This is a genomic window from Nocardioides sp. L-11A, from assembly GCA_029961745.1.
GTDB lineage: Bacteria > Actinomycetota > Actinomycetes > Propionibacteriales > Nocardioidaceae > Nocardioides.
The window spans coordinates 5,634,057-5,684,321 of sequence record CP124680.1 but is presented as its reverse complement, the minus strand read 5'-3'; the positions used below and the strand labels follow the sequence as shown (position 1 = coordinate 5,684,321).

The following is a 50,265-nucleotide window of genomic DNA, read 5'->3' as shown; positions in this document are numbered from 1 at the left end:
GGTCGCTGCGCGTCGTACGTCGACCACGGGGTCGGCACCGGCGGGGAATCCCGGATCCGTCGAACCTAACTGCCCGGGTGCCCGGGGATCAACCCGCTATCCACAGGTTGTGACGCGGCTTCCCAGCGGAGGCCGCGGGTGCCCGGGGACGGCGCCGGTTTGACCCCCGATCCGGCGTCCGCGTACCGTTGATTGGTCAACCGGTGTCGACCGGTGCCGCATGTCCACGACGCCCCCGGTCATCGCCGGTCCTCGTGGCTGCGCGGTGCCGGCCGACGTGCTGTGCGGGATCCCGATCGGATCCCGTTCCCGGCTGCCGGAGACCCTTCCCGACATCTGCATCATCTGAGAGGCCGATCGTGAGCAAGCGGACGTACCAGCCCAACAACCGTCGTCGTCACAAGGTGCACGGTTTCCGACTGCGCATGCGCACCCGCGCCGGTCGCGCCATCCTGGCGAACCGTCGCCGGAAGGGCCGCTCGAGCCTGTCCGTGTGACGGACACTTCGCGTGTCCGCCCAGCGGTTCCCGTGGGGCTGACGTGCTCGCTGCCGACCACCGGCTGACCGAACCGGACCTGTTCCGGTCCGCCAGCCGCCGGGGTCGTCGTGCCGGCTCGCGCACCCTCGTCGCCCACCTGCTGCTCCCCGACGGGCAGCAGGTTGTCGGCATGTCCGGGGTGCGGGTGGGCTTCGTGGTCAGCAAGGCCGTCGGCAACGCCGTCGTCCGCAACCGGGTGAAGCGCCGGCTGCGCCACGCCGTGCGGCCGATGCTCACGGACCTGCCGCCGGGCGCCGTGCTGGTCGTGCGGGCCCAGGCCGCGGCGGCCGCGGCGTCGTACGCGGAACTGTGCGTCGACCTGGACCGTTGTCTGCACCGCGTGGGCACGCAGGGGCAGGAGGCGCGATGAACCCGGTGACGTGGGTCCTCGTCGGCCTGGTGCGCGGCTACCAGCTCCTGATCAGCCCGCTGCTCGGGCCGACCTGCCGCTACTACCCGTCGTGCTCGGCGTACGCCGTCCAGGCGCTGCAGGTGCACGGCGCGATCCGCGGCAGCTGGCTCGCGATGCGCCGGCTGCTGCGCTGCCACCCGTGGTCCCCCGGTGGTGTCGACCACGTCCCCCCGCGGCGCGGCCACCAGCACGACGAGGACCCCACCCCCACCCGCGCCGAGCGCGACTCCGAACCTCGCCCGGCGACCGCCGCGCGCTATCCCTCCCAGCAAGGAGCCTGATCAGTGGGCATCATCGGCGACATCGGCAACTTCATCATGGTGCCGCTGTACTACATCATCTCCGCGGTGCTCATCGGCTGGCACGAGCTGTTCTCGGCCATCGGGCTGGACCCCGCCGGCGGCCTGTCGTGGGCGCTGTCGATCATCGGCCTCACCCTGGTCATCCGGGCCGCGCTGATCCCGCTGTTCGTCAAGCAGATCAAGTCCAGCCGCAACATGCAGCTGCTGCAGCCCAAGGTGAAGGAGCTGCAGAAGAAGTACGGCCACGACCGGCAGAAGCTGGCCGAGGAGACGATGAAGCTCTACAAGGAGGCCGGGACCAACCCGTTCGCCTCCTGTCTGCCGATCCTGCTGCAGATGCCGATCTTCTTCGCCCTGTTCCGGCTGCTCGACCAGGCGGCGCGCAGCGGCAAGGCGCACGGCTTCCTCGACGTCGAGCGGGCCAAGCAGTTCGGCCAGGCCGACATCTTCGGCAAGATCCCGATCGCCGACTCCTTCTGGGGATCGCGCACCTGGGGCGAGGAGCCCAACGGCACCGTCATGGTGGTCGCGCTGATCCTGGTGCTCGCCATGACCGCCACCACCTTCTTCACCCAGCGTCAGCTGATGGCCAAGAACATGCCGGCCGAGGCCATGAGCGGCCCCTATGCCCAGCAGCAGAAGATGCTGCTCTACATCCTCCCGGTCGCCTTCGGTCTCGGTGGTGTGGCGTTCCCGATCGGTGTCCTCCTCTACTGGACGACCTCCAACCTGTGGACGATGAGCCAGCAGTTCTACGTCATCCGCAACAACCCCGCTCCCGGCACCCCGGCCTTCAAGGCCAAGGAGGAGCGCGACAAGGCCAAGGCGGCCCGCCACGGCCACGGCACGACGGAGACCGCTGTCGAGGAGAAGGTCGAGGAGGAGCGCCGTCCCTCGACCCGGCAGCAGCCGCGCCGCCAGAGCCGCTCACAGCGCAAGGGCGGCCCCCAGAACAAGCCCGGCGGGCAGGCCAACCAGACGCCGCCCGCGGGCCAGGACGAGACCACGAACGACGAGGGAGACAGCAAGTGAGCGACGAGATCGAGACCGATGTCGTGAGCGGGACCGACGAGGTCACCGAGGAGACGGCTGAGGAGACGGCCGGTCCTGCGGACGAGACCGCCGAGGACTCCGCGCCGGCCGAGGCCACCGGGGGCGACCGGGTGAGCCGCCTCGAGCAGGAGGGCGATATCGCCGCGGACTACCTCGAGGAGCTGCTCGACATCGCCGACCTCGACGGCGACCTGGACATCGACGTGGAGGCGGACCGCGCCGCGGTCTCGATCGTCGGCGCCGACCTCAGCCAGCTCGTCGGCCGCGACGGCAAGGTCCTGGAGGCGCTGCAGGAGCTGACCCGGCTCGCGGTCTACCGGGAGACCGGGGAGCGCTCGCGACTCATGCTGGACGTCTCGGGCTACCGCGCGGACAAGCGCACCCGACTCACCCAGCTCGGCGCTGAGACCGCGGCCGAGGTCGCCGCGTCGGGCACGCCGGTGTCCCTGGACCCGATGTCGCCGTTCGAGCGGAAGATCGTCCACGACGCCGTGGCAGCGGCCGGGCTGCGCTCGGAGTCGGCGGGCGTCGAGCCGCGCCGCTACGTCGTGGTGCTCCCGGCCTGAGCGACCCGGACGGGTCGACGTTTCACGTGAAACACGACGACGACACCGCACCCCCGGTGTCCCCCGGTCCTGAGGACCGGGCGGACCCGGGGGTGCCTGCCCTCCCCGCTCCCCCGGCGGTCCTGGCGGAGGTCTTCTCCGCTGACCGCCTCGCGCTCGTGCAGGAGTACGCCGATCTGCTCGCGACCGACGGGGTCGTGCGCGGTCTGATCGGCCCCCGCGAGACGCCCCGGCTCTGGGAGCGCCACCTGATCAACTGCGGCCTGCTGGCCGCCGCCCTGCCCGCCGACGCCACGGTCGCCGACGTCGGGTCCGGAGCCGGGCTGCCCGGGCTGGTCCTCGCCATCGCCCGGCCCGACCTGCGGGTGACGCTGATCGAGCCGCTGCTGCGCCGGACCACCTTCCTCGAGGAAGCGGTCGAGCGCCTCGGGCTCGAGCAGGTCACCGTGATCCGGGGACGGGCCGATGCCGTCCACGGCGTCGCGACGTACGACGTGGTCACCGCCCGGGCTGTCGCGGCACTCGACAAGCTGGCGACCTGGTGCATGCCGCTCGTGGCACCCCAGGGCGCGCTGCTGGCGATGAAGGGCAGCAGTGCCGCCGACGAGGTGGCCGCGGCGGCGGAGACCTGTCGCCGACTGGGCTGCGCGCCGGCCGTCGTCGAGGAGCTGGGTGCCGAACTCGCGGCGGAGGGCGCCGTCGAGCCGATTCGCATCGTCCGTCTGTCGTGGGCCGACCCGGCCCGCGTATCGTTGCCGCTTCGTGGCCAGCGTGCTCCTCGGGGATCACGCGGTGGCTCGTCGCGAAGGAAGAGGAGGAAGTCGTGAGCGACTCATGGGGTTCCGGTCCCGGGTTTTCCACCGGTCCGGAGGCAGGTACTGAGCGTGAGTCTCCACAGAACCTCACCGGTTATCCACAGGCAGCCGTCGAGCCGGGCTCGGCGTCCGCAGGTCGGGTTTCACGTGAAACCGAGGCCCCGGTGGGTGACGTTCCACGTGAAACGACGCCGACCGCCAGCAGTGGTCCGGTCACGGCCGCGCAGCTCGCGGAGCGTGCCGCCGGCTACGACGACGATCTCACTCCCCTCGCCCGGGCGGCCCAGGCGACGGTGATGGTGCGCGCGGGCATCCCGCAGGAGGAGCTCGACCGACCGGCCGAGACCCGGGTCTTCGTCGTCGCCAACCAGAAGGGTGGCGTGGGCAAGACGACGTCCACGGTCAACCTGGCCGCCGCGCTCACGCAACTGGGGCAGCGGGTGCTGGTGATCGACCTCGACCCGCAGGGCAACGCGTCGACGGCTCTCAACATCGAGCACCGGCAGGGCACGCCGTCGTCGTACGAGCTGCTCGTCGACGGTACGGCGATCGCCGACCTGGCCCAGCCCTGCCCCGACGCGTCGGGCCTGTGGGTGGTCCCGGCGACCATCGACCTGGCCGGTGCCGAGATCGAGCTGGTCAGTGTCGTGGCCCGGGAGCAGCGGCTGAAGAAGGCGCTCGACGCGCATCCCCGCGTCGGCACCGCCGCCGCGGTCGGCGAGGACCGGTTCGACTACGTCTTCATCGACTGTCCGCCCTCGCTGGGTCTGTTGACCCTCAACGCGCTCGTCGCGGGCGCGGAGATGCTGATCCCGATCCAGGCCGAGTACTACGCGCTCGAGGGCCTGGGCCAGCTGCTCGCGACCGTCGACATGGTGCGCGCGCACCTCAACCCGGAGCTCGCGGTGTCGACGATCGTGCTGACCATGTTCGACGCCCGGACCCGGCTCGCGGCGGGCGTGGCCCACGAGGTGCGCGAGCACTTCGGGGACCAGGTGCTCAAGACCGCGATCCCCCGCTCGGTGCGGGTGTCGGAGGCGCCGTCGTACGGTCAGACCGTGATGACCTACGATCCGGGCTCGCCGGGCGCGCTGAGCTACCTCGAGGCCGCCCGCGAGATCGTCACCCGAGGGAGCATGGCGTGAACAGCAACGCACCCCGTCGCGGTCTCGGCCGCGGTCTCGGCTCGCTGATCCCGACCGCGCCGACGCCGCCCGTATCCGCCCCGGCGGCGGGTGAGGATGTCAACCCGAACGCCCAGGATGCGGACTTTGCCGCTGGAGCGACTTCTGGCGCATCGGCGGACCCCGGGTCCACCGGCCCCTCGAACGGCGCTCAGATCGCGGATTCGGTTCTGCGGCCCGTCGAGGGTGCCTACTTCGCCGAACTGCCCGTGGAGCAGATCGCCCCCAATGCGGTCAACCCCCGCACCGTCTTCGACGAGGAGGCGATGGCCGAGCTGGTCCACTCGGTCAAGGAGATCGGCCTCCTGCAGCCGGTCGTCGTGCGCAAGACCGGGCCCGAGAGCTACGAGCTGGTCATGGGCGAGCGTCGCTGGCGGGCCACCCAGCAGGCCGGGCTCACCACGATCCCCGCGATCGTCCGCGAGACCGACGACACCGACATGCTGCGCGACGCGCTGCTGGAGAACCTGCACCGCAGCAACCTCAACCCCCTCGAGGAGGCGGCCGCCTACCAGCAGCTGCTCGAGGACTTCTCCTGCACCCATGACGAGCTCGCCCAGCGGATCGGCCGCTCGCGCCCGCAGATCAGCAACACCCTGCGGCTGCTGAAGCTGTCTCCCGCCGTCCAGCGGCGGGTCGGTGCCGGCGTGCTGTCCGCGGGCCACGCCCGGGCCCTGCTCGGGGTCGCGGACGCCGAGCAGCAGGACCGGCTGGCGCAGCGGGTCGTCGCCGAGGGCATCTCGGTGCGCGGCCTGGAGGAGATCGTCGCCGTCGGCGACGGCATCGCCGGTACGACGCCACGCCCGCGCCGCGCGAAGCCGCAGGCCCCCGGTCTGGGCGAGCTCTCCGAGCGACTGGGCGACCGGCTCGAGACCCGGGTCAAGATCGACCTCGGCAAGGCCAAGGGACGGATCAGCATCGAGTTCGCCAACACCGGCGACCTCCAGCGCATCGTCGACCTGATCGACCCGCGCAACCGCAGTGATCGCCCGGTCTGACCCGCCTCCCGGTCACCGTCCAGGGCGCGTCCCCACACGGGGACGCGCCCTGTTTCACGTGGAACGCCGGGCGGGCGGGGAGCCGCTGTAACACGCCGTCCACTGGACTGGTCGGCGGTTCTCAGCACAAATCCCCCGAAATCGCCGGGCCCGCTGCGGAGAACGGCCGGGTAGTCCGGCGGACGGCGTGTTACTTGCCCGAGGCAGGCGACCCGGCCCGCAAGCGACATGTCGACAAAGCAACAAGGGGACAAAGCGATATATCGGTACGTCGCCCGGGAGTCGGTGGTCACTGTGAGGGTCCTGTGACCTCCGTGCCGGCCTGGTGTGAGGCGGACCCGCGATCCTGGTCGGGCCGGTGACATCCGCCGGCCCACCGAGAGAACGGAGCACCATGAGACACACCCGCACCCGCCGTACCGCCGCCCTCGCCGGCAGTGTGCTCCTCGCCCTGGGCGCCTTCGCCGCCTGTGGCGTGGAGGACGAGAAGCCGGTGACGGCGAAGCCCGGAGCGGGCTCCGGCAGCCGGTCCGGCACGCCGACCGATCCGGCTGTCGCCGCCCGGGCCGCAGTGACCTACATCCTCGACTGCGTCGGCGAGCCGGTCGCCAGTCCCGGGACCTTCACGGTCGCGTGCGCGGACGGCAACCAGAGCCTGACCGAGCTGGCCTGGGCCGATTGGGGCGCCGACCGGGCGAGCGCCACGGGCACGATGGTCGCCAACGACTGCGATCCGAACTGCGCCGAGGGCGCCGACGTCTCGGTGCCGGTCGAGGTGGAGGTGTCGGACATCGTCGAGGGCGAGGCCTCCGCGACCTACGGGACCCTGACCATCACGGTGCAGGGCGACGTGCCGGAGGGGATGGAGGCGACGCAGACCTACCCGCTGCAGACGGTCGACCCGGTCGACCCGGAGATGGGTCCGGGATCCTGAACGTGACGACCACCTCGGCCCCGCCGCCGTCCGGGTTCGCCATCGTCACGCTCGCGCCCATCGCCCGTGCCTGACCGTGCACGATGGTGAGCCCGAGCCCGCTGCCCTGTCCGGTGCTGTGGAACCGGATCGCGCCGGCCGCGAGGACGTCGGAGGGGAAGCCCGGCCCGGCGTCCTGTACGACGACCCGGGGGCCCTCCACGACCAGGGCGGTGACGCCGCCGCCGTGCCGCTCGGCGTTGGCGACCAGGTTGGTGACGATCCGCTCGACCCGACGGGCGTCGACCAGCACCTCCGCGTCCTGGCGCACCTCGGCTCCGGGGACGAGGGCGCCCAGCGGCTGGACGGTGAGCGCGACCTCCTCGGCCCCGCTGTCGAGGCGGGCCACCTCGAGCAGGTCCTCGACCAGGTGCCGCAGCCGGGTCACCAGTCCCCGCAGCAGGTCGGTGGTCTCGCCGGGCGGCAGCAGCTCGCTCGCGCTGACCAGGCCGGCGACCGGCGTACGCAGCTCGTGGGCGACGTCGGCGGAGAAGGCCTGCTCGACCCGGAGCCTGCGGTCCAGGGCGTCGGCCATGTCGTCGACGGCCCGGGAGAGGGCGGCGACCTCGTCGCGGCCGGCGGCTCAGTCCGGCGCCGACGGCCAGGCCGAGCAGGGCGGTGAGCGGCAGCACCGCGGCCGCGGCCACGAGCATCCGCTCGCGCAGGGAGGACCGGGCGGTGCGGACGGGCGCGTCGTCCAGGGCGACGCTGGCGATCCGGTCGGACGGGAGCCGGCGCGCGGCCCACATCCGCTCGCCGTCGTAGTAGGTCGACGCCCGGTCCTCGCCGAAGGCCGGCAGAGAGGTACGCAAAGCGGCGGGCACCCGCTCGGGGTCGAGCGAGAGGTCGTAGCGCAGTGTCGAGGTCACCTCCAGGACCGCGAGGCCGGCATCGAGCTCGGTCAGCGCCTGGGTCCGCAGGCGCTCCCGGGCATCGGCGGCCGACTGGTGGTCGACCACGATGCCCACACCCAGGAGCGTCGCCAGGGAGGCACCCACCACGGCCAGGGTGATCCTGGTGCGCAGCGAGTGTCGCCAGCCGGCGGTCGCGCCGGACCGCGGGAGCGCCACGGTCAGGACCGCGCCATCTTGTAGCCGGCGCCGCGCACGGTGTGCACGCGGTCGGCGCCGATCTTGGCGCGCAGCCGCTGCACGGTCACGTCGACGACATGGGGATCCCCCCAGGTGGAGCTGCCCCACACGATCTCGAGCAGCTGGCCGCGGCTGAGAACCACACCGGCATTCTCGAGGAAGGCCACCAGGAGCCGGAACTCGGTCGCGGACAGGTCGACGGGAGCGCCGGCGCGCTCCACGGTCATCCCGTCGACGTCGACGCGCAGCCCGTCGTGGTCGAGGATCCGGGTGGCCGCTCCTCCCCCGCGCCGGCGCAGCAGGGCACGGATCCGGGCTTCGAGCACGTCGCCGTCGAACGGCTTGACGACGTAGTCGTCGGCGCCGGCGTCGAAGCCGACCACCTGGTCGCGCGGCAGGTCGCGCGCGGTCAGCAGGAGCACCGGCAGCTCACTGTCGGCGCGGATCCGCTCGGTCAGCCGGAGGCCGTCGAGCTTGGGGAGCACCACGTCGACGACGGCGAGATCGACCGGCCGGGTGAGGTACGCCGTCCAGCCGGCCTCGCCGTCGGCGGCGGTGACCACGCGGAACCCGCGCGCCTCGAGGACCAGCCGCGTCGTCGTCCGCAGGTCGTCGTCGTCCTCGACCAGCAGCACCAGCGGCGCGTCGACCATGGTCTGTCGGGCGCCTACTCGCCCCGGCCCGCCTTCTTCTCCGCGGCCTTGGCGGCACGCTTCGCCGCGCGGGCGCGCAGCTCCTCCCGGTCGAGGCGGTCGGCCTCGTCGGGCGTCGGCGCCCCACCGCCGAAGCGGGCCGGCGTCCACCAGCTGCCGGGCGCCTTCTCGGCCGCGGGGTAGTCCGCGATGACCTCGTCGAGCATCCGCCGCATCGCCTCGCGCAGCGCCTCGGTCTCGGCCGCGGTGTCCTCGCCGGTGGGGTGCAGCGGCTCGCCGACCTTGACGACGATCGTCTTGGGCGAGCGGGAGAAGTCGCGTGGGTGGTCCTTGGTCATCAGCCGGTGGGCGCCCCAGACGATCACCGGGATGAGCGGTACGCCGGCGTCGGCCGCGATCCGCGCGGCCCCCGACTTGAGCTCCTTGATCTCGAAGGAGCGGGAGATCGTGGCCTCGGGGTAGATCCCGACGACCTCGCCGGCCTTGAGGTAGGCCAGCGCGTCCTTCATCGACTGCACGCCCGAGGACCGGTCGACCCGGATGTGGTGGAAGGAGCGCAGCAGGTGACCGACGCCGGGGGCGTCCATCATCTCCTTCTTGATCATGAACCGGACCAGGCGCTTGCGGGGCTCGGCGCCCGCGCCGGCGTAGATGAAGTCGACGTAGCCGGTGTGGTTGATCGCGAGCAGCGCGCCGCCCTTGCGGGGGATGGACTCCGCGCCGCTGACCACGACCCGCTGGCGCATCAGCTTGAAGAGCACCTTGGCGGTGACGATGACGGGCGGATACGTGATGTCGAGCACCGGTGCAGTCTGACAGGCCCACCCAGCCCGGTGCGACTGCGTGTCACGCAGACCTACCCCTCGGATTTGCCTCCGGCGAACAAAAATCCCATCGACCCGGCGCGTTTGAACGCGCCGGGTCGATGGGACGGGGTCAGCGCCGGGTGGCGAGGAAGTCGGAGATCCGGCCGATGGCCTCCTCCAGCACCTCCACGTCGGGCAGGGTGACCAGGCGGAAGTGGTCGGGCGCGGACCAGTTGAAGCCGGTGCCGTGGGTGACCAGGATCTTCTTGGCCCGCAGCAGCTCGATGACGAAGGCCTCGTCGTCCTCGATCGGGTAGACCTCGGGGTCCAGCCGCGGGAAGCAGTACAACGCGCCGCGCGGGCGGACCGAGGACACGCCGGGGATCTCGTTGAGCAGCCGATCGGCCAGCATCGCCTGCTCGTAGAACCGGCCGCCCGGCACGATCAGCTCGTTGATCGACTGGTAGCCGCCGAGCGCGGTCTGGATGGCGTGCTGGGCCGGGACGTTCGCGCACATGCGCATGTTGGACAGGGTGGTCAGTCCCTCGAGGAAGTCCTCGGCGAGCTCCTGGGGACCGGAGATCATCACCCAGCCGGCCCGGTAGCCGCAGACCCGGTAGGCCTTCGACAGACCGCTGAAGGTCAGACAGAGCACGTCGTTGCCGGCGGCCTCGGCGGCGTGGTGGTGCACGGCGTCGTCGAACAGGATCTTCTCGTAGATCTCGTCGGCGAAGACCACGAGGTCGTGGCGCCGGGCGATGTCGACCAGCTGGGCCACCATCTCCTTGCTGTAGACGGCACCGGTGGGGTTGTTGGGGTTGATGATGACCAGGCCGTGCGTGTTCTCGGTGATCTTCGACTCGATGTCCTCGAGGTCCGGCATCCAGCCGTTCTCCTCGTCGCACCGGTAGTGGACCGGCGTCCCGCCGGAGAGCGACACCGCGCCCGTCCACAGCGGGTAGTCCGGCGAGGGGACGAGGATCTCGTTGCCGTCGTCGAGGAACGCCTGGAGCACCATCGAGATCATCTCGGAGACGCCGTTGCCGATGAACACGTCCTCGACGGCGGTGTCCTTCAGGCCGCGCGACTGGTAGTACTGCGCGACGGCGGTGCGGGCGGAGTAGATGCCGCGGGAGTCGGAGTAGCCCTGGGCGTCGGGCAGGTTGTGCACCATGTCGGCCACGATCGCCTCGGGTGCCTCGAAGCCGAACGGTGCCGGGTTGCCGATGTTGAGCTTGAGGATCTTGTGACCCTCGGCCTCAAGGCGCTGGGCCTCGACGAGGATGGGTCCCCGGACGTCGTAGCGGACGTTGCGGAGCTTCTGGCTCTGGCGGATCTTGCGCACGGACGCCATTCTCTCAGGTCCGCGCCACTCCCTTTCCGGCCGTGCGCCGACGTACGATCGCAGACGTGGCCCGGACCACGGTCCCTCTCACCCTCGACCTGCTCGACGCCCTCTTCCACGACGCGGGTGCGCCGTGCCGGACCTGCCTGTTCTGGGAGCGCGAGCCGGTGCACCGGCAGCGCCTCGACGCCGAGGAGCGGGCGGCCGAGAAGGAGGCGTGGGTCTCCGAGCTGCTGCGCGAGTGGGGCTCCTGCGGCCGGGTCGCCCTGGTCGACGGCCGGCCGGTCGGCTACCTCGTCTACGCGCCCGCGTCGTATGTGCCCGGCGCTGCGGCCTTCCCCACGGCCCCGGTCTCCGCCGACGCCGTGCTGCTGACCACCGCCTGGGTCCGACCGGAGTACGCCGGGGGCGGGGTCGGCCGCCTGCTCGTGCAGGGCATGGCGCGCGACCTGGTCGGCCGGGACGGCGTCCGCGCGGTCGAGGCGTTCGCCCGCGTCGGGCGGGCGGGTTCGGGGCGGGTTCCGGGGCGGGTTCCGGAGTGCGTGGTGCCCGCGGACTTCCTGGCCCGGACCGGGTTCAAGACCCAGCGTCCGCACCCCCGCACCCCGCGGATGCGGATGGAGATGCGTTCGCTGGTGACCTGGCGCGGCGAGGTGGAGGCCGCGTGGGAGCGGATCGTCGGCGTCGTCCGCCGGCCGCGGCAGGTGCCGACGCCGGTCCCCCGCGAGGCGGATCCGCACCGCCCGTGACGCGCCGCGGACTCAGCCGGCGGCGACGAACCGCAGGTCGGAGGTGAGCCAGGCCCCGTCGACGAGGGTCAGGGTCAGCCGGAGCCGGTAGCTGCGGTCCTGCGGCCGGTCGCCGGAGGTCTCGTTGCTGACGTCGCCGCGGGTGGCGACGAGGACGACGGCCGAGGTCGCGTCGTACTGCGCCAGGCCGCTGGCGAGGATCTCCGAGCGCATCACGCTGCGCGCCTGCGTGGCCTGCCGCGCGAGGTCACCGGCGCCGTCACGGAACCGGGTCGCGAAGCCGCCGGTGGCCAGGTCGAGCACGCGGTCGATCCCGGCCTGTGGGTCGCGGTAGTCGTAGTTGCCGAACGCGGTGACCATCGTCTCCGCGGCGTCGATCACCTGCCGCCGGGCCGGGTCCGGCTCCGGGGTGCCCGGCTCGTCCTCCGCGAACAGCGACATGCCGCCGACGAGCCAGTCCGGTCCGGAGCGGGTGAGCGCGAGCGCGAACCGGGACGGCGTCACCGTCGGCTCGGCCTCGCCCCGCCGGGCGGACTGGTCGATGAACACGAGGACGTCGGCGGCGTCGGTGCTGATGCCGATCAGCCCGGTGCCCACGACCTCGGCCTCCACGACGGTGCCCGCGCTGTCGCCGGCGTCGCGCAGGCTGTCGGTCGTCTGCCGGTACGTCGCGGCGAACTCGGGGGTCATCAGCGCCGTCGCCGTGGCGACCTCCGCCTCGAGGTCGTCGAAGCGGGTCGCGACGATCTCCCGGGCTGCCCTCCCGGCGAACTCCAGAGCGGCGTCGCGGGCGGCCTGCGGGATCGCCGCAGGGGCGCCGCTCGGGGCCGATGCCGACCCGTCGCCGCGGGACCGCGACCCGGCCGCCCGGTCGTCGTCGCCCCAGGTGAACACGACGGCCAGGACCACCCCCGCGGCGGCGAGCACGACGAGGGCGAGTCCGGCGCCCAGCGCCCGGACGGCGGTGGTACGCCGTCGGCGGCGCGTCGCGTGGTTCCCCATGGGTCCTCCGGATCGGTGGCGGGCGGCGGGTGGATGAGCTGCGGACATGGTGGTGCCTGCGGGTGCCCACCCGGGCGGAAATGGCGAAAGCCCCCGGCCGAGGCCGGGGGCTTTCGCGGGTGAGGTCGGCCGCGGGGCGCGGCCGGTCGCTCAGATGAAGTCGGCGAGCTCGTTGAGGATCGCGGCCTTCGGGCGGGCACCGACGATGGTCTTCACGACCTCGCCGCCCTGGTAGACGTTGATGGTCGGGATGCCCGTGACGCGGTACGACGCCGGGGTGACCGGGTTCTCGTCGACGTTCATCTTGAGGAACGTGATCTTGTCGCCGTGGGCACCGGCGAGCTCGTCGAGGATCGGGGCGACCTGGCGGCACGGGCCGCACCACTCGGCCCAGAAGTCCACGAGGACGGGCTTGTCGGACTTGAGGACCTGTGCGTCGAACTCGGCGTCGGTCACGGCGGAGATGTTGTCGGCCACGGCGGCCACCCCTTCGGTTGGTTGAACGAGACGTCTGTGGACTTGAACCTACGCGGTGGCGCCGGCATTCCCGGCGAGAGCGGCTCCCGCGGTCGCGGCGGCGTGGTCGAGGCCGGCGAGGTAGCGCTCGGCGTCGAGGGCGGCCGAGCAGCCGGTGCCGGCGGCGGTGATCGCCTGGCGGTAGGTGTGGTCGACCAGGTCGCCGGCGGCGAACACGCCGGGGATGTTGGTGGCGGTCGAGCCGGGCTGGACCAGGACGTAGCCGTCGTCGTCGAGGTCGACCTGGCCCACCAGGAGCTCCGAGCGCGGGTCGTGGCCGATGGCGATGAACAGCCCCGTCGCGGCCAGCTCACTGGTCGCGCCGGTGACGGTGTCCTTGAGGGTCAGCGACTCCAGCGAGTCGGCGCCGTTGATGGACTCGACCACCGAGTTCCACACGATCTCCAGCTTGGGGTCGGCGAAGGCCCGCTCCTGCATGATCTTGGAGGCGCGCAGCTCGTCGCGGCGCACGATGAGGGAGACCTTCGAGCCGAACCGGGTGAGGAAGGTGGCCTCCTCGACAGCCGAGTCGCCGCCGCCCACGACCGCGATGTGCTGCTCGCGGAAGAAGAAGCCGTCGCAGGTCGCGCAGTAGGACACGCCGCGACCGGAGAGCCGCTCCTCGTCGGGGAGGCCGAGCTTGCGGTAGCCGGAGCCGGTGGCCAGGATCACCGCGCGCGCGGTGTAGGTGTCGGTGGCGGTCTTGACGACCTTGACCTCGCCGGTCAGGTCCACCTCGACGACGTCGTCGGCGATCAGCTCGGCGCCGAACCGCTCGGCCTGGGCCCGCATCTCGTCCATCAGCTCGGGGCCCTGGATGCCGCCCCGGAAGCCCGGGAAGTTCTCGACCTCGGTGGTGTTCATCAGCGCGCCGCCGGCGGTGACCGAGCCCTCGAAGACCAGCGGGTTCAGCTGCGCCCGGGCGGCGTAGATCGCGGCGGTGTAGCCCGAGGGCCCGGACCCGATGACGATGACCTCACGGAGGTCAGGGCGGAGCTCGGACGTGGCGGACTCGGACATGGAACTCCCCGATGGATCGTGGTTGGGACGGATGCGACGCCGACGACCGGCGGACACTGGGACAACGAGATCGTAGGCCGATAGATTCCGCGGCCGGTGGGTCGGTCGTCGACGAACGAGGGGGACGACTCGACCTACATGCCTGGTCGCGGGCCTCGCACGCTCGGCCCGCGGCGCTCTCACCCGGTGGCGGTGAGCGTCGTGGAGTGGATGACGTCGCCGGTCCCGCAGGCGAGCACCTCGGCCTCCTGGGTGGAGCCGACCGGCTCCCGGAAGGCGACCACGGCCGGCTTGCCGTCGTAGAGGACGCCGACGAGGTAGCCGCGGCCGAAGGAGGCCGGCTCGCAGAGGAAGTCGGTCGGGGCGGTGAGCGTCGCGCCGCCGTAGTCGGCGGCGGTCGGGTGCGGGAGGGTGACGTGCTGGAGCGCGACCAGGTCCTCGCGCAGCCGCTCGGCCCGGACCTCGCGGACCGGCTCGTCGGTGGGGACCCGCTGCGGGGCGACGTACGGCTCCGCGAGCTCGGGCGACGGGGCGGCGCTCGGGGCCTCGGGCTGAGGGGCTGCCTTGCCTCCGCTGTCGGCGGCGTCGCCCTCGGCGCCGGCCACGGCGCTGTCGCGGGCCGACTCGTCCTGGGCGAGCCGGTGGGCCGTGGCGAGGTCGTCCTTGCCGGGGCCGGGGTCGGACACGAGGCCGACGCCGACGGCCACCACCGCGGCCGCGGCGGCCGCGCCGAACAGGAGCCGGACGCGGCGCCGGCGCCGCAGCGCGGCCGGGTCGAGCGGGACGACGACCGCGGGCGCCTCGGGATGGCTGTGGTGCACCCCTCCCGGAGGGAGGGAGGCCGCGGTGCGCTCGGCGGCCAGCCCGGCGATGACACTGTCGATCCGCTCGGCGACCTCGACCGGGATCGGCACGGGACCGCCGGCGTCCGCGAGGGCGCTGCGGACCGCGTCCTCCTCGGCGGGGGACGGCGGCGCGTCGGTCGGCTCGGTGGCGTCGTTCATGTGGGGGGTTCCTGGCACGGAGGCCCGGTGGGACGGGCGGGACGGGGTGATCAGTCGACGGTGGTGGCCGCGGGCGGTCCGCGCGGCGTCATCGATCCGACGTCCGGGGGGCCGGACGGGTTCCCTGCCGTGTCCGCAGGTCGGGCGGCGGGATCCGGCTCGGTGGCGGGGCCGAGGTCCAGGACGTCGGCCAGGAGGAAGGCGAGCCGGGCCCGGCCGCGCGAGCAGCGGCTCTTCACCGTGCCCTCGGCGCAGTCGAGGATCTGCGCGACCTCGGCGACCGGGTAGCCCTCCATGTCGACGAGGACGAGCGCCGCCCGCTGCTCCTCGGGCAGGGTCGCCAGCGCGGCGCGGACCCGCTCCCGGCGCTCGGCGACCAGGCTGTGCTCGATCGGGTCGGCGGCGTCGCCGACGGTCTCGCGGACCCGCCGGTGACCGGTCTCGACCGCGTCGAGGTCCTCGGGCAGCGGCTCGGTGCGGCGTACCGACTCCTTGCGCAGCCGGTCCAGGCAGGCGTTGACGACGACCCGGTGCAGCCAGGTGGTCACCGCCGCGTCGCCGCGGAACGAGCCGGCGCGGCGGAAGGCGGCCACCAGGCCGTCCTGCAGGCCGTCGGCCGCGGTCTCGGGATGGCCGCAGGTGCGCAGTGCGACCGCCCACAGCCGGTCGCGGTGCCGGGCGACGAGGACACCGAAGGCCTCGGGATCGCCGGCGACGTGCGCGGCGAGCAGCTCGCGGTCGCTCGACGGGTCGCCTGGCGGCGACTCGCGCACCTCACTCACCACGGACCACCACCTCGGAGACCTCGGCCCGGAAGTCGCCGTCGACCTCGGGCAGGGCCGTCCACCACAGGACAAGGTAGCGAGCCTGGACCGGATCCGTCGCCGCGAGGGTCAGGATGCCGCCGCCGGTCCGGGTGGCGACCGGGTCGCCGGTCGGCGCGTCGGTGGGCGCGGTCGCGCCGGCGACGGCGTAGAGGGACACCCGGTTGGGGTCCATCGACCCCTCGTCGACCATCCGCAGGGTGACACTGTCGACGGAGCGGACCGTGCCCAGGTCGATCACCAGGCCGACGCCGGTCTTGAGGCCCGGCGGCGGACCCAGCTGGTTGTCGTAGTAGGTCTGCGTGCTCCACGTGGTGCGGACGTCGCCGTCGATGAGGTTCGGGAGCGAGCCCGGGTCCTCCTCGCCGTCGCCCAGGGGGTCGAGGTCGTCGAGCGCGAGGCCGTCGAGGACGGCGGCGCGGGCGACGTCGGTCTCCTCGGCGGTGGGGGTCTTCTCCGGGTCGCCGCCCAGCGCGGTCCGGCCGCGCCCGAGGTTGAAGGCGATCGCGATCGCGACCAGGAGCAGTACCGCGAGCGCGACCGCCATGGCCAGCCGCAGCCAGCTGCGGCCCGGCACCGTGGCGAGGTTGTCGGTGGAGTCCCCGTCGTCCGGTCCGGTGCCGGTGTCCCAGGGCCAGAAGCCGGCGGGCGGCGGAGCGCCGGGGACCTCGCCGGACGGGACCGATGGCAGCCGCGGACGGCGTACGCCGTCGGGCGGGTCGGGCGCGAACAGCGGACGCTCGGGCAGGTCCTCGAACGGCGGCGGCGGAGGCGGCGGCGTGCTCCGGGTGCGCAGCCAGGTGACGTCCTCCTCGCCGAAGACGGGCATGCCCGCCTCGGTGGGCAGCTCGGTCACCAGCGGGATGGGAGGCTCGTCGGGCTCCGGCTCGCGCTCCCGCGCGGGCTCGGGGAGGGCGTCCGGCGCGGGTTCCGGCGCGTGCTCCGGGTCGGTGCCGCCGGGCGCCGCGGGCGGTACGACGGGGATGTCGTCGCGGGAGGCGTCGTGCGGCAACGGATCGGCGAGCGCGGGCAGCCACACCGGCCGCAGCTCGTTGATGGGCGGCACCGCGCGGGCCAGCTGCTCGGGCATCCCGGTCGGGTCGCCGACGAAGGCGACCAGCTCGGCGGCGATCGCCGCGGCCGACGACACGTCCGGGTGGTCGCTGCCACGCCGCCGGCGCCGCGACGGGGCGGGTGCGCCGGCGCGCTGGTCGAGCTCGCGCCACAGCACGTCGAGTGGTTGCGGGACGCCGGCGACGACCTGGCGCGGGCTGAGCGTGCTGTCGTTCTCGCGCGGCGCGGCCGGCACGATCGAGCCGGACGGGCCCGGCCAGGTCGCGGTGAGCGCGCAGTGGAGCAGCCCGCCGAGGTCCTCCAGGTCACCCTGGACGTCGCCGGGCGAGAGACCGTGCAGGGCGGCATCGACGCACATCCCGATGATCCGCACCGCGCCGTACCGGTCGATGAGGACGTTCTCGGGGTTCAGCCGGCCATGGGTGACACCGGCCGCGTGGGCCCGGGCGAGGGCGTCGGCGACGTCGGCCACCAGCCAGGCCGCGTGGCGCGGGGCGAGCGGACCGTCGTGGGTCACGAGGATGTCGAGGGAGATCCCGGTGCCCCACTCGTTGACCACGAAGCAGCGGCCGTCCTCCTCCTCCGCGTCGAGGACCCGCAGGATCCGCGGGTCGAGCACCTGCGCGGAGGTGCGGGCCGCCTCGACCAGCGCGTGGGCGCGGGCGTCGTCGTGGGCGATGACGTGCAGCGCGACGAAGCGCTCGAGGATCCCGTCGTGGGCGCGCCAGAACCGCCCGCCGCCGCTCTCGCTCAGCAGGTCGATCAACCGGTAGCGGCCGGCGAGGACATCGCCCGACCGCGTCGACGTCGCCACCTCGACCCCCTGCTCGCCCTCGTGTCCCTCGTGTCCCTCGGTGTCCCCTCCGGGTCACCTTAGACCGGCTCAGCGCCTCCGCAGCCGCCCGGCGACGGTGTCGGCCACGGAGGTGACCTCGGACAGGCGCAGCGGCCCGGCGACGCCCAGCAGCGCCGCCCCCGCCCCGGCGGCGACGACGGCCACCTCGACCGCCGCCAGGCTCCAGTGCGGGCTGCCGCCGACGAGCTCGACCACGGTGTCGGTGACGACGATGTCGAGGAAACGGCCGACCACGAACACCACGATGCTCGCCCCCAGCAGGCGCAGCACGAAGCCCCGCCACCGGCGTACGGCGCCGCCGGGCGCCCCGCCCCGCCGCAGCCGCCGGACGAGCACCACGGACGAGAGTGTGGCGCCGACGGTGTACGCGCCGCCGTAGGCGAGCACCAGCATCGGCGAGGTGTCCCACGGGTCGACCCGCGACACGAAGAGCACGGCGAGGCCGATATTGGTGGCCGCGATGACGCACTGGACGTAGAAGACCAGGCGGTTGAGTTCGAGGGCGTAGAAGCCGCGCAGCACGAGGTAGTGCACGGTGAACGCGACGACGGCGAAGCCGAAGAGCACCATCGACGACTCGAACCGGTAGAAGTACGGGGCGGTCGCACCGTGCCCCCACACGACCTGGGCCAGCGGGAGGGCGATCGACGGCAGCAGTGCCGCGAACGGTACGACGACCACGAGCGCCGTGCGCAGCGTGCTGCCCAGCGTGGTGGCCAGCCGGCCCAGGTCGGCGTCGGCCGCCGCGGCGGACAGGCGCGGCAGGATCGCGGTGGCCAGGGACACGGTGATGATCGAGTGCGGCACCATCACCACCAGCATCACGTTGGAGTAGATGGTGATGCCGGTGCCGTCGTCGGCCGCGGCCGTGCCGCCGGACGCGAGGCGCACCACGACGACGTAGGCGATCTGGTTGACGACGACGAACAGCACCGTCCACAGGCCGAGCCTGAGGGTGTGGCCCAGGCCGACGCCCCGCCAGTCGAAGCGGGGCCGGATCCGCACCCCGCAGCCGCGCAGGTACGGCACCAGGACCAGCAGCTGCACCGCGATCCCGACCGTGGAGCCGATGCCGAGCAGGCGCTCCTGGCCGGGCGAGAAGGCGGCCTGCTGCTCGGCGGGGCTGGCCGGTCCGAAGGCCACGAGGTAGGTGACCAGCACCCCGATCGAGATCAGGTTGTTGGCGATCGGCGCCCACATCATCGGCCCGAACCGGCCGCGGGCGTTGAGCACCTGCCCGAACAGCACGAACATGCCGTAGAAGAAGACCTGCGGCAGGCAGAAGCGGGCGAAGTCGATCGCGGACTGGCGCTGTTCGGCGAGGTGCGGCGCGTCGTAGCTCGGCACCAGGACCTGCATGACGAGCGGCGCGGCCACCACGAGCAGCACGGTCACCAGCCCGAGGAAGCAGGCCGCCAGCGTGATCACCCGGTTGACGTACGCCGCGCCGCCGTCGGCGTCGTTCGTCATCGCCCGCACGATCTGCGGCACCAGCACCGCGTTGAAAACGCCGCCCGCGAGCAGGATGTAGAGCATGTTCGGCACCGTGTTCGCCACGGTGAAGATGTCGGCGTGCAGCGAGATGCCGAGCGCCGCCGCGAGCAGGGTCGAGCGGATGAACCCGCTGAACCGGGACACGACGGTGCCGGCCGCCATCACCGCGGTGTTCGCGAGGATCCGGCGCTGCTCGCCGGCGTCGCCGCCGGGCGCGGTGCTCGCGGAGTCGCCGTCGCTCACGACGCGGCCCCGCCGCGCGCGGCCCGGAACCGGCGGACCAGGCGGATGCCGATGGCGAGGAAGAGGATGCCGGCGCCGGTGCCGATGATCGCCCAGATGACGACCCCGACCTGGCCCGAGCGGATCGGCAGCTCGTCCTCGGCGCCGAGCGGGGTGCCGTCGGCGTCGGTGAGCCGCAGCCGGACGTTGTGAACGCCGGTGCCGTGCATGTCGGCGCTGACCGGGACCGACGAGCGGCTGTTGGCCGCCAGCACGATCGGGTTGGCCACCGAGATGGTCGCGCCGTCGTCGGTGGCGACCTCGATCCGCACGGTCACCGCGTGGTCGAGCGTGTTGCTGACCGCGACGTTGAAGCTGCCGGAGCTGCTCGACAGGGTGACCCCCTGCGGCGCATCGAGGTCGACCTGACCGAGCTGCTCCTCCACCCAGGCGCGGGAGCGGCCCAGGCGCGGCCCGGCGTCGGCGTCGTCGCGCAGGGCGTACGACGTCCCGGCCAGTGCCTCGCCGACCACCGTCTCGCCGATGGCGTAGCCGTCGCCCAGGATGCTCTGCAGAGCCCGGGCCGCGCGGATCAGGCTGCCGGCCTCGTTGAACACGCTCGCGTCCAGCTGGGCGGCGACCTGGCCCTGCGGGTAGGCGAGGTCGTCGGGGTCGATCTGGCGCTGGGCGGCGTCGTCGGTGTCGGTGGCGAGGTCGTTGGTCCGGGTGACGGTGGGCAGGTCGACCAGGGTCACCGGGCCGTCGTCCAGGCCCGCCCAGAACTCACGGGCGCCGGCGGCGTCGATGCTCGACGGGAGCACGACCACGAGCGGATCGGGCCGCTGGTCGCCGGCCCGGAGGATCCGGATCACCGCCTCGCTGAGCAGCCGCTGGCGCAGCGCGACGGGGGCCAGGGCCGGGTCGGGGCCCGGGCCGCCGCGTGCGGTCGCGGTGCTGGTGGCCACGATCGGCCGGTCCCCGACGAGGCCGCCCACCGGAGCGCCGTCGGGGAAGTCCTCGGCCGGGAACATCTGCTCGCCGAGCAGCACGGTCGCCGCGTCGTCGACGTCGCCGATCGCGGCGGCGTCGAGGTAGCCGTTGCGGGACGCCACGACCGGGGTGGACTCGATGCCCCAGGCGGTCAGCGTCGGCGACGCGTGCTTGCGGGCGGTCGGGTACAGGCTGGGCAGGGACCGCGCCGCGGCGGCGAGATCGGGGTCGCCGTACGGGAGCGCGGCGACGGTGTCGTCGGGCAGCACCGTGGCCGCCCGCTGGAGCCAGGCCTGGGCGGCGCGGACGAGCGGGTCGTCGGGGTCGAGGGTCGTGGTGCCGACGTCGGCGGCGTCGTCGGCGCCCTCGCCGGCCCCGTCGGCCCCGCCCTCGCTGGCCGACCCGCTCGGTGAGGGGTCCTCGCTCTCCGACGGCTCGTCGTCGGGCGCGACCGGCGTGATCGCGCGGACCGGGTTGCCGGCCGCGAGCTGGTTGACGGCGTCGGCGACCGCGGGGTCGAGCAGCCAGGTCACCGGGGCGGTGGTGCTCGCCGCACCGAACGCGAGCGGGCCGCCGAGGACGCCCTCCGGGGAGAGCGCTTCCTCCCACCAGTCGGTGCGGCCGAGCTCGCCGTCAGCCGAGTGGGCCACCCGTCCGCGCAGCGGTACGACGACCGCGGTGTCGACCCGGGCGGAGGTGCCCGGCTCGACGTACGGGAGGAAGGTGCGGGCCCGCCCGTCGGCCAGGGTGTCGCGACCGTCGGGGTTCTCGCCGAGGGCATGCACACCGAACCAGTAGACGCCGGTGGTCGGGTTCGCGAACACGTCGCGCAGCACCCGCTGCGGGATCCGGAGCGCGAAGGTCTGGGTCTCGCCCGGGCCGAGGGTCTCGATCTGCGCCTGGACGACCGGTTCGTCGGTCTTGCGCACGCCGACCTGCGCCTCGGGATCGGTGGCGGCCGCGTCCGTCAGCTCGTCCTCGGTGGTCATGGCCGGGGGGCAGCCGAGGCAGTCGTCGCCGGCGCCGAACATCGGGTAGAGGTTGATCCGCTGCCAGGTCTCGAGGTCGACGTTGGTGACCTGTCCGCGGACGACCAGCGGACCCTTGCGGGGCAGCACGCCGGGGGTCAGCTCGTCGATGGTCACCTCGAGCGGCGGGTCGTACTCCGCGTTCTTGGGCGCCCTCTCGGCGGCGTTCTCGGGCGCGGCCGCCGGCCGGGGTCCGGCCGGGGCCCCGGAGGCGGCGGGCGCTCCGGCCAGTGCCGGCGCGGTGAGGCCGAGGAGCAGAGCGGTCGCCAAGCCTGCGAGCAGGCGGGAAGGACGGCGGACCACGCACCGAGGGTAGTGGGGGCCCCGGCGGCGGCCGTCCCCGACGACGGAAGAAGGACGCGAGAGGGCACTGCATTTCAAACAGGCTAGAAGTTTTCCCCTACCTCTTGCGCTAGACAGCCTTACAGTTCAATATTCATGAAACGCTGGTGCTCGTGGCGCCGGTCAGCCGATCGCCCGGAGCGACCATCCCCAAGTGAGGTGCCTGTCATGGCCCATCAGCCCACCACGGCCACGTCCTCGTCCTCGTCCGACGCCGCGCCGATCCTGACGGTCGGTTTCGAGGAGCGGCTGAGCGTCCCGAGAACCGGACTGTTCGGCGTGCAGCACCTGCTGGCCCTGACCGGCATCTGGTTGTTCCCCAGCATCATCGGGGCGACGCTCGAGCTCTCGGCCGAGGAGACCGGCTGGATCACCCAGGGCTGCTTCTTCATGACCGGCCTGATCACGGTGCTGCAGTCCTCGCGCCTGTTGCGCCTGCCGATCGTGCAGGGCCCGACGGCCGCGTTCATGCTGGCGATCGTCTCGTCGGGGCTGGCCTTCGGCCTGGACACCGCCTTCGGCTCGATGGTCGTCGCCGGCCTGATCTTCGCGCTGCTCAGTCTTCCCAGCCGGCGCTTCGGTCTCTTCGGCCACGTCGCCCGGCTGGCGTCGGACCCGATCCTGTTCGGCACGCTGTTCGTGATCATCGGGGCCCAGTTGGCCGCGATCGGGCTCAGCGGCTGGTTCGGCACCCCCGGCGCGGACGGCTTCGGCATGCCGTACTTCCTGATCAGCGTGGCCACCGTGCTGGCCGTGGTCTGCTTCACCATCTTCGGCCGGAACACCGTGCTGCGCCGCGCCTCGATCTTCTTCGGGATCGTCGCGGGCACGGTGGTCGCGGCGCTCGCCGGCCAGTGGGACCTGCCCAGCCTCGGCGGCGCCTCGGTGGTCGGCACCCCCGAGCTGCTCGGGTTCGGCTTCGACGTCGAGTTCTCCGTGGTCGTGCTGATGCTGCTCGCCTTCTTGCAAGCGGGCACCGAGTCGGCCGGGATGTACCAGATGATCGGCGGCTGGGGTGGTCAGCGGATCAGCGTCGAGCGCACCAACCGCGGCGTGTTCACCGAGGTGGTCGGGACCTCCGTCGGTGCCCTCTTCGGTGGCATCGGCACGACGTCGTACCCGGAGAACGCCGGCATCGTGCGGATGTCGGGCATCGGCAGCAGGTTCGTCACCATGACGGCCGGCTTCGCCGCGATCGTGCTGGCCTTCCTCCCCAAGGTCGGCCTGTTCGTGGCGAGCCTGCCGATGCCCGTCCTCGCCGCCGCCTCGACCATCCTGTTCGGCATCATCGCGATGTCGGGAGTGCAGATGATGGCGACCGTACGCTGGGACGAGTTGAACATGATGGTGGCGGCGCCGGCCTTCATCGTCGCGCTCGGCACCCAGTTCCTGCCGGCCGAGATCGTCGACGACCTGCCCGAGGAGGTGGCCAGCATCGTGACCTCGCCGATGATGGTGGGCGTGATCCTGTTGCTCGTGCTTCACCTGGTCATCAACTACGGCATCCGACCGCTCCTGGAGAGCGGGTCGAGGGCGTGACCGTCATCCGGCTCGGGCTGGCCCAGGTGGAGACGTCCTTCGGCGACCAGGAGCAGCAGAACCTGGTGCGGGCGTTGGACCTGGTCCGCCAGGCCGGCGAGCGGGGGGTGGACCTGCTCGCCTTCGCCGAGAACTTCCCGGGGCCGTTCACCGAGGCGAACCGCTACGAGGTCGCCGAGCCGATGGCGCGCGCGGCCCGTGAGCACGGGGTGGCCCTCGCCTACGGCACCTCCCTGCCCGACCCGCACCGCCCCGGCTCCTTCAACATCACGACCGTCGTGGTCGACGATCGCGGCGAGGAGCGGGGCGCCTACCGGCGTACGCACCCGGTGGGCCCCTACATCTACCGCGACAGCCCGGAGTGGAACTTCGACTACGTGGCTGCCGACGACTTCCCGGTGATCGACATGCCGTGGGGGAAGCTGGGCATCTCCATCTGCTCGGAGGTGCACCTGCCGGAGGTGACCAGGATCCTCGCGCTCCGGGGGGCGGAGGTGGTGCTCTACCCGAGCGGCCTCCTGATCGACGAGCTCGGCTACACCGAGGCCTGGCAGACGCTGGTCCACGCTCGGGCGATCGAGAACCACCTCTACACGGCGACCCTGGTGAACCTGATGAGCCGCAGCGTCGCCGAGCAGTTCGCGGGCGAGAGCTTCGAGAGCTCCGGCCCGGGCCTGACCCGCGGCATCGGCATGGTCGCCTCTCCCGAGGGGATCCTGGCGCGCTCGCCCGAGCCGGGGATCCTGGTCGCCGAGCTCGACCTGGAGCGGACCCGCTACCTGCGGCGCACCACCGAGGAGCTGATCGTCCCCGCGCCGTATCGCACCATCCCCGGTCACCTCGACTGGCGTCGCCCCGAGCTGTACGGCGCCCTCCTCGAGGCCGCCCGAGAAGCCGCTCCGTCCGCGCGTCAGGGGTGAGGGGGCACTGCCGGGTACCGCGTCCGGCAGTTGACGACTTTCACTCTCGCTGAAAGTCTTCGACGGCACGCCACGGCCACGCCACGACAGGAGACCCCGCGATGGCATCCAGCAACGACGCTCGGACGGCGGCCGCCGCCGGCGATGCCGCGGACCAGGCCATCGCGCAGATCGGCGCCCGGGTGCGGCTGCTGCGCTCACGGCAGGGCCTGACGCTGAAGGAGGTCGCGTCCCGCACCGGCGTCAGCGTCTCGATGCTGTCCATGCTGGAGCGTGGGGTGGCCAGTGCCTCGGTCGGCACGCTGGTCTCGGTCGCGTCGGCGCTGGGCGTGCACATGTCCGACCTGTTCGACCGCGACGAGCCCGAGCACTCCGATCCGGTCCGGCGCCTGGCCGAGCAGCCGTCGGTGCGCACCAACGAGGGCGCGCGGCGCCGGGTCGCGCACAACGACGTCGAGTCCGGTGTGGAGCTGGCGGTCAACGAGTACGAGCCCGGCGGCGCCAGCGGACCGGTCGCGACCCACCACGACGGCCGTGAGTTCGGCATGCTGATCTCCGGCACCCTCACCGTCGAGCTCGACGGCCAGACGCACACCTTGAAGCCGGGCGACCTGATCGCCTACCCGTCCGACCGGCCGCACCGGATCATCAACAGCGGCCGCAAGAAGGCGGTCGCGGTCTGGGTGAACATCGAGGGACCGTGATCCACCGGTCGAGCGGGTGTTTCAACCGGATGAAGACTCGATGAACTAGTTCAACGTCGTTGACACTGTTTCAATCACAGTGCACGCTGGGGCTCCCGAAACCCTCAAGGAGCCCCCGATGAAATCCTGGCGAACCTTGGCCGCGACAGCCGCAGCCGCCTCGTTGATCCTGACCGCGTGCGGCAGCGAGGGGTCGGCGACGAACGACGACGGCGACCTCCTGGTCATGCTGTCGTACAAGAAGTCCATCTACTGGCTGCCCCTGCTGGTGGCGGAGGAGAAGGGCTTCTTGGCGGACGAGGGAATCAGCCTGGACCTGGAGGAGACGAACGGTTCGGGCTTCGTCACCCAGCAGCTCCTCTCGGGTAACACCGCGGTCGGGTGGGCCGGTGCGCCGGACACGGTGGTGGCGTACTCGAAGAACGACGAGGTCCGGGCCCTGATGTGCAACCCGCCGCAGAACATCTTCCGCATCGTGGTGCCCGAGGACTCCGACATCACCACGGTCGCGGACCTGAAGGGCAAGACCCTGGGCATCGCCGAGGCCGGAGGCGGCGAGGAGCCGATCGTCAACGCCTCCCTCGCGGACGCCGGACTCGAGCGCGATCGCGACGTCACCGTGCAGCCGATCGGCGACGCCGGCCCGGCCTCGCTGAACGCGATCCTCGACGGCCAGGTCGACGCGTACGCCGGCAGCTACCCCGACATCTCCACCCTCAGTGCCGACGGGCGGCTGGTCACCCGCGACATCACCCCGGCGGAGTACAACGCGATCCCGGGCGACTGCCTGATCACGACCGCCGAGCACCTGGAGGACGAGGAGACCCGCGGGCAGCTGGTGGGTCTGGCCCGGGCCTGGGCGAAGGGCGCGATCTACGCTGCGGCCCATCCTGAGGAGGCGACCGAGCTCGCCTGTGCGCAGGTGCCCCAGGAGTGCGAGGACATGGACTTCGCCGCGCAGTACACCAAGGACACGATCGCGCTCTCGGGCGTCACGGCCGAGGGCGACGAGCCCTTCGGCGCGGTTCCCGTCGAAGCCTGGGAGACCACCATCCAGGTGCTCGAGGACTCCGGCGCGGTCAGCGGCGACCTCGACGGGGCGAGGCTCGGTGGCGGCGAGTCGGTCGCGGACTTCGTGGCCGACTACTCCGACTTCGACGTCGCCGAGCTCCGGGCGGCCCCGTGAGTGCGGCGGCCACCCTCGCGCAGGACACCGAGCAGGGGATCAGTGTCCGCGGGGTCAACAAGCTCTACGACACCGCTGACGGTGGTTAGGTGCAGGCGCTGGTCGACGTCGATCTCGACATCGCGCCGGGAGAGTTCGTCTCGTTCCTCGGGCCCAGCGGCTGCGGGAAGTCGACCTTGCTGCACATGGTCGCCGGACTGCTGGAGCCGACCGAGGGCGTGATCGAGGTGCGGGGCACGCCCGCTGCCGCGGGACGGCCCGACCTCGCGATCATGCTCCAGTCCCCGGTCCTCTTCCCCTGGCGCAGCGTGATCGACAACGTGATGCTGCCTGTGGAGATCCTCCGCCTGGACCCCGTCGCCGCGCGTCGCCGGGCCGAGGACCTGCTCGAGCTCACCCACCTGACCGAGTTCGCGAAGAAGAACGTGTGGGAGCTCTCCGGTGGCATGCGGCAGCGGGTGAGTCTGGTCCGCGCCTTGGTCACCGACCCGCCCCTGCTGCTGATGGACGAGCCCTTCTCCGCGCTCGACGAGTTCACCCGTGAGCGTCTCAACGTCGAGCTGGCGAGCATGCACGACCGTCTCGGACGCACCACCTTGTTCGTCACCCACAACATCGCCGAGGCGGTCTTCCTCTCCGATCGGATCGTCTGTATGCGCCCCCGGCCGGGCGAGGTCATCGACGTCATCGACGTCCCGCTCCCCCGCCCCCGCACGCGTGACCTGGTCGGCGCCGCCGAGACCGTCGCGCTCGAGGGCCGGGTCCGCGCGGCCATCGCCGAGTACATCTGAGACGAGGACACCATGACGACCACCACCGCCACGCCGGCCCGGTCCGTGCGCACCGCCACCACGAAGGCGCGCAACCGCCGCCGGCGGGCCGCGGGAGCCGTCGGCCTCCCGGCCCTGGTCCTGGCCATCTCCGTCGGCATCTGGGAGGCCGCCGCCCGCGGCGGCCTGGTCAACGAGATCATCGTGCCCGCGCCCAGCGATGTCGCCGTGGAGCTGTTCGGGATGCTCGACGAGCAGTACTTCTGGGACGCCACCTGGGTCACGCTGGCCGAGACGCTGGCCGGCTTCGGCATCGGCGTGGTCCTGGCCTGGGTGCTGGGCACGCTGCTCGGGATGTTCGGCTGGGCCCGCACCGCCTTCTATCCCCTGGTGGTGGGCTTCCAGATCACCCCGCGCGTCGCGCTCGCGCCGCTCTTCCTCACCTGGTTCGGCTTCGGCCTCACCTCCAAGATCGTGATGGCGGCGACCATCTGCTTCTTCCCGGTCCTGCTGAACGTGATGGTCGGCATGAGCGGTGTCGACCCCGCCGCGCGGACGCTGATGCGCTCCCTGGGCGCCAGTCGCTGGGAGGAGTACGTCAAGCTCACCCTGCCGTCCTCCCTTCCCCTCATCTTCGCCGGCATCAAGAACGCGATCACCCTGGCGCTGATCGGTGCGATCGTCGCCGAGTTCGTCGGCGCCTCCCGCGGCATGGGCGTGCTGATCAAGTCCCTCAACTTCCAGCTCAACGTCGCGGCCGGCTTCGCGGTGATCGTCGCCCTGATGATCTTCGGTCTCATCCTCTACTGGCTGGTGGAGATCCTCGAGGCGCGCATCGTGCGCTGGCGGCACCACGCGGTGTGACCCGGTGTGGACGCCGGCGGCCGGGGCTGCCGGCGTCCACGCGACCCCTTTCCGGCGGCGGACGGGCGGGACTGGCGGCGAGCGAGTACAGTATGATTGAAATCAAGTACGACACTATTGAAGGTAGATACCACCGTGACTGAGACCCACTCCCCGGCGCCCGCCGTGGCCGGCCTTCGCGTGATCTCCCCCGAGCAGTGGGGCGCCGACCTCGGGCTCGTGCAGGGCGGGACCTTCCGCGAGATGGTCGGACCGGCCTCGGGTGCGCAGCGCCGGAGCATGCACCACGTGCGGATCGACCCCGCCGGGACGACGGTGCCGCTGCGCCACGACGGCGAGGCCGTCTACTACGTGGTCGAGGGCACTCCGGTCGTGACCGAGCTGCTGCGTCACCGGCGGGACAGCCACCGGCTCGCGCCGGGGTCGATGATCCACCTGCATGCCGGCGCCACCTACGCGATCGAGTCCGACCAGGGGGCGGTGCTGATCGGCGGGCCGTGCCCGGTCGATCCCGCGCTCGGCGCCGCCGCGGCGCCGTACCTCGAGGAGTCGCGGCTCTCCGTGTACCACCGCGACCGTCCGGGCCTGATGGTTCCGTTCATCTCCCGTGACGCCCGGCTCGTCGTGTGGCTGGGTGCCGGCGCGGTCGACGCCAACATGAACTACGTCGTCCTCGAACCGGGTGAGCGGAACAAGGAGCACGTGCACGCCGAGTCCGAGGACACCATCCACATCCTCGAGGGCCGCGGCACGGCCGAGAACGTCAGCACGGGCGAGCGCTTCCCGATCGGTCCCGGCGACACCGTGCACATCGAGATCGGCACCTGGCACGCCGTCGCCGCCGACCGCGGCGAACGGGTGGTCAGTGTCGGCGGCCCGTGTCCGGCCGACACCGACATGCTCCGCGCCGCCGGGGTCGACGTCGCGGACATCATGGAGAAGATCGGTCGATGACCCCCGTGTCCGACAGCGTCGCGATCGCGCTCGAGCAGGTCGAGGTCGTCCCGGGTCGCCCCGAGCAGAACCGTGACCTGTGTCTGCGGCGTGCCGAGTCGGCCCTCGCCGCCGGTGCCGATCTCGTGGTGCTGCCGGAGCTGGCCATCGGCGGCTACGTGGTCGATCCCGGCCGTGCGCGGGAGGTCGCGGAGCCGCTCGACGGGCCGACCACGGCCGCGTTCTCGACCCTCGCGGGGCGGACCGGCGGCATGGTCGCCTACGGCTTCTGCGAGTCCGCCGGGTCCGGACGGCAGGACGCGGAGCTGTTCAACACCGTGGTGGTGGTCGACGGTGACGGTCCGGTGCTGCACTACCGCAAGCTGCACCTGTTCGACCGCGAGCTGGAGGCCTACACCCCGGGCGACCGCGGCCTCCCGATCGCCCGGACCCGGTTCGGTGTCCTCGGGGTCTGCATCTGCTACGACCTGCGCTTCGTCGAGGTGCTCCGCGCGATGTCCCTGCGCGGCGCCGAGATCGTGCTCGCCCCGGCCGCTTGGGTCGGCGGGTACGACGCGCGGGTGCCCACCGCCGGCGCCACGCGGCATGCGGAGTCGGTGATCGCGCAGGCGAACCTCGACCAGGTCGCCGTCGTCGCGGTCTCCCAGGTGGCCGGGGCGGGAGCCGGCGGTCCGGCCACGCTCGGCGGCTCGGTCGCGGTCGACGCCTACGGCGAGCTGTTGGCCGGCCCGCTGTCGCGCACCGGTGCCGACGCGGCGGTGGTGCGTGTGGACCTGGCGGCCGTCCGCGCGGCCCGGGTGCGGAGTGCGACGATCCGACCCAGGGAGGATCGCCGTACCGATGTGTACGCCGTGCAGTACCGAGGGGAGACCTGGTGAAGCCCGCAAACTTCGAGTACGTGCGTCCGGCGAGTCTGGAGGAGGCTCTCGCGGAGCTGGCCAAGGACCCGGACGAGAGCAAGGTCCTCGCCGGCGGGCAGAGCCTGGTCCCGATGATGAACTTCCGGTTGGCCCGCCCCGAGCGGCTGATCGACATCAACCGGATCCCGCTGCTGGAGGGCGTCGAGTCGGTCGGGGACCGCGTCGTGATCCGCGCCCGGACCCGCCACCTCGCGTTGCAGAACCTCTCGATGGCCACCCCGCTGGGCAGCCTGCTGCGCACGGGCGCGGCCCACGTCGGACACCTGCCGATCCGCACCCGCGGCACCTTCGGCGGATCGATCGCGCACTGCGACGCGGCGTCCGAGTGGTGCCTGGTGGCCGGGCTGCTCGACGCCGAGATGACGGTGCGCAGCCAGGCCCGCGGCACCCGGACCATCCCGGCCTCGGACTTCTTCTGGTCGATCTTCACCACCGCCATGGAGCCGGACGAGATCCTCACCGAGGTGTCGCTCCCCGCCCTCGACGACAGCTACCGGACGGGGATCGCCGAGTTCGCGCGGCGGGCCGGCGACTTCGCGATCGTCGCGGCCACCGGTGCCGTCCAGATCGTCGACGGCGTGGTCCGGGACGCTCGCGTCTGCCTGGGCGGGGTCAGCGAGGTGCCCTTCCGCAGCGCGGCGGCCGAGCAGGTCCTGCTCGGGCAGGAGTGGGGTCCGCGTCTGCTGCGTGACGCCGCCGAGGCGGCCGCCGACGAGGTGGACCCGCCCTCGGACAGCCATGGCGACGGCGAGTACCGGCGCGACCTCGTCCGAACACTCCTGCCGCGTGCCCTCGCCGGAGCGGTGGGATGACAGCCGTCGTGCCTCCGAGCTGGACCGGGCGGAGCCTGCCCCGGGTCGAGGATCCCTCGATCCTGCGCGGCCACGGGCGCTACGTCGCCGACGTCGCGGCCCGGGACCGCTGCTGGTATGCCAAGTTCGTCCGCAGCTCGATCGCCGCGGGGCGGATCGTGGGGATCACCGCTCCGCCGGGGGTGCGGATCTACACCGCCGCGGACCTGGACGGCGTGGGTGAGATCGTCGCTTCCCTCGCGCGCCCGGACTTCGTCACCACGCGCCAGCCGATCCTGGCTCGCGACGTGGTGCGGTTCGTCGGCGAGCCGGTGGCCATGGTGCTGGCCGAGACCGAGGCCGAGGCCGAGGACGCGCTGGAGCGGGTGGTCGTCGAGATCGAGCCGCTGCCGGCGGTGCTCAGCGTCGCCGACGCCACCGCCGACCAGGCGCGGCTGGTGCACGACGTCGACTTCCCCGGCGACCCCAACACGGTGGTCGACGGGCGGATCCACACCCCGGGCTTCGACGAGGTCTTCGCCGCCGCGGCGCACCGGGTCAGCGTCCAGGTGGGGTCGGCCCGACAGAGCGCGATGCCGCTCGAGGCCCGGGCCAGCCACGCGGCGTACGACCCGGCGACGGGACGCACCACGCTGCACGTCACCACCCAGATGCCGCACGTGATCCGGACCGGTCTGGCCGACGTTCTCGGCATCCGGGAGGACGACCTGCGGGTGATCGCTCCCGACGTCGGCGGTGGGTTCGGCGCCAAGATGGCCCTGGCCCGCGAGGACGTCATGGTCGTCCACGCCGCCCGTCGACTGCGTCGCAACATCGCGTGGATCGAGACGCGCGAGGAGAACTTCATGGCGGCCTGGCACAGCCGCGAGCAGGTGTACGACGTCGAGGGCGCCTTCACCGAGGACGGCGACCTGCTGGCCGTGCGGGCCGACCTGCGCTGCGACGTCGGCGCCTACAGCTGCTATCCGGTCACCTACGGCGTCGAGCCGCTGATGGCGATGGCCGAGCTCACCGGCCCCTACGCGGTACGCGAGTACTCCGTCCGCTCCCGCGCGGTGCTCAGCAACAAGTGCCCGATCGCCCCCTACCGCGGTGTCTCGCGCCCGGTGCAGGTGCTCGCCATGGAGCGACTGATGGACGTGGCCGCCCGCCGGCTCGACATCGATCCGGTCGAGCTGCGGATGCGCAATCTGGTGCACGAGTTCCCGCACCGGATCCCCAGTGGCCTGGTCCTGGACAACGCCTCGCACCGTCAGACCCTGGCAGCGGCCGCCGACCTGGCCGACGTCGCCGACTTCCGCCGGCGGCAGCGGACGGCCCGGGACGAGGGACGGCTGCTGGGCATCGGGTTCTCCTCCTTCGCCGAGCGCACCGGCTACGGCACGCCCGCCTTCGCCGCTCGCTCGGCGCCCTTCGAGCTCAAGCCGAACGCGGTCGCGGACGTGATCACCCCGGGCTTCGAGCGGGTGGTGCTGGCCATGGACAGCTCCGCCGGCGTCACCGTCCGGATCGGCGCATCGCCGCACGGGCAAGGCCTGCGGACCGCTCTGGCCCAGGTGATCAGCGACGAGCTGGGGGTGGCTCCCGACGAGGTCCGGGTGATCCACTCCGACACCGACGCGACACCGTACGGCTGGGGCAGCTTCGCCAGCCGGGCCATGGTGATGGCCGGCGGTGCCTCGCTGCTCGCCGCCAGGGAGCTCGCGGGCCGGCTGCGGACCTTGGCCAGCAGTCGCCTCGGCGGCCTGCCCGGCGACATCGACCTGAGCGACGGCGAGGCCCGCCACCGGGAGACCGGCGAGTCGGTGCCGTTCTTCGTGCTCGCTCGGGACACCTACCACTCCTCCCACCTGATCCCCGACAAGGGCGAGCCGGCGCTCGAGGCGACGGCGACCTACGATCCGTCGGGCACGTTCGCCAACGCCTGCCATGTCGCGGAGGTGGAGGTGGATCCCGCGACCGGCGCCGTCGCTGTCACGAGGTTCCTGGTCGCCGAGGACGCGGGCCGGTTGGTCAACCCGGCCATCGTCGACGGCCAGATCCAGGGCGGGGTCGTCCAGGGGATCGCCAACGCCCTCTTCGAGGAGCTGATCTACGACGACCGCGGTGTGCTCGTCACCACCTCGCTGATGGACTACCTGCCGCCGACCCTGCACGAGGTGCCGGACATCGAGATCGCCCACCTGGAGACCACGTCACCGCAGTCGGTGACCGGCGCCAAGGGTGTCGGTGAGGGCGGCACCATCGGAGCACCGGCGGCGATCGCGAACGCCGTCTCTGACGCCCTGGCCCACCTGGGCATCGACGTCAACCACCTTCCCGCCACCCCCCACCGCCTCCGCACGGCCATCAGATCAGCGCAGGCCGCGCAGGCCGCCGACATTTCCGACAGGGAGACCGCCTCATGAGCCAGACCGTGCCCATCCGTCTCTATGTGAACGGCGATCGCCACGACATCGAGATCGAGCCCCGTCGTACCCTCGCGGACGCGCTGCGCGACGACTGCGGGCTGACCGGCACCCACCTCGGCTGTGAGCACGGGGTGTGCGGCGCCTGCACCATCCTCGTGGACGGCAAGCCGGTCCGGGCCTGCCTGATGTTCGCGGTCCAGGCCGAGGGTACGTCGATCCGGACCGTCGAGGGTCTGGCGCCCGACGACCAGCAGTTGCATCCGGTGCAGCGGGCGTTCTGGGAGAAGCACGGCCTGCAGTGCGGATTCTGCACGCCCGGCTTCCTGATGCTCGTCGCCGGTCAGCTGGAGGAGAAGCCCGATACCGACGAGGAGGAGATGCGCGACGTGCTCTCCTCCAACCTGTGCCGCTGCACCGGCTACCAGAACATCCTGAAGGCGTCGATGGCGGCCGCGGAGGAGATGTCGGGATGATCGGGGCCCGGGCGCTCCGGCTCGAGGATCCCGTCCTCCTGCGTGGAGCTGGCCGCTATGCGGCCGACACCTATCACGCGGGCGAGCTGCACATGCGGGTCGTGCGCTCGCCGGTGGCACACGGCCGGGTCCGCTCGGTCGACGTCGCCGACGCCCTCCGGCTGGACGGGGTCGTCGCCGCGTGGAGCTACGACGACGTCGCCGACCTGCCGGCGATCGGGTTCCGGCTGACGCCGCGTGAGGAGCTGCTCCCCTATCGCCAGCCGGTGCTGGCGCGCCGCGTCGTCCGCTACGTCGGCGAGCCGGTCGCGGTGGTCTTCGCGACGTCGGCCTATCTCGCCGAGGACGCCGCGGAGCGGGTGGTGGTGGAGATCGACCAGCTGCCGGCGCACGTCGACCCGGACGCCGACCCCGTGGCCTGGGTCGACGCCGAGCAGGCCACCTGGGCCGCCGGGCTGGGCACCCCCCTGCCGGAGCAGGACTCCGAGGCCACCCGCTTCGTGACCGAGTACGGCGACGTCGAGGCCGCCTTCGCCACCGGTGCCGGGCGGATCATCGAGCTGGACGCGGTGATCGGCCGCCATACCGGTGTGCCGATGGAGTGTCGCGGACTGGTCGCGCGCTATGTCGAGGCCGATCAGGAGCTGGTCATCGACGGAGCGGCCAAGGTCCCGTTCTGGAACAGGGACGCCATCGCCGACCTGACCGGTCTCACGCCCTCCCAGGTGGTGGTCCGCGAGACGCACGTGGGCGGTGGCTTCGGCCCGCGCGGCGAGCTCTATCCGGAGGACGTCCTGGTGGCCCTGGCGGCGATGCGGCTGCGGGCACCGGTGAAGTGGATCGAGGACCGGCAGGAGCACCTGCTCGCGACCAACCACTCGCGCGGCCAGCACCATCGGCTGCGCGCGCTCGTCGAGGAGGACGGGTTCATCCGCGCCCTGGACGCCAGCTTCACCCTGGACCAGGGCGCCTACGTCCGCACCCACGGGGCGACGGTCGGGTCGCTGACCTCCTCGATGCTCCCGGGCCCGTACGTGATCCCGCACTTCCGGGTGGAGGCGCACGTGCGGTTGACCCACAAGACACCGCACGGGACCTATCGGTCCCCCGGACGGTACGAGGGCACCTTCGCCCGCGAGCGGCTGGTCGACAAGATCGCCGCCGAGCTCGGCCTGGGCCGTGAGCAGGTCCGGCGCCGCAACTTCATCGCCGTCGAGGACATGCCCTACGAGCGGCCGATCCAGGCCATGGGCACCTCGATGGTCCACGACTCCGGCGACTACCGGCTGCTCCTGGACAAGATGAGCGAGCGCTACGACTTCCCGGGCATCCGGGCCGAGGTCGCCGCCCGGCGCGCGGCCGGCGAGGCGGTCGGCTTCGGCTTCGGCTACTTCGTGGAGAAGAGCGGGATCGGCCCCGTCGAGGGTGCCCGGATCTCGGTCGACACCCGAGGCCGGGTGAGTGTCACCTGCGGCGCGTCCTCGGTCGGTCAGGGCGTGGACACCGTGCTCGCCCAGGTCGCCGCCGAGACGCTCGGCATCCCGCACGACGAGGTCCGGGTCGTGCGTGGGCGCACGGACCGGTTCGGCTACGGGCGCGGCGCCTTCGCCACGCGGCTCTCGGTGATGGCCGGCTCGGCCGTGGCGAACGCGGCGGCCGCCCTGCGGGACAAGGCGGTCCGGGTCGCCGCGCACGAGCTGAAGGTCAGCGTCGAGGAGCTCGAGCTGGCGGACGGCGCCGTGCGGCTGGTGTCCGATCCGGGGACGCGTCTGTCCCTCGCCGAGATCGCCCGCCTGCTCGAGCCGGTCCGCGCGGTCGAGATCAAGGAGGACCCGGGTCTCGACGCCGACGGGTGGTTCCGCTCCGACCACATGACCTATCCCTACGGGCTGCACGCGGCCGTCGTCCGGCTCGACGCCGGCACCGGCCAGACGGTGGTCGAGCGCTACCTCGTCGGGTACGACGTGGGCCGGGCGCTCAACCCGACCCTGGTCGAGGGACAGATCGCGGGCGGTGTCGCCCAGGGCCTGGGCGGCGCGCTCTACGAGGAGTTCCGCTACGCCGACGACGGCACACCGCTGTGCACCACCTTCATGGACTACCTGATCCCCACGGCGCACGAAGTGCCGCCGATCGAGATCCTGATCACCGAGGACGCCCCGAGCCCGATCAACCCGCTCGGGGTGAAGGGTGCCGGGGAGGGCGGCGTGACCGCCGTCGCCGCGGCGATCGCCTCCGCCGTCGACGACGCCCTGCAGCGGCCGGGCGCGATCACCTCGGTGCCGATCCGCCCCCAGGCGGTGCACGACCTGGCCGCCCGCGTCACCGGCTCCCGGCCACCGGCTGACGCGGCCACCGGCTGACGCGACCACCGGCTGACGCACCCGCCGTACGACCTCCACCCACTCCCACCGAGCTCGTCCACCCAGAAGGAGAACACGCAATGCGCATCGTCGACCTGACCCATCCCTGGGGCATCCACACGCCTGGCTGGGTCGGCTACCCGGGCGGGAAGCTCTACTACACCCAGAACCTGCAGACCAACCAGATCGTCTCGCAGAAGATCGAGACGTCCCTGCACTCGGGCACCCACCTCGACGGCCCGATGCACGGCACGGACGGCGGCCTGGACATGGCCTCGCTGCCGCTGGACAAGCTGATCCATCCCGGCGCGATCGTCGACGTGTCCGACACCTGCACGGACTGGGACTTCATCGAGCCCGAGCACATCACGTCGAAGGTGGAGGTGAGGAAGGGCGACATCCTGATCATCCACACCGGGTTCATCGACTACTACCAGGGCATGCCGAAGCAGGACCTGGTCCGCTACTTCACGATGCACCCGGGCGGCAGCCCGCGACTGGCCGAGTGGATGGCCGACATGGAGATCCGCTGGTGGGGCATCGACGCCGGCTCCGGCGACCACCCGATGAACACCACGATCCGCAACATGCGCCCCGACCTGCTCAAGAAGTTCGAGGAGCACGTGGGCATGCCGTACCAGGAGTTCCTGGGCGAGTACTCCTACACCCACCACCTGTCCGGTCGCGAGATCACCTCCGACATCTTCCCGATGCACCACCTGGCCTTCCAGGACGGCTGCATCCACGCCGAGAACGTCGGCGGCGACCTCAAGACGGTGCTGAACCAGCGCGCGATCATCGGCGCCTTCCCGTGGAAGATCGAGGGCGGCGAGGCCTGCCCGTGCCGGATCATGGCGTTCTTCGACTGCGGCGCCGACGAGGTCATCGAGGGCTTCGCAGGCGCGGGGAGCTGACATGCTGCTGCAGAACGAGTTCGAGATCGATGCGGACCTGGAGCGCACCTGGAGCCTGCTCACCGACCTGGAGCAGGTCATGCCGTGCATGCCCGGGGCGACCCTGGAGGGTCGTGAGGGCGAGAACTACCTCGGCGCGGTGAAGATCAAGGTCGGTCCGATCGGGGCCCACTTCCGGGGCACGGCGCACTTCGCCCACCAGGACGACGCCGCGCACTCCGCGGTGATCGCCGCCGCGGGCACGGACCCCAAGGGGCAGGCCACCGCCAGCGCCCAGATCCAGGCCCGGCTCGAGCAGGTCACCGGCACCCGGACCCGCGTCGTCATCGACACCGACCTCGACATCACCGGCCGGATGGCCCAGTTCGGGCGGGGAGCGATCGCGGACGTCAGCAACCGGCTGATGGGCCAGTTCGCCGCCAACCTGGGCGAGCTGCTCAGCGCGCCGGGCACCGCGGCCGAGCAGGCGACCGACCTGCCGAGCGTGCCGCGGCCCGCCGCGTCGCGCCCCGCGGCTGCTCCCCTCCGGCCGGCGGCCGGGGCCGACGAGGCCGGCATGGACGTCCTGGCCCTGGTGCTGCCCATGGTGCGGGAGCGCTACGGCCAGGCGATCGCGGGCGGCCTGATCGGCTTCGTGCTGAGCTGGCTGGCCTTCGGCCGGAAGGCAGGCACGCGATGAGCGCCCGCCTCGCCTCCCTGCGCCCCGAGGACCTCGACCAGGACCAGCGCGCCGTCTACGACGCGATCGCCGGCGGCGACCGGGCCAAGGGCGTCCAGCACTTTCCGCTGGCCGCGGACGACGGATCGTTGAACGGGCCGTTCGGGATCATGCTGCACGCCCCCGGCGTCGGCGCGGTGCTGCAGGAGCTCGGCGCCACCATCCGCTACCGCACCGACCTGACCACCCGCTCCCGTGAGATCGCGATCCTGCTGGTCGCACAGGCGAGCGGCAGCGAGTTCGAGTGGTGGGCCCACGAGCGGGTCGGACGGGCCGCAGGGTTGACCGACGAGGAGCTGATGCAGCTCTCGATGGGCCGCTTCGCCGGCACCGACCAGACCGAGAACGCGGTGGCCGCGCTGTCCGTCGTCCTGCTCACCTCGGCAACCGTGAGCGAGGAGGAGTACGCCGCCGCGGAGGCGGTCCTCACCGAACGCCAGATCGTCGAGGTGACCACGCTCGTCGGGTACTACCGCCTGCTCGCCCAGCTGATGACGGTCTTCGACATCCGGGTGCCCGGAGGCGAGCAGGAGCCGCCTCCCGCCCACCGGCATGCCCACTGAACCGCCCACCCCGAGGAGTACGTCATGCCCCGCGCCGCCGTCCTGACCGAAGGTCGACTCGTCGTCCAGGATCTGCCCACCCCCGAGCCCGCCGCCGGTGAGGTGCGGGTCGGGGTCACCCTGGCCGGAGTCAACTATTGGGAGATCATGCAGCGCGACGGCCGGGTGCCCGCACCCGAGCGTGGGGTGCCCGGTCGTGAGGGCGTCGGTGTCGTACGCGAGCTCGGGCCCGGCGTCGATGGACTCGTGGTGGGGCAGCGGGTGGCCTGGTCCTCCGTCGACGGCAGCTACGCCGAGGAGGTGACCGGACCCGCGGCAGGATTCACCCCGGTCCCTGACGGCCTGGCCGACGAGACGGCCGCCGGGTTGCTGTTCCAGGGCATGACGGCGCACTACCTGGCCACCGACGCCTGGCCGCTGGGCGAGGGGGATGCGGCCGTCGTGACCGCCGCGGCGGGTGGCGTCGGGCTGATCCTGACCCAGCTGCTGACCCGGCGCGGGGTCCGGGTGACCGGCCTGGCGTCGACCCCGGACAAGGCCGCGGTGGTGCTCGCCGCCGGCGCGGTCGACGTACTCGGCTATGACGATCCCGTCGCGGAGCGCAGCGTCGCCGCGGTGTTCGACGGCGTCGGCGCCGACGTCCCGCGCCGTCTGCTGGCGTCGCTGCGGCCGCGGGGCGCGATGGTCCTCTACGGCGCGACCTCCGGTCAGGAGTCCGACCTCGGGACGCTCGATCTGGGCCAGGGCTCCTTCTTCCTGACCCGGGCCGCGGGACGCGACTACCTCGGCGACGCCGTGGCACGCGCCGCGCGAGCGGCCGAGCTGCTCCGTGCCGCGGCCGCGGAGTCGCTCACCGTGCACATCGGTGGACGCTGGCCGCTGGCCGACGCGGAGCGCGCCTGGGAGGCTCTGACGTCGCGTGCCAGCCGGGGCAAGCTCCTGGTGGGTGGGTGAGGCCGGTGCCGCCCCGGCCGCGTGCGTAGGCGTCGGACTAGACTCGCCCGCCGTGACCGAGTCCGCGGATCCCGCAGCCGACGCCAGCCGAGTCCAGGCTGGCGAGCCGCTGCGCTTGGTCGACGTCCAGGCCGCGGTCGCCGCCGAGCTGGACCGGATCGCGCCGGTGATCGACGAGCTCGGCGCCCGCTTCGCCGCCGCCGGACACGAGCTGGCCCTGGTCGGCGGGCCGGTGCGCGACGCGATGCTCGGCCGCCGGTCCAACGACCTCGACTTCACCACCTCGGCCCGCCCGGAGCAGACCGACAAGATCCTCAAGGCCTGGGGCGACGCGTGGTGGGACATGGGTCGCGACTTCGGCACCATCGGCTGCCGCAAGGGCGACTGGGTGGTCGAGGTCACGACGTACCGCTCGGAGTCCTACGACCCCGGCTCCCGCAAGCCCGAGGTCCAGTACGGCGACACCCTTGCCGGCGACCTGGGCCGGCGCGACTTCACGGTCAACGCGATGGCGGTGCGGCTGCCGGGCCGCGAGCTCGAGGACCCGTACGGCGGTGTGATGGACCTGGCCCACCGGGTGCTGCGCACGCCGGGAACGCCCGAGCAGTCCTTCTCCGACGATCCGCTGCGGATGATGCGCGCCGCGCGGTTCGCCGCGCAGCTCGGCTTCTCGGTCGACCCCGCGGTCGTGGCGGCGATGACGGACATGGCGGACCGGATCACGATCATCTCCGCCGAGCGGGTGCGCGACGAGCTGGTGAAGCTGGTGTGCGCGCCGTACCCGCGGCGGGGGCTGGAGCTGCTCGTCGAGACCGGGCTCGCCGATCGGGTGCTGCCGGAGCTGCCGGCGCTCAAGCTCGAGCGCGACGAGCACCACCGGCACAAGGACGTCTACGAGCACACCCTCACCGTCCTGGAGCAGGCGATCGACCTGGAGCCGCGGCTCGCCGAGCGCGCCGAGATCCCCGCGCCCGACTTCGTCTCCCGCTTCGCCGCGCTCATGCACGACGTGGGCAAGCCGAAGACCCGCCGCTTCCAGGACGACGGGGTGGTGACCTTCCACCACCACGATGTGGTCGGCGCCAAGCTCACCCGCAAGCGGATGAGGGCGCTGAAGTTCAGCAACGACCAGATCGACGCCGTCGGCGACCTGGTCGAGCTGCACCTGCGCTTCCACGGCTACGGATCCGGCGAGTGGACCGACTCGGCCGTGCGCCGCTACGTGCGCGACGCCGGCGACCAGCTCGAGCGGCTGCACGTGCTCACCCGCGCCGACTGCACGACCCGCAACAGGAGGAAGGCCGACCGGCTCCGTCGTACCTATGACGACCTGGAGGCCCGGATCGACCGGCTCTCCGCCGAGGAGGAGCTGGCCTCGATCCGGCCCGACCTCGACGGCAACCAGATCATGACGATTCTCGACATCGGTCCGGGCCGCGAGGTCGGGGAGGCCTACAAGTTCCTGCTCGAGCTGCGCCTCGACAACGGCCCGATGGCCGAGGACGCCGCGGCCGCCGCGCTCCGGGAGTGGTGGGCCGCCCGCGGCTGACGCCCGCTCCCAGCGCTCGGTCACCAGGGCACGGCGCCGTCGGTGTCGAAGAAGGCTCCTGACGGGCCCGCGTCGTCCAGGAGCGCGGCGCGCACCACGACGTCCGCCGCCTCCTCGGCCGGCGTCGGCGCGGCCGCGCGGTTGCCCGCACCGCCGAGGTCGGTCTGCACCCAACCCGGGCACACCGAGTTGACCTTGACCCGGGTGTCCGCGAGCTGCTTCGCCAGCGCCACCGTGAGCCCGTTGAGCGCGGCCTTCGAGGACTGGTAGGCCGGCACCACCAGCGCATGGTACGGCGACGCGGGGTCGAGCTGGTCGCGCAGCGAGCCCATCCGGCTCGACACGTTCACCACCCGTCCCCGTTCGGACTCCACGAGGAGAGGGAGCACGGCTGCCGTCACCGCGACGGCGCCGAGCACGTTGGTGCGGAAGGTGCGCCAGAAGAGGTCGGGGTCGAGCGGTCCGGCGGTGTGGGTCGCCGTCGCCTCCGGCAGGATCCCGGCGTTGTTGACCAGGATGTCGAGCCGGCCGTGCTCGCGGCGGATCCGGTCGGCCGCGGCGCGGGCGCTCGCCGCGTCGTCGACGTCCAGCGGCACGGCGCTGGCCCACACGCCCGCCGCGCGCAGCCCGGTGACGGCGGCGCGGGCGCGGTCGGCGTCCCGCGCGCCGATCACGATCGTCACGCCCTCCTGTCCCAGGCGTCGGGCCGTGGCGAGGCCGAGGCCGCGGTTGCCGCCGGTGACGAGGGCGACTCTGGAGTCGATGGTGGTCATGCGTCCAGACTCGCGCCACCGGACGGTGCGGGTCTGGCGGCAATCGGACGTCGCGACCTGTGACCGGGGTCACGTACCGTCGGTACGCTACCTGCAGGTAGTTTGCCGGGAACCGCCCAGTTCCCTCCGGAAGGCACCGTCATGGCCGACACCTACGAGAAGTTGCTCGAGGACTCCATCGAGATCGCCGCGCCCACCGACAAGGTGTGGAGCCTGGTGACCGACATCCCGGCCATGGCCAAGTGGAGCCCCCAGGTCGTGAAGTCGACCGTCAAGGGCGGGGTGGTCAAGCAGGGTGCGATCTTCAGCAACCTCAACAAGCAGGGCATCAAGCGCTGGCCGACCGGCGGCAAGGTGGTCCGGTTCCAGCCGCCGAGCGGGTCGACGGCCGGCGACTTCGCCTTCCGGATCCGCGAGAACCGGACCATCTGGTCCTTCCAGCTCGAGCCCACCGCCGACGGCGGCACCCGGCTGACCGAGCGCCGCGAGACCCCCGACGGCGTCTCCGGCGTCTCGATGGTGCTGACCAAGCTGGTCCTCGGCGGCCAGAAGCCCTTCACCGAGGAGCTGCGCCGCGGCATCCGGCAGACCCTCGAGCGGATCAAGGCCGAGGCCGAGGCCTGATCCCGACGACCCCCGGCCCGGGCACCCGGCCCCGGGCACCCGGCCCGGCTCCTGAGGCCGACCGGGCTCCCGGTTCAATAGGCGCGTGACCGAGGGCAGCCGCGCGACGAGGCTCGCGACCGTCGCGGTGGCGGTGGTCGTCCTGGTCGTCGCGGCGCTCGTGCTGCTGCTCCAGGACCCGAGCGGACCGCCGGACGGTCCGGGCGGTGGTCCGGGCGAGCCGACCTCGGTCCCGCCGCCGCCGTCCTCCGGTGCGACGCCGACCCGGACCGAGCCGCCTCCCCCGCCGCCCACCCCGACGGCACCGCCGACGTGCCCGACGCCGGCGCCGATCCAGCTGACCGTGTTGACCTTCAACATCCACTTCGGCACCGGTCACGACGGCCGCGGGGGGCTGGACCGGATCGCCGAGGAGATCACCACCTGGGAGCCCGACATCGTGCTGCTGCAGGAGGTCGACAGGGGACGTCCGGTCAGCGGCAACGTCGACCAGGCCGCCGTGCTCGGCGCGAAGACCGGCCTCCACCACGTCTACGGCGGCAACTCGCGCAACACCGGCGCGGGCCCCCGGGGCAACGCCATCCTCAGCCGGTTCCCGATCGTCTCCTCGGCCAACACCCACCTGCCGATGGCCGGCGGGCGGGAGCTGCGCGGCCTGCTGCACGCCCAGGTCGACGTCGGCGGCGTCCCGGTCAGCGTGTACGCCACCCACTTCGACCACCGCTCCCGGCAGGCCCGCACGGTCGCGGCGCGGACGGTCGTCCAGTTGATGGCGGCGGACCCGCTGCCCAAGGTGTTCGGCGGCGACCTCAACACCGGTCCCGACGCCCGCGCGATCGCGATCCTGCGCCGTTCCGGCCTGGGCGACGTCTGGGCGGTCGGGAAGGGCAAGGGGGCTACGGTGCCCGCGGACCGCCCCGGCAGCCGGATCGACTTCATCCTCCACGACGGCTGGTTCACGCCGCTCCAGGCCGAGGTGCTCTTCTCCGCGGTGTCCGACCACCGCCCGGTGTGGACCCGGATGCAGCTTCAGCCGCCGCCGGCCTGCTGAGGTTGGAGCCCGTCCCTCAGGCCGGGGTCGGGACCAGCCGCGCCTGCAGCGGGGCCGACCACCGCCGGACGAGGACGACGAGCGCGGCGCCGCCGACGAGACCGCCGAGGGCGACCGCCCACGACTCCTCGAAGCCGTCGTGGAGGAGCAGCCACGCCGGCAGCGCGGCGGTGAGCACGCCCTCGACCGCCGCGACCGCCCCCGTGATCGGGCCGAGTGCGGCCCGGTCCAGGCCCAGGAGCAGGAAGAACAGCGTCCACAGCACTGCCCACGACAGCCAGATCACGCCGAAGACAGGGGCGTCGGCACGCAGGCTGTCGATCCCGTGCCCGGCCGCGAAGACCGCCACGAACAGGGAGAACCAGCCGAGCCCGTGCCCGGGCAGGCCGGCCAGCGCGTTGATGCCCACCCACAGGTAGGTGAAGCCGAACAGGTACAGCGCCGAGGCGCCGAGAACCGCCTTCGGGTCGCCGCCCGAGGTCATCACGAGGTACGTCGGCGTGATCACCTGCATCGCGCCGACGAACAGGTTGAGCGGGGCGGCGGCCCGCGGGGTCAGCCAGCCCAGCAGCATGACCCCGTTCACGATGAGCACCGCGCCGACGTAGAAGAGCCCGATATCGCTCATGGTCGATCACCTTTCCTCCGGGGCCGCCGCCCGCCCGTGTGGGGCGGGCGGCGGCGGGCGGGTCACTTCGGCTGCGGCAGGATGTCCTGGTCGAAGATGTCGAGCGGGATCTTCAGGACGACGGCGGCGTTGGGGATGTCGACGACGCCGCCCACGTGCATCTCGCAGGGGGCGACCGAGATGATCGTGTAGGCCTGCTCGGGGGTGTAGCCGAACTTCCCGAGGTACTCGATCGCCTGCTCCACGACCTGGGTGACCGCCATCGTCGTGTCGAGGTAGCGCTGCTCCGTGCCGCCGGCGGACAGTCCGGTGAAGGAGAGGTACCGGGTGCCGAACTGCGGGTCGACGGGCGAGGGGCGGAACATCGGCGTCCGGACGCCGTAGCGGGCCATGCCGTCCTTGATCACGTTGAAGCGGTACCAGCCGACGCCGTCCATCTCGATGGCGTTCCAGGTGATCTCGCCGTCGCCCTCGGCGAAGTGGAAGTCGCCGCTGGAGAACAGCGCGCCGTCCACGAAGACCGGGAAGTAGACCCGGGAGCCGCGGGAGAGGTTCTTGATGTCCATATTGCCGCCGTTCTCCCGCGGCGGGATCGTCCGCGCGGCGGTCTCGGCGACCCGGGCCCAGTCGTCGCCCTCGAGGTCGCGGAGCACGGCGGTGTCGCGGGCGTCGGCGCGCGGTGCGGCCAGGCCCTCGGCGATGAACGGGTCCTCGCGCTCGTTCCAGGTGCGCAGCAGGTCGTGCGAGGGCGCGACGCCGATGATGCCCGGGTGGCTGATCGCGGGGATCTCGACCCCGGGGATCTGCCGGCTGGTCGCGAACAGGCCGTGCAGGTCCCAGACGGTCTTGTAGCCGTCGGGGAAGGAGGAGGCCAGCGGTCCGCCCATGCCGGGCAGGATGTTGGAGTAGCCGATGCCCGAGAGCGGCTGGACGTCGAGGATGTCGACGACCAGCAGGTCGCCGGCCTTGACGCCGTCGACCTTGACCGGTCCGGTGAGCGGGTGGGTGCGGGTCAGGTCGAAGGTGTGGATGTCCTGGTCGTCGTCGACGTCGCGGAGCTGGTAGTCGTCGTAGCCGCCGCTCTCCAGGATCAGCTCGTCGCCGAGGCCGACCTCGATGAGCGGCGGGATGTCGGGGTGCCAGCGGTTGTGGCCGAGGTGCTTCTGCTCGGCCAGCGGTACGCCGACCTCGCAGCGGAACCGCTGGACGCCGAGGTCGCGGTCGGGGAATCGGGATACGCCGGACCGGGTGAAGTCGGTGCTGTCGGACATGGGCTCGTGCCTCCGTTCGTCGGGTGTGACGCGGAGCACATTACTTCCATTTGGAATTAAATCAAGGGGTTCGGGTCAACAACCCCCGCAGCGCCTCGCGCTCCCAGTCGGCGAGCTCGGTCAGCTCGGCGGCGATCGCGTCCTGCACCGGCGCGCACAGCTCGTCGTACGTCGCCCGGCCGCGGTCGGTGAGCCGGACGAGCACTCGGCGACGGTCCAGGCCGTCGAGGGCGCGGTGCACCAGGGCGTGGTCGACCAGGCGGTCGACACTGCGCGTCAGCGTCGGTGCGGGCAGGCTCACCGCCTGCGCGAGGTCGGTCATCGTCTGGCCGCCGGGCCGGCTCTCGAGCGCGGCGAGCACCAGCCAGTGCGGGGTCTTGAGGGGGGTCGCGGCCAGCGCGGCGCCGATCGCGCGCTCCAACCGCGACGCGCGTCCGATGAGCAGCGCGGCCAGCTCACCATGCCCGGTCGTCATCGGCACCTCCTGTGTCCCTTGACCCGCCCGGTGTGACGATCCATACTCCCAGAATATTCCATTCGGTGATATTGGTGCGGGCTGGCCGGAAGAGGGGTGCGGTGTGGACGCGTTCCGCGTCGGGCTGGCGATCCCGCTGCAGGGACCCGGCGGGATCTTCGGGCCCTCCTGCGAGAAGGTCGCCGAGCTGGCTGTCGCCCAGCTCAACCAGGGGGCCGGCATCCTCGGTCGGCCGGTCGACGTCGAGGTGCTCGACGCCGGCGCGCCGCTCGAGCAGTTCTGCGACAGCACCGCCGCGGCGGTCGCCGCCGGGCGGATCCACGCGGTCGTCGGCTGGCACATCTCCTCGGTGCGCCAGCACATGGCACCCGTGCTGGCCGGCCTCGGCGTGCCCTACGTCTACACCTCGCTGCACGAGGGCGCCGACCGGGAGGCGGTGCTCTGCCCCGGCGAGACACCGTCGCTCCAGGTCGCGCCCGGGCTGCGCTGGCTGCGTGAGCAGCTCGGCATCCGGCGCTGGTCGATCGTGGGCGCCGACTACGTCTGGCCGCGCCGTACCGTCCGGGCGATCCGCACCTATGCCCGGGCCACCGGCCTCGACATCGTCCACGAGCAGTTCGTCCGCTACGGCTGCCGGGACTTCCGCGGCGTGCTCCAGGACGTGCGGGCCAGCAGCGCGCAGGGCGTGATCATGCTGCTCGTGGGACGCGACGCGGTGCTCTTCAACCGGCAGTTCGCGGCCGGCGGGCTGCAGGACCGGCTGGTCCGCTTCAGCCCGCTGATGGAGGAGAACATGCTGCTCGCCTCCGGTGCCGGCGCCACCCGCGACCTCTACGTCGCCGCGGCCTACTTCAACAGCCTGGTCACCTCCTCGGCGATCGACTTCACCGGCTCCTACGCCGACCGGTTCGGGCCCGGTGCGCCGGCGCTCAACAACGCCGCCGAATCCTGCTACGAGGGCATCCTCGCCCTGGCCGCCGCGGCCAGTGCGGTCGGCAGCGCCGACCCGGCCCGGATGCTCGCCGCCATCGAGGAGCACGGCGTCACCTACGACGGGCCGCGGGGCACGGTCCGGCTCGGCGCCGGATCGTCGTACCAGCAGGTGCACATCGCGCGGGCCGAGGACTACGAGTTCGACGTGCTCGGTCCGCTCGCCCAGGATTCGCTGGCCGGCTGAGCCCGGCCGTCCCGCCCCGGACGCGACGAGACCCCGCACCCGGGCCGGGTGCGGGGTCTCGTGCGAGCTGGTCAGACGCCCTTGATGAAGGCCTCGAGCTGCGCCCGGCCCTCGGTGTCCTCGATCTGCACCGGCGGGCTCTTCATGAGGTACGCCGAGGCGGGGATGATCGGGCCGCCGACGCCGCGGTCCTTGGCGATCTTGGCCGCACGGACGGCGTCGATGATGATGCCGGCGGAGTTCGGGGAGTCCCAGACCTCGAGCTTGTACTCCAGGTTGAGCGGGACGTCGCCGAACGCGCGACCCTCGAGACGGACGTAGGCCCACTTGCGGTCGTCGAGCCACGCGACGTAGTCGGACGGGCCGATGTGGACGTTGCGGTCGTCGGCACCCACGCCGGCCAGCGGGCCGTTGAGGTTGGAGGTGACGGCCTGGGTCTTGGAGACCTTCTTGGACTCCAGGCGCTCGCGCTCGAGCATGTTCTTGAAGTCCATGTTGCCGCCGACGTTGAGCTGGTAGGTGCGGTCCAGCGTCACGCCGCGGTCCTCGAACAGCTTCGCCATCACCCGGTGGGTGATGGTGGCGCCGACCTGCGACTTGATGTCGTCGCCGACGATCGGGACGCCGGCGTCCTCGAACTTCTTGGCCCAGACCGGGTCGGAGGCGATGAAGACGGGGAGCGCGTTGACGAAGGCCACGCCGGCGTCGATCGCGCACTGGGCGTAGAACTTGTCGGCCTCCTCGGAGCCCACCGGGAGGTAGGAGACGAGCACGTCGACCTCGGCGTCCTTGAGCGCCTGGACGACGTCGACCGGGTCGGCGCCGGACTCCTCGATGGTCATCCGGTAGTACTTGCCGAGACCGTCGAGCGTCGGGCCGCGCTGGACCTCGACCCCGAGCGTGGGCACGTCGGTGATCTTGATGGTGTTGTTCTCCGAGGCGTTGATGGCCTCGGACAGGTCCTTGCCGACCTTCTTGTCGTCGACGTCGAACGCGGCGACGAACTGGACGTCGCCCACGTGGTAGTCGCCGAACTGGACGTGCATGAGCCCCGGGACGGTGCTCGCGGCATCGGCGCCCCGGTAGTACTGCACGCCCTGGATGAGGGACGTGGCGCAGTTGCCCACGCCGGCGATCGCTACTCGAACCGAACCCATGGGGTTTCCTTCCTTGCTACTCATGACATCTCGTGAATGATCAGGTGGCTGACCTGTCGGTGCTGCGGTGCCGGTCAGGACGGCGTCGACGGTGCCGCCGGCGTCTCCGGTCCGGGTGTTGCCTGTTGCACGCTGCGTTCGGCGTTGATGAGCTCCGAGAGCCAACGGACCTCACGCTCGACCGACTCCACGCCGTGACGCTGCAGCTCGGCGGCGTACCGGTCGGCCTCGGCCTGCGTCATGGCCAGCTCGCGCTGGACGCGGTCGAGCCGCTCCTGGAGCCGGGAGCGGCGTCCCTCGAGGACGCGCAGCCGGATCTCCATGTCGGTGGAGGAGAAGAACCGGAACCGGATGTCGAAGTTGTCGTCCTCCCATGCGGTCGGACCCACCTCCGACATCAGGCGCGAGAACTCCTCGGTGCCCAGGTCGGTCACCTGGTAGACGATCCGCTGCCGCCGGGTCTGGGGGCCCGAGGGCACGGTCTCCTCGATGAGGTTGCCGCGGAGCATCTTCTTCAGCGCGGGATAGAGCGAGCCGTACGACAGCAGGCGGCCCCAGCCCAGCATCAGGTTGAGCCGCTTGCGCAGCTCGTAGCCGTGCATGGGTCCCTCGTGCAGCAGTCCGAGGACTGCGAGCTCGATGGTGTCCCCGCGCCGTGCCATGCGACCTATCGTAGCGATATATCCGCGGGACGTGAACTTCCGATGGATCGTGGGTGTCGATCCGAAGTGCGCGTCCGGGCCCGGGACCCGGGCAGGTCCGGTCCCGGCACGGGCCGAGCTCAGGCGCGGGTGGCGTCGGGCCTGCGGCCCTGCCCGATCCGGTGGAACCAGACACTCAGGCCGCCGAGCAGCAGTGCGCGCAACCCGCGGCCCAGGACCTGGGTGAGATCCTCCGCACCGGCGCCGCTGTCGGCGAAATGCTGGATCAGTCCCCAGATGAAGAACACCAGGGAACCCAGCGCGAGCGCACCGCACACCGTGGCCGCGATCTGGGCCCAGCGTGGGCCGGTGGCCTCGTGCCTCTGCCTCTTCGTCGATGCTGCAGTAGGCGGCTCGGGGATCGGCGGGATCCGTTCGGGATCACGGGCGGGCATGGGGATCACTCTCGGCGTAGCGCCGACGGCGCTGTCGATGGCGGCGACGAGTGCAGCAGTGTCGCCGGAGAGCAGGTTCGGTTCCACGTGGACCTGGAAGCCGTCGGCGCCGATGGTGGTCCGGGCGCCGTCCGGGTAGCAGGCCACGGCGACCGCGTCCGCCCACCGCACGCCGCTGGAACCGCTCGGACTGCTCACGCTGACTCCGGTGGCATCGACGTTGATCCGTGCGGACGGCTCGGCGACATAGCAGTAGACGGCGCCCCCGACCTCGACGTCGTTGTGCTCCGGAGCGATGGCGTACCCCGCCCAGTCGATGGCGCGGCGGGGGACTTGGACCAGGGACGACGCGTGCACCTCCCGAGCCACCGCCCGCAGTGAGTCAGCATCGACGGCGTCGAGCTCGGCGCGCAGCTGCTCGTCGGAGAGGGCGTCGTGTCCCAGGAGAAGGTCGGCGGCCTGTGCTGGCAGCCGCAGCGTGGCGAGATCAGGATGGTCGAGCATGGTGCGGGTCCGGTTGACAGCCGCCGCGAGGTCGTCCTCGGTGATCGGGCCGAGACGGAGTGCGGCGAGCACGTCGACCACGCCGCCGACGACCGCGTCCTGCTTCTCGGGCAGCGAGTCGGCGAAGGCGTAGACGACCGCTGTCGAGCGGTCCAAGGGCTCGTAGGAGGCTGTCGGCGAGTAGGAGTACCCGCCTACCTGACGCAGCTCGCGGTACAGCGCCTGCTCGAGGACCGACGTGAACACTCTGCCCACCGTGCTTCGTTCGACGAGGGCAGAGGCTGCGACGACGCCGTCGGGACCGAAATAGTAGGCGGGCCCCGGCGCCAGTACGGGCTCCACAGGGGGCGACGGCCGTCGCTCACCGGCAGGCAGGGCGAGGTCGAGCCCGTCAGGCACATCCTCGGCGGCCAGCCAGAGCACGGCGTTGTCGCGCGTGAACCAGCGCGCCGCCCAGTCCGTAAGGTCGTCGCGACCGATGCGGTGAAGTCCCAGTTCGGCGTAGCTGGCCAGTCCGTAGTCCTTGGCCCCGAAGCGCCACGTGTGCAGTTGGTCGGCAGGACCGCCGCGCCGCGCTGCCTCGGTCCGGAGCACCGACTTCTCGGTGTCCAGCCGGTCCAAGGGCAGGTCACGCAGCGCGCCGGCGACCCGGTTGAGGAAGGTGACGACCTCGTCGGGAGTGCCGCTGGCATGGAACGTCGTGAGGCTAGGGCCGGTCATGCCGTTGGAGTGCAGCTTCGTCGGGTCACTGAAGTGCAGCGCGAGGTGCTCGGTGAGGTGCGTGATGCCGCTGGTGGCGAGGGTCTCGTCCGCGTGACCGACGCGGAAGGTCAGCCCGCCGGCCCACCGTCCGTCGACCGGTGGAGCGAGCAGCAGCGGGATCCCCGCGACGTCGGCGTGCGGTCCGATCATGCGCCCACCACCGCCGAGAGGGCTCGAACCCGGTCCGCATCGTGTGCGGCACGCGGATCATTGAAGTACTGCCACGCGTCGAGGTCGGCGCAGGGACCGAGCGCCTCGAAGTGGCGGCGGGCGAG

51 protein-coding genes (1 of these 51 cut by a window edge) are annotated in these 50,265 nt (G+C 72.1%); 31 read left to right on the top strand and 20 right to left on the bottom strand.

Going from position 1 to position 50,265, the window contains the following annotated elements; genetic code table 11:
* Nucleotides 1–220 precede the first annotated feature (220 nt).
* The 10 genes from QJ852_27255 (at nucleotide 221) to QJ852_27210 (ending at nucleotide 6,803) form a co-directional block, all read left to right on the top strand.
* Nucleotides 221–349, top strand: a complete 129-nt coding sequence (locus QJ852_27255) for a hypothetical protein (GenBank protein WGX96831.1) — start codon at nucleotides 221–223, stop codon at nucleotides 347–349.
* A gap of 10 nt (nucleotides 350–359) precedes the next feature.
* A complete protein-coding gene (rpmH, locus tag QJ852_27250) occupies nucleotides 360–497 on the top strand; it encodes a 50S ribosomal protein L34 (protein WGX96830.1) in 138 nt (45 codons plus the stop codon).
* A gap of 43 nt (nucleotides 498–540) precedes the next feature.
* Nucleotides 541–909 (top strand): ribonuclease P protein component, encoded by a 369-nt coding sequence (gene rnpA / locus QJ852_27245; protein ID WGX96829.1) that lies wholly within the window; start codon nucleotides 541–543, stop codon nucleotides 907–909.
* Nucleotides 906–1,232 (top strand): membrane protein insertion efficiency factor YidD, encoded by a 327-nt coding sequence (gene yidD, locus QJ852_27240; protein WGX96828.1) that lies wholly within the window; start codon nucleotides 906–908, stop codon nucleotides 1,230–1,232. Before rnpA ends, yidD begins: the two co-directional genes overlap by 4 nt.
* 3 nt (nucleotides 1,233–1,235) lie before the next feature.
* Nucleotides 1,236–2,285 carry a membrane protein insertase YidC gene (gene yidC / locus QJ852_27235; GenBank protein WGX96827.1) on the top strand — a complete coding sequence of 350 codons (1,050 nt, stop codon included), beginning with the start codon at nucleotides 1,236–1,238 and terminating at the stop codon, nucleotides 2,283–2,285.
* Nucleotides 2,286–2,416: 131 nt separating this feature from the next.
* Nucleotides 2,417–2,872 carry a R3H domain-containing nucleic acid-binding protein gene (locus tag QJ852_27230; protein ID WGX99511.1) on the top strand — a complete coding sequence of 152 codons (456 nt, stop codon included), beginning with the start codon at nucleotides 2,417–2,419 and terminating at the stop codon, nucleotides 2,870–2,872.
* 92 nt (nucleotides 2,873–2,964) lie between these two features.
* The gene (rsmG, locus tag QJ852_27225; protein WGX96826.1) at nucleotides 2,965–3,699 is read left to right on the top strand and encodes a 16S rRNA (guanine(527)-N(7))-methyltransferase RsmG; all 735 of its coding nucleotides are present in this window, start codon (nucleotides 2,965–2,967) and stop codon (nucleotides 3,697–3,699) included.
* A gap of 284 nt (nucleotides 3,700–3,983) precedes the next feature.
* Complete coding sequence (locus QJ852_27220) at nucleotides 3,984–4,832, top strand: ParA family protein (protein WGX99510.1); 849 nt, start codon at nucleotides 3,984–3,986, stop codon at nucleotides 4,830–4,832.
* Complete coding sequence (locus tag QJ852_27215) at nucleotides 4,829–5,869, top strand: ParB/RepB/Spo0J family partition protein (GenBank protein ID WGX96825.1); 1,041 nt, start codon at nucleotides 4,829–4,831, stop codon at nucleotides 5,867–5,869. The genes QJ852_27220 and QJ852_27215 overlap by 4 nt, the downstream gene beginning before the upstream one ends.
* Before the next feature lie 394 nt (nucleotides 5,870–6,263).
* Complete coding sequence (locus QJ852_27210) at nucleotides 6,264–6,803, top strand: hypothetical protein (GenBank protein WGX96824.1); 540 nt, start codon at nucleotides 6,264–6,266, stop codon at nucleotides 6,801–6,803.
* On the opposite strand, the gene QJ852_27205 is transcribed toward QJ852_27210, so the two are convergent.
* The 4 genes from QJ852_27205 to QJ852_27190 form a co-directional block, all read right to left on the bottom strand.
* Complete coding sequence (locus tag QJ852_27205) at nucleotides 6,703–7,377, bottom strand: HAMP domain-containing sensor histidine kinase (protein ID WGX96823.1); 675 nt, start codon at nucleotides 7,375–7,377, stop codon at nucleotides 6,703–6,705. The genes QJ852_27210 and QJ852_27205 overlap by 101 nt on opposite strands.
* Before the next feature lie 537 nt (nucleotides 7,378–7,914).
* Nucleotides 7,915–8,586, bottom strand: a complete 672-nt coding sequence (locus QJ852_27200; GenBank protein WGX96822.1) for a response regulator transcription factor — start codon at nucleotides 8,584–8,586, stop codon at nucleotides 7,915–7,917.
* Between the two features lie 14 nt (nucleotides 8,587–8,600).
* Nucleotides 8,601–9,389 carry a lysophospholipid acyltransferase family protein gene (locus QJ852_27195; GenBank protein WGX96821.1) on the bottom strand — a complete coding sequence of 263 codons (789 nt, stop codon included), beginning with the start codon at nucleotides 9,387–9,389 and terminating at the stop codon, nucleotides 8,601–8,603.
* A 133-nt stretch (nucleotides 9,390–9,522) separates the two neighbouring features.
* The gene (locus QJ852_27190) at nucleotides 9,523–10,737 is read right to left on the bottom strand and encodes a pyridoxal phosphate-dependent aminotransferase (GenBank protein ID WGX96820.1); all 1,215 of its coding nucleotides are present in this window, start codon (nucleotides 10,735–10,737) and stop codon (nucleotides 9,523–9,525) included.
* Between the two features lie 65 nt (nucleotides 10,738–10,802).
* Between QJ852_27190 and QJ852_27185 the strand changes: the two genes are divergently transcribed.
* Nucleotides 10,803–11,486 (top strand): GNAT family N-acetyltransferase, encoded by a 684-nt coding sequence (locus tag QJ852_27185; protein ID WGX96819.1) that lies wholly within the window; start codon nucleotides 10,803–10,805, stop codon nucleotides 11,484–11,486.
* Between the two features lie 12 nt (nucleotides 11,487–11,498).
* Here QJ852_27185 and QJ852_27180 read toward each other — a convergent pair whose 3' ends face one another.
* From QJ852_27180 to QJ852_27145, 8 genes are all read right to left on the bottom strand, one after another.
* Nucleotides 11,499–12,488: a hypothetical protein gene (locus QJ852_27180; GenBank protein WGX96818.1), complete on the bottom strand. Its 990-nt coding sequence runs from the start codon at nucleotides 12,486–12,488 to the stop codon at nucleotides 11,499–11,501.
* Nucleotides 12,489–12,638: 150 nt separating this feature from the next.
* The gene (gene trxA, locus QJ852_27175) at nucleotides 12,639–12,965 is read right to left on the bottom strand and encodes a thioredoxin (GenBank protein WGX96817.1); all 327 of its coding nucleotides are present in this window, start codon (nucleotides 12,963–12,965) and stop codon (nucleotides 12,639–12,641) included.
* 48 nt (nucleotides 12,966–13,013) lie between these two features.
* On the bottom strand, nucleotides 13,014–14,024 hold the full coding sequence (trxB, locus tag QJ852_27170; GenBank protein WGX96816.1) for a thioredoxin-disulfide reductase: 1,011 nt from the start codon (nucleotides 14,022–14,024) through the stop codon (nucleotides 13,014–13,016).
* A gap of 179 nt (nucleotides 14,025–14,203) precedes the next feature.
* A complete protein-coding gene (locus tag QJ852_27165) occupies nucleotides 14,204–15,028 on the bottom strand; it encodes a hypothetical protein (GenBank protein WGX96815.1) in 825 nt (274 codons plus the stop codon).
* 50 nt (nucleotides 15,029–15,078) lie between these two features.
* The gene (gene sigM / locus QJ852_27160) at nucleotides 15,079–15,813 is read right to left on the bottom strand and encodes an RNA polymerase sigma factor SigM (GenBank protein WGX96814.1); all 735 of its coding nucleotides are present in this window, start codon (nucleotides 15,811–15,813) and stop codon (nucleotides 15,079–15,081) included.
* Nucleotides 15,803–17,740, bottom strand: a complete 1,938-nt coding sequence (locus QJ852_27155) for a hypothetical protein (GenBank protein WGX96813.1) — start codon at nucleotides 17,738–17,740, stop codon at nucleotides 15,803–15,805. The genes sigM and QJ852_27155 overlap by 11 nt, the downstream gene beginning before the upstream one ends.
* A 69-nt stretch (nucleotides 17,741–17,809) precedes the next feature.
* Nucleotides 17,810–19,519, bottom strand: coding sequence for a murein biosynthesis integral membrane protein MurJ (murJ, locus tag QJ852_27150; protein ID WGX96812.1), 1,710 nt, complete (start codon nucleotides 19,517–19,519; stop codon nucleotides 17,810–17,812).
* Nucleotides 19,516–21,819, bottom strand: a complete 2,304-nt coding sequence (locus QJ852_27145) for a DUF6049 family protein (protein ID WGX96811.1) — start codon at nucleotides 21,817–21,819, stop codon at nucleotides 19,516–19,518. The genes murJ and QJ852_27145 overlap by 4 nt, the downstream gene beginning before the upstream one ends.
* A gap of 207 nt (nucleotides 21,820–22,026) precedes the next feature.
* Here QJ852_27145 and QJ852_27140 point away from each other — a divergent pair, with 207 nt between their 5' ends.
* The 17 genes from QJ852_27140 to QJ852_27060 all read left to right on the top strand — a co-directional run bounded on the left by QJ852_27140 (nucleotide 22,027) and on the right by QJ852_27060 (nucleotide 40,472).
* Nucleotides 22,027–23,397, top strand: a complete 1,371-nt coding sequence (locus QJ852_27140) for a solute carrier family 23 protein (protein WGX96810.1) — start codon at nucleotides 22,027–22,029, stop codon at nucleotides 23,395–23,397.
* Nucleotides 23,394–24,317: a carbon-nitrogen hydrolase family protein gene (locus QJ852_27135; protein WGX96809.1), complete on the top strand. Its 924-nt coding sequence runs from the start codon at nucleotides 23,394–23,396 to the stop codon at nucleotides 24,315–24,317. The genes QJ852_27140 and QJ852_27135 overlap by 4 nt, the downstream gene beginning before the upstream one ends.
* Nucleotides 24,318–24,418: 101 nt before the next feature.
* Nucleotides 24,419–25,021 carry a cupin domain-containing protein gene (locus tag QJ852_27130; protein WGX96808.1) on the top strand — a complete coding sequence of 201 codons (603 nt, stop codon included), beginning with the start codon at nucleotides 24,419–24,421 and terminating at the stop codon, nucleotides 25,019–25,021.
* A 118-nt stretch (nucleotides 25,022–25,139) separates the two neighbouring features.
* Nucleotides 25,140–26,207, top strand: coding sequence for an ABC transporter substrate-binding protein (locus tag QJ852_27125; GenBank protein WGX96807.1), 1,068 nt, complete (start codon nucleotides 25,140–25,142; stop codon nucleotides 26,205–26,207).
* 89 nt (nucleotides 26,208–26,296) lie between these two features.
* A complete protein-coding gene (locus QJ852_27120; GenBank protein WGX96806.1) occupies nucleotides 26,297–26,998 on the top strand; it encodes an ABC transporter ATP-binding protein in 702 nt (233 codons plus the stop codon).
* Between the two features lie 12 nt (nucleotides 26,999–27,010).
* Nucleotides 27,011–27,841 (top strand): ABC transporter permease, encoded by an 831-nt coding sequence (locus QJ852_27115; GenBank protein WGX96805.1) that lies wholly within the window; start codon nucleotides 27,011–27,013, stop codon nucleotides 27,839–27,841.
* A 135-nt stretch (nucleotides 27,842–27,976) separates the two neighbouring features.
* Entirely contained in the window at nucleotides 27,977–28,795 is an 819-nt protein-coding gene (locus tag QJ852_27110) for a cupin domain-containing protein (GenBank protein WGX96804.1), read from the top strand.
* Nucleotides 28,792–29,673 (top strand): nitrilase-related carbon-nitrogen hydrolase, encoded by an 882-nt coding sequence (locus QJ852_27105; GenBank protein ID WGX96803.1) that lies wholly within the window; start codon nucleotides 28,792–28,794, stop codon nucleotides 29,671–29,673. Before QJ852_27110 ends, QJ852_27105 begins: the two co-directional genes overlap by 4 nt.
* Nucleotides 29,670–30,527, top strand: a complete 858-nt coding sequence (locus QJ852_27100; GenBank protein WGX96802.1) for a xanthine dehydrogenase family protein subunit M — start codon at nucleotides 29,670–29,672, stop codon at nucleotides 30,525–30,527. Before QJ852_27105 ends, QJ852_27100 begins: the two co-directional genes overlap by 4 nt.
* Nucleotides 30,524–32,935, top strand: coding sequence for a xanthine dehydrogenase family protein molybdopterin-binding subunit (locus QJ852_27095; GenBank protein WGX96801.1), 2,412 nt, complete (start codon nucleotides 30,524–30,526; stop codon nucleotides 32,933–32,935). The genes QJ852_27100 and QJ852_27095 overlap by 4 nt, the downstream gene beginning before the upstream one ends.
* Complete coding sequence (locus QJ852_27090) at nucleotides 32,932–33,411, top strand: (2Fe-2S)-binding protein (GenBank protein WGX96800.1); 480 nt, start codon at nucleotides 32,932–32,934, stop codon at nucleotides 33,409–33,411. Before QJ852_27095 ends, QJ852_27090 begins: the two co-directional genes overlap by 4 nt.
* Nucleotides 33,408–35,774 carry a xanthine dehydrogenase family protein molybdopterin-binding subunit gene (locus QJ852_27085; GenBank protein WGX96799.1) on the top strand — a complete coding sequence of 789 codons (2,367 nt, stop codon included), beginning with the start codon at nucleotides 33,408–33,410 and terminating at the stop codon, nucleotides 35,772–35,774. Before QJ852_27090 ends, QJ852_27085 begins: the two co-directional genes overlap by 4 nt.
* Nucleotides 35,775–35,854: 80 nt before the next feature.
* Nucleotides 35,855–36,688 carry a cyclase family protein gene (locus tag QJ852_27080; GenBank protein ID WGX96798.1) on the top strand — a complete coding sequence of 278 codons (834 nt, stop codon included), beginning with the start codon at nucleotides 35,855–35,857 and terminating at the stop codon, nucleotides 36,686–36,688.
* 1 nt (nucleotide 36,689) lies between these two features.
* Nucleotides 36,690–37,367, top strand: a complete 678-nt coding sequence (locus QJ852_27075) for an SRPBCC family protein (protein ID WGX96797.1) — start codon at nucleotides 36,690–36,692, stop codon at nucleotides 37,365–37,367.
* A complete protein-coding gene (locus QJ852_27070; GenBank protein ID WGX96796.1) occupies nucleotides 37,364–37,969 on the top strand; it encodes a carboxymuconolactone decarboxylase family protein in 606 nt (201 codons plus the stop codon). Before QJ852_27075 ends, QJ852_27070 begins: the two co-directional genes overlap by 4 nt.
* A gap of 24 nt (nucleotides 37,970–37,993) precedes the next feature.
* On the top strand, nucleotides 37,994–38,923 hold the full coding sequence (locus QJ852_27065) for a zinc-binding dehydrogenase (protein WGX96795.1): 930 nt from the start codon (nucleotides 37,994–37,996) through the stop codon (nucleotides 38,921–38,923).
* Nucleotides 38,924–39,032: 109 nt separating this feature from the next.
* Complete coding sequence (locus tag QJ852_27060; GenBank protein WGX99509.1) at nucleotides 39,033–40,472, top strand: CCA tRNA nucleotidyltransferase; 1,440 nt, start codon at nucleotides 39,033–39,035, stop codon at nucleotides 40,470–40,472.
* 20 nt (nucleotides 40,473–40,492) lie between these two features.
* Here the strand turns inward: QJ852_27060 and QJ852_27055 are convergent, their stop codons facing one another.
* Nucleotides 40,493–41,245, bottom strand: a complete 753-nt coding sequence (locus QJ852_27055) for an SDR family NAD(P)-dependent oxidoreductase (GenBank protein ID WGX96794.1) — start codon at nucleotides 41,243–41,245, stop codon at nucleotides 40,493–40,495.
* 141 nt (nucleotides 41,246–41,386) lie between these two features.
* Here QJ852_27055 and QJ852_27050 point away from each other — a divergent pair, with 141 nt between their 5' ends.
* Together QJ852_27050 and QJ852_27045 are read left to right on the top strand one after the other, a co-directional pair.
* A complete protein-coding gene (locus QJ852_27050) occupies nucleotides 41,387–41,869 on the top strand; it encodes an SRPBCC family protein (protein WGX96793.1) in 483 nt (160 codons plus the stop codon).
* 85 nt (nucleotides 41,870–41,954) lie between these two features.
* On the top strand, nucleotides 41,955–42,920 hold the full coding sequence (locus tag QJ852_27045) for an endonuclease/exonuclease/phosphatase family protein (protein WGX96792.1): 966 nt from the start codon (nucleotides 41,955–41,957) through the stop codon (nucleotides 42,918–42,920).
* A gap of 16 nt (nucleotides 42,921–42,936) precedes the next feature.
* Here the strand turns inward: QJ852_27045 and QJ852_27040 are convergent, their stop codons facing one another.
* The 3 genes from QJ852_27040 to QJ852_27030 form a co-directional block, all read right to left on the bottom strand.
* The gene (locus tag QJ852_27040; protein WGX96791.1) at nucleotides 42,937–43,548 is read right to left on the bottom strand and encodes an AmiS/UreI family transporter; all 612 of its coding nucleotides are present in this window, start codon (nucleotides 43,546–43,548) and stop codon (nucleotides 42,937–42,939) included.
* 62 nt (nucleotides 43,549–43,610) lie between these two features.
* The gene (locus QJ852_27035; GenBank protein ID WGX96790.1) at nucleotides 43,611–44,819 is read right to left on the bottom strand and encodes an acetamidase/formamidase family protein; all 1,209 of its coding nucleotides are present in this window, start codon (nucleotides 44,817–44,819) and stop codon (nucleotides 43,611–43,613) included.
* Nucleotides 44,820–44,880: 61 nt separating this feature from the next.
* Complete coding sequence (locus QJ852_27030; GenBank protein WGX96789.1) at nucleotides 44,881–45,294, bottom strand: MarR family transcriptional regulator; 414 nt, start codon at nucleotides 45,292–45,294, stop codon at nucleotides 44,881–44,883.
* Nucleotides 45,295–45,397: 103 nt separating this feature from the next.
* Here QJ852_27030 and QJ852_27025 point away from each other — a divergent pair, with 103 nt between their 5' ends.
* Nucleotides 45,398–46,471 carry a substrate-binding domain-containing protein gene (locus tag QJ852_27025; protein WGX96788.1) on the top strand — a complete coding sequence of 358 codons (1,074 nt, stop codon included), beginning with the start codon at nucleotides 45,398–45,400 and terminating at the stop codon, nucleotides 46,469–46,471.
* Between the two features lie 71 nt (nucleotides 46,472–46,542).
* Here the strand turns inward: QJ852_27025 and QJ852_27020 are convergent, their stop codons facing one another.
* From QJ852_27020 to QJ852_27005, 4 genes are all read right to left on the bottom strand, one after another.
* Nucleotides 46,543–47,628, bottom strand: coding sequence for an inositol-3-phosphate synthase (locus QJ852_27020; GenBank protein ID WGX96787.1), 1,086 nt, complete (start codon nucleotides 47,626–47,628; stop codon nucleotides 46,543–46,545).
* A 74-nt stretch (nucleotides 47,629–47,702) separates the two neighbouring features.
* Nucleotides 47,703–48,290, bottom strand: coding sequence for a PadR family transcriptional regulator (locus QJ852_27015; GenBank protein WGX96786.1), 588 nt, complete (start codon nucleotides 48,288–48,290; stop codon nucleotides 47,703–47,705).
* A 119-nt stretch (nucleotides 48,291–48,409) separates the two neighbouring features.
* On the bottom strand, nucleotides 48,410–50,140 hold the full coding sequence (locus QJ852_27010; protein ID WGX96785.1) for a hypothetical protein: 1,731 nt from the start codon (nucleotides 50,138–50,140) through the stop codon (nucleotides 48,410–48,412).
* Nucleotides 50,137–50,265 carry the 3' end of a hypothetical protein gene (locus QJ852_27005; GenBank protein ID WGX96784.1) on the bottom strand. 801 nt of this gene lie beyond the right edge of the window, so the window shows 129 of its 930 coding nt (coding positions 802–930); its start codon lies off the right edge, out of view; the stop codon is at nucleotides 50,137–50,139. Before QJ852_27005 ends, QJ852_27010 begins: the two co-directional genes overlap by 4 nt.

Coding starts and splice junctions, on each gene's coding strand:
- QJ852_27255 (WGX96831.1), top strand. CDS start 221: ATGTCCACGACGCCCCCGGTCATCGCCGGTCCTCGTGGCTGCGCGGTG.
- yidD (WGX96828.1), top strand. CDS start 906: ATGAACCCGGTGACGTGGGTCCTCGTCGGCCTGGTGCGCGGCTACCAG.
- QJ852_27220 (WGX99510.1), top strand. CDS start 3,984: ATGGTGCGCGCGGGCATCCCGCAGGAGGAGCTCGACCGACCGGCCGAG.
- QJ852_27210 (WGX96824.1), top strand. CDS start 6,264: ATGAGACACACCCGCACCCGCCGTACCGCCGCCCTCGCCGGCAGTGTG.
- QJ852_27205 (WGX96823.1), bottom strand. CDS start 7,377: ATGGCCGACGCCCTGGACCGCAGGCTCCGGGTCGAGCAGGCCTTCTCC.
- QJ852_27200 (WGX96822.1), bottom strand. CDS start 8,586: ATGGTCGACGCGCCGCTGGTGCTGCTGGTCGAGGACGACGACGACCTG.
- QJ852_27180 (WGX96818.1), bottom strand. CDS start 12,488: ATGGGGAACCACGCGACGCGCCGCCGACGGCGTACCACCGCCGTCCGG.
- trxB (WGX96816.1), bottom strand. CDS start 14,024: ATGTCCGAGTCCGCCACGTCCGAGCTCCGCCCTGACCTCCGTGAGGTC.
- QJ852_27165 (WGX96815.1), bottom strand. CDS start 15,028: ATGAACGACGCCACCGAGCCGACCGACGCGCCGCCGTCCCCCGCCGAG.
- QJ852_27140 (WGX96810.1), top strand. CDS start 22,027: ATGGCCCATCAGCCCACCACGGCCACGTCCTCGTCCTCGTCCGACGCC.
- QJ852_27130 (WGX96808.1), top strand. CDS start 24,419: ATGGCATCCAGCAACGACGCTCGGACGGCGGCCGCCGCCGGCGATGCC.
- QJ852_27125 (WGX96807.1), top strand. CDS start 25,140: ATGAAATCCTGGCGAACCTTGGCCGCGACAGCCGCAGCCGCCTCGTTG.
- QJ852_27115 (WGX96805.1), top strand. CDS start 27,011: ATGACGACCACCACCGCCACGCCGGCCCGGTCCGTGCGCACCGCCACC.
- QJ852_27105 (WGX96803.1), top strand. CDS start 28,792: ATGACCCCCGTGTCCGACAGCGTCGCGATCGCGCTCGAGCAGGTCGAG.
- QJ852_27095 (WGX96801.1), top strand. CDS start 30,524: ATGACAGCCGTCGTGCCTCCGAGCTGGACCGGGCGGAGCCTGCCCCGG.
- QJ852_27090 (WGX96800.1), top strand. CDS start 32,932: ATGAGCCAGACCGTGCCCATCCGTCTCTATGTGAACGGCGATCGCCAC.
- QJ852_27085 (WGX96799.1), top strand. CDS start 33,408: ATGATCGGGGCCCGGGCGCTCCGGCTCGAGGATCCCGTCCTCCTGCGT.
- QJ852_27080 (WGX96798.1), top strand. CDS start 35,855: ATGCGCATCGTCGACCTGACCCATCCCTGGGGCATCCACACGCCTGGC.
- QJ852_27075 (WGX96797.1), top strand. CDS start 36,690: ATGCTGCTGCAGAACGAGTTCGAGATCGATGCGGACCTGGAGCGCACC.
- QJ852_27070 (WGX96796.1), top strand. CDS start 37,364: ATGAGCGCCCGCCTCGCCTCCCTGCGCCCCGAGGACCTCGACCAGGAC.
- QJ852_27065 (WGX96795.1), top strand. CDS start 37,994: ATGCCCCGCGCCGCCGTCCTGACCGAAGGTCGACTCGTCGTCCAGGAT.
- QJ852_27055 (WGX96794.1), bottom strand. CDS start 41,245: ATGACCACCATCGACTCCAGAGTCGCCCTCGTCACCGGCGGCAACCGC.
- QJ852_27050 (WGX96793.1), top strand. CDS start 41,387: ATGGCCGACACCTACGAGAAGTTGCTCGAGGACTCCATCGAGATCGCC.
- QJ852_27040 (WGX96791.1), bottom strand. CDS start 43,548: ATGAGCGATATCGGGCTCTTCTACGTCGGCGCGGTGCTCATCGTGAAC.
- QJ852_27035 (WGX96790.1), bottom strand. CDS start 44,819: ATGTCCGACAGCACCGACTTCACCCGGTCCGGCGTATCCCGATTCCCC.
- QJ852_27030 (WGX96789.1), bottom strand. CDS start 45,294: ATGACGACCGGGCATGGTGAGCTGGCCGCGCTGCTCATCGGACGCGCG.
- QJ852_27020 (WGX96787.1), bottom strand. CDS start 47,628: ATGGGTTCGGTTCGAGTAGCGATCGCCGGCGTGGGCAACTGCGCCACG.
- QJ852_27015 (WGX96786.1), bottom strand. CDS start 48,290: ATGGCACGGCGCGGGGACACCATCGAGCTCGCAGTCCTCGGACTGCTG.
- QJ852_27010 (WGX96785.1), bottom strand. CDS start 50,140: ATGATCGGACCGCACGCCGACGTCGCGGGGATCCCGCTGCTGCTCGCT.